Here is a 57,671-nt window from a genome sequence, read left to right as displayed (position 1 = left end):
CCTCACTGCTGCTGGCCAAGCTCTGGAAGCAGGCCGGCCTGCCCGACGGCGTGTTCCAGGTCCTGCACGGCGACAAGGAAACCGTCGATGGCCTGCTGACCCACCCGAATGTGGATGGCATCTCCTTCGTCGGTTCCACTCCGATCGCCCAGTACGTCCACGAAACTGCCACCAGGCACGGCAAGCGCGTCCAGGCCCTGGGCGGGGCAAAGAACCACGCCATCGTGATGCCCGACGCCGACCTGGACAACGCAGCCGACCACCTGGCCGCCGCCGCTTTCGGCTCCGCCGGCGAACGCTGCATGGCCATCTCAGTCGCCGTCGCCGTCGGGGACGCCGCCGACCTCATTGTCAAGAAGGTCGAAGAACGGGCCCTCGCGGTGAAGGTCAACAACGGCACCGCCCCCGACGCCGAAATGGGCCCGGTCATCACCCCCGCCTCCAAGGAACGCATCGTCAGGATCGTCACCGAAGCCGAACAGGCCGGCGCCGCGATGGTAGTGGACGGCCGCGACCTGGTGGTTCCCGGCCACGAAGACGGCTTCTGGGTGGGCCCCACCGTCATCGACCACGTCAAGACCGAAATGACCGCCTACACCGAGGAAATCTTTGGGCCGGTCCTCGTGGTGGTCCGCGTCGACACCCTCGAAGACGGCATTAAGCTCATCAACGCCAACCCCTATGGCAACGGCACCGCCATCTTCACGTCCTCCGGCGCGGCCGCCCGGAAGTTCCAGCGCTCCGTCACTGTGGGCATGATCGGCATCAACGTGCCCCTGCCCGTCCCGGTGGCCTACCACTCCTTCGGCGGCTGGAAGGCGTCCCTCTTCGGCGACAAGCACATCTACGGTCCCGAAGGCGTATCCTTCTACACCCGCGGCAAGGTCATCACGTCCCGCTGGCCCGAAACCCACCACGCCTCCGGCGCCTCGTACAACTTCCCCTCCAACTGACACCAGAGAGAGACAACGCTGTCATGACTGAGAACAAGCTGATCATCGGCACTGCCCCGGACTCCTGGGGCGTCTGGTTCCCGGATGACCCCAAGCAGACCCCCTGGGAACGCTTCCTGGACGAAGTGGCCGAGTCCGGCTACAAGTGGATTGAACTGGGCCCATACGGTTACCTCCCAACGGATCCCACCCGCCTGGCGGAAGAGCTCAAGGCCCGCGATCTGCAGATCTCGGCCGGGACCGTGTTCACCGCCTTCCACCGCGGCCTGGACCAGTGGGAAACGGCCTGGGAGCCAGCCCGCAAGGTTGCCGAACTGACGGCCGCAATGGGCGGCGAGCACATCGTGGTCATTCCGGCCATGTGGCGCGACGACGTTACCGGCGAAGCCGTGGAAAGCGGCACGCTCAGCGACAAGGCCTGGAGCGACCTGTTCACCGGACACAACCGGCTGGGTAAAACCCTGCTGGAGGACTTCGGCCTGAAGCAGCAGTTCCACTCCCACGCCGACTCGCATGTGGGCGCGCAGGAGGACATTGAAACGCTGCTCGGCGCAACGGACCCGCAATACCTGAACCTGTGCCTGGACACCGGCCACGCTGAATACTGCGGCGCCTCAAGCCTGGAACTGATCAAGAACTACCCGGACCGGATCGGCTACCTGCACCTGAAGCAGATCAACCCGGAGATTCTGAAAAGGGTCAACGAGGAAAACATGACCTGGGCTGCCGCCAACCTGGCCGGCGTGATGACCGAACCGCCGAACGGGCTGCCGGACCTTCGCGCGGTTATCGAGGCCGTGGAAGCATTGAACCGCCCCATCTTCGGCATTGTGGAGCAGGACATGTATCCCGTCGCCTTCGACGTGCCCATGCCCATCGCCAAGCGCACGCGCAACTACCTGCTGTCCTGCGGTTCCCGCACCGTCGTCAGCTAACCCCGCCACAGACACCAAAAGGACGAAAACAATGACTGAAAACCTTCGCGTCGCCGTCATCGGCGCAGGCCGCATGGGTGCCGACCACATCCAGCGCCTCCACAAGCGCATTCACGGAGCTGAAGTTGCCGCCGTCGTAGACGTTGACCTGGCCCGTGCGCAAGCCGCCATCGAAGGCATCCCGGGTGCCGTGGCCCTGGCCGATGCTGACGAGGCCCTGAACAACGGCGACGTTAACGCGGTCCTCATTGCCACGCCCGGCTTCCTGCACGAGGACATCCTGCTCAAGGCGATCGCCAAAGACATCCCGATCCTTTGCGAAAAGCCCCTGACCCCCGATGCCGAATCCTCCTGGAAGATTGTCCAGGCTGAGGTTGAGCTGGGCCACAAGCGCATCCAGGTCGGGTTCATGCGCCGCTTCGACGCCGAATACGCGTCGCTGGGCAAGATCATCCGTGACCACGAACTGGGCGAACTGCTGATGCTGCACCACCAGCACCGCAACCCGAGCACGCCTGAGGGCTTCACGAATGAGATGCTCATCAACGACTCCGTGGTCCACGAGTTCGACGCCATCCGCTTCTTCACCGGCGAGGAGATCACTTCCGTGCAGGTCCGGTTGGGCAAGGCCACGAAGAACGCGCCCTCCGGCCAGCACGACCCCCAGCACGTCCTGCTCGAGACCGAGTCCGGTGTCCTGGCCGACGTGGAAATCTACGTCAACGCCAAATTCGGCTACGAGGTGGCCACCCAGGCCTCCTTCGAAGAGGGCATCATCAGCATCGGCGGCGACAAGGGACCCTACACCCGCAGCGCCGGCCGTTGGGGCGGCAACGTCACTCCCGGCTTCGAGGAGCGCTTCGGCGCCGCCTACGACGTCGAGATCCAGTCCTGGGTGGACGCGGCACTGAAGGGCGAAATCGGCGGGCCCTCCGCTTGGGACGGATACGCCACGGCAGCCTGCTGCGAAGCCGGCGTCGAAGCCCAGAAGAACGGCGAAAAGGTGACGGTCAAGCTCTCGGCAAAGCCCGACCTTTACAGATAGCCCCTAGGAGCTTTTGTCCGGATATGCAGACTTCCAGGCCCTTTAGCCCTGCATACCTGGACAAGAACTCCCACCCTTGACTGATCCACAATGGAGTGTTTTTCGTGAAAATCGCACTTGACCCCACACCGTTCCACCACTCGCACAGCCTGCTCGAGTTCCCCAAGGTGGTTGCGGACCTCGGATACAAGTACATGCAGATGACCCCGCACGCGGACCTCATCCCCTTCTACAACCACCCCAAAGCGGACGACGAACTGGTGGGCCAACTGAACAAGGCCTGCCGGGATGCGGGGATCGAAATCGCATCCGTCCTTCCGGTGCTCCGCTGGTCCGGGCCGGACGAGGACGCCCGCGAGGCCGCAGTCCGTTACTGGAAGCGTGCCATCCAGATCACGGTGGACCTGGGCGTCAGCACCATGAACACCGAGTTCAGCGGCCGGCCCGAGAAGGCGGAGGAGTCCGAGCGCGCCTTCTACCGTTCCATGGAGGAACTGCTGCCCATCATCGAACGCGAGGGCATCGACCTCCTCATAGACCCCCACCCTGACGACTTTGTCGAGGAAGGCCTCGCCGCCATCCGCGTGATCCGCGGGCTGAACTCAAAGAACGTAGGCATGGTCTACGTGGCATCGCACAGCTTCCACATGAAGAACTCCCCGTTGGACATCATGCGGGCAGCGGGGGACAAGCTGCGCCTGGTCCACGTGGCGGACACCATGAACCACCACGCCTCGCACGGATTGCGCTACATCACCAACCCGCCGGGCAACCCCGTCCGCGTCCACCAGCACCTGAAAATCGGCGACGGCGACGTGAACTGGGACGAGTTCTTCGGCGGCCTTAAGGAGATCGGCTTCCTGGACCGGGACAACACTGTGATGGTGTCCAGCGTCTTCGCCGAGGATGAAAATGCCGAGGACGTTTCGCGGTACCAGCTGGACGCCATGAAGCAGTACGTGCAGAAGGTCAGCCTATGAGTGGCCCTGCTCCGGCCTCCATCCAGACGGGGCAGCCCGCGAACCACAAACGGGCACTGCGCACTGTAACCATCGTCTCCACCTTCGGCGGGCTGCTCTTCGGTTACGACACCGGCGTGATCAACGGTGCGCTGCCGTACATGCAGGAAGACCTGGGGCTCACGCCGCTGACCGAAGGCCTGGTCACTTCTTCCCTGCTGTTCGGCGCCGCTTTCGGCGCCTTGTTCGGGGGACGCCTGGCGGACCGGAACGGGCGCCGGAAGATGATCATGGTCCTGGCGGTCATCTTCCTCGTCGGCACCCTGGCATGTACTTTCGCGCCAAGCACCGAAGTGATGATCGCGGCCCGCTTCGTGCTGGGCCTGGCGGTGGGCGGCGCGTCCGTGACCGTCCCCGTGTACCTGGCCGAGGTCTCGCCCAGCGCGCGGCGCGGACGGATCGTCACGCAAAACGAACTGATGATCGTCACCGGGCAGCTGCTGGCCTTCATCTTCAACGCCTACCTTGGCAACACCTTTGGCGAAGCCGGCGGCATCTGGCGCTGGATGCTGGTGATCGCCACCCTCCCCGCCATCGCGCTGTGGATCGGGATGAACTTTATGCCCGAGAGCCCCCGCTGGCTCGCCTCGATGGGCAGTTTCGGCGAAACGCTCAGCGTCCTGCAACGCATCCGTTCCCAAGCTGATGCCCGGGCGGAATTCGAAGAAGTCAAGGCCATGGCCGTGGAGGACTACAAGTCCAAGATGGGTTCCTGGAAGGACCTGGGCATCCCGTGGCTCCGCAGGATTTTCGTGGTGGGCCTGGGCCTGGCAGTGATCCAACAGATCACCGGCGTGAACTCCATCATGTACTACGGCACCCAGATCCTGTCCCAGTCCGGCTTTGGCCGGGAGGCGGCACTGACCGCCAACATTGCCAACGGAGTGATCTCGGTGCTCGCCACGTTTGTGGGTATCTGGCTGCTGGGCAAGGTGGGGCGCCGCCGGATGCTGATCACCGGACAGGTGGGCACGACGTCGGCCCTGCTGCTGATTGGGCTCTTCTCGCTGATCCTGCCGGAAGGTTCCGTCCGCGGTTTCGTTATCCTGTCGCTGACCGTCACGTTCCTGGCGTTCCAGCAGGGGGCCATTTCGCCGGTCACCTGGCTGATGCTCTCCGAGATCTTTCCCTTGAAGATCCGTGGCCTGGGTATGGGCGCTTCCGCCTTCCTGCTCTGGATCGTCAATTTCCTGATTGGGTTCGGCTTCCCGCAGCTCCTGGCCGCCATCGGCATCTCCAATACGTTCTTCGTGTTTGCAGTGCTGGGGGTGGGCGCCATCGCGTTTGCCGCGAAATACGTGCCGGAAACCAAGGACAAGAGCCTCGAAGACCTGGAGCACTACTTTAAGAACGCGGCAGCCGGGAAAGCATAGTCTGCCCGTGGAGCCAGCCTGTGGGCCCCACTTCGGTCAGCACTAATTGAGGGCTAATGCCCCGTTGAGATTGTCTCAACGGGGCATTTCCTGTGTTCGGGGGGAATAGCCGAAGCACCTCGTTCCCACGATCAGCGGGCCGCGAGGCGCAGGACTGAAACTTGCTTACGTAAGAACATGCTAATGACAGGACAAAGTATTGACTTTTGTGAGTGGGGTCACCATGATCTAGGAGAAGGCATTCGGCAGTGCGTAACGAAACGCGCGGAACAGCCCGAAAATCAAAGGAGATTTATCGTGAAGAAGTTTTCCTGGCGGAAGGCGGCGCTCGTAGCAGCCGTTGTCCCCATGATGGCCTTGAGCGCCTGCTCCAGCACAGGCGGCAAGACCGAGCAGGGCGGTACTTCCGGCGGGGGGCAGGTTGCAACCACTGCGCGGATGAAGATTGCGCTTGTCACCCACGCGGCTCCGGGCGACACCTTCTGGGACATCCTGCGCAAGGGTGCCGAGGAAGCAGCAGCAAAAGACAATGTGGAGCTGCTCTACACCTCCGACCCGGAAGGCGGACGCCAGTCGCAGCTGATCCAGCAAGCCATTGACCAGAAGGTTGACGGGATTGCGGTGACCCTGGCCAAGCCGGATGCCCTCAAGGACGTGCTGAAGAAGGCGACGGAAGCGGGAATCCCCGTGGTGAGCCTCAACTCCGGCGCCGACGTCTGGCAGGGCCTGGGTGCGTTCACCCACTTCGGTTCAGACGAGAACCTTGCGGGTGCGGCCGTAGGCGAGAAGCTGACGTCCATGGGCGTAAAACGGCCCATCTGCGTCATCATGGAGCAGGGAAACGTTGCCCTTGACTCCCGCTGTGCAGGCGTCAAGTCCAAGATTCCCGCCACGGAGAACCTCTTCGTGCAGGGCACGGACATGACGCAGGTTTCCTCGACCGTCACCGCCAAGCTGCAGGCTACGCCCGAAGCTGACGCCATCATCGGGCTGGGGGCACCGTTCACCCTGACCATCAACAAAGCGGTGCAGTCACTGAACCTGCAGGACAAGGTCAAAGTGGCCTCATTCGACATGAATGGTGAACTGGCCCAGGCAATTATCGACGGCAAGGTGGCCTTCACCGTGGACCAGCAGCCGTGGCTGCAGGGCTATGGCGCAATCGATGCCCTCTGGCAGGCCAAGCGCGCAGGCATCCACGTCGGTGGCGGGCAGCCCGTGCTGACCGGCCCCTCGATCGTCGACAAGACTGCCGCTCCCGATGTCCTCAAGTTCGCCCAGGAAGGCGTCCGCTAAGGACGCCGCTGCAGGTTCCGGGGCCTGGCCCCGGAACCTGCACCAAGCAGGAGAAACCCACATGACTCAAGTAGCGGTACAACTCAAGCCGGTGGACGAACGAATCGCCCGGCAGAACCCCTTCCAGAAACTTCTCGGCAGGCCCGAGGTAGGTGCCCTGGTGGGCGCCATTGTCCTCTTTATCTTCTTCGCCTCCGTATCCCAGACGTTTATCCAGCCGGCCTCCTTCGCCACCGTCCTGTACGGCAGCTCGACCATCGGAATCATGGCCGTAGGGGTGTCGCTGCTGATGATCGGCGGCGAGTTCGATCTCTCCACCGGTGTTGCCGTCATCAGTTCGGCACTGACTGCCTCCATGTTCAGCTGGTACTTCAGCATGAACGTGTGGGTAGGCGTGGTGCTTGCCCTGCTCGTATCGCTCGGCATCGGATTCATCAACGGCTGGATCCTGATGAAGACCAAGTTGCCCAGCTTCATCGTCACGCTGGCGACCTTCCTGATGCTGACAGGCCTGAACCTGGGCCTGACCCGCATGATCGGCGGCGGTGTCTCTTCGCCGTCAATTTCGAACATGGACGGGTACAAGTCGGCCCAGGCGGTCTTTTCCTCCTCCGTCACCATCGGCGGTGTGGCGGTAAACAACACCGTCTTCATCTGGATCGCCCTGGTGGCCGTGGCCTCGTGGGTCCTGCTGCGGACCAAGGTGGGCAACTGGATCTTCGCCGTGGGCGGTGACGCCAATGCGGCCCGCGCTGTGGGCGTTCCCGTCAAGGCAACCAAGATCGGACTCTTTATGGCCGTCGGCTTCTGCGGCTGGGTGCTGGGCATGCACAACCTGTTCGCTTTCGACGCGGTCCAGTCCGGCGAAGGCGTGGGCAATGAATTCCTCTACATCATCGCCGCCGTCATCGGAGGATGCCTCCTGACGGGCGGCTACGGATCAGCCGTTGGCGGAGCAATTGGCGCCTTCATTTTCGGTATGGCCAACAAGGGCATTGTGTACGCACAGTGGAACCCGGACTGGTTCAAGTTCTTCCTTGGCCTCATGCTGCTGCTGGCCACCATCGTCAACCTCATCGTCAAGCGCCGTGCGGAACTGAAGTAAGGGCCGGAAATGAACAGCGAAGCGATCGACCAACAAACCCTGCTCAAGAATGAAAAGGACCCGCTGACCCACACACCTGTGCACCTGCTCTCCCTCGAAGGGGTGGGCAAGCACTACGGAAACATCGTGGCGCTGCGGGATGTCACCATGGCAGTGGACAACGGACGCGTCACCTGCGTCCTTGGCGACAACGGGGCAGGCAAGTCCACCCTGATCAAGATCATCGCCGGCCTCCACCAGCACGACGAAGGCACGCTGAACATCATGGGCGAGGAACGGAAATTCAATTCCCCCCGCGATGCACTCGACGCCGGAATCGCCACCGTTTACCAGGACCTGGCCGTGGTCCCGTTGATGCCCATCTGGCGGAACTTCTTCCTCGGTTCCGAGCTCACCAGCGGCTTCGGTCCCTTTAAGAGCATGGATGTCCAGAAGATGAAGGACATCACCAAAAAAGAACTCGCCGAAATGGGGATCGACCTTCGGGACGTGGAACAGCCTATCGGCCAGCTCTCGGGCGGCGAACGCCAATGCGTCGCGATCGCACGGGCCGTGTACTTCGGCGCCAAGGTCCTCATTCTGGACGAGCCGACGGCGGCCCTCGGGGTCAAGCAGTCAGGGGTGGTGTTGCGTTACATCCTGCAGGCCAGGGACCGCGGACTCGGGGTCATCTTCATCACCCACAACCCGCACCACGCGTTCCCTGTCGGGGACCGGTTCCTCCTGCTCAAGCGCGGCAAGTCCATCGGCTACTACGACAAAAAGGACATTTCCCTGGACGAGCTCACGGCCCAGATGGCCGGCGGTGCCGAGCTGGCAGAACTGGCCCATGAACTGGAGCAGCTCGGCGGACACAGCGATGTGATCAAGGAGGTTCAGGCCGAGGTGGCCGATGTTGCCTACAGCGCAGAAACGCCAGGGAACAGCAGCCCGCGGCACGTGTAGCAGGGCGGTGCAGCAGGACCGGGACGGACCCGCCCGAAAGACGGGCCGGCCCGGCCGCCTGCCGCGGCGAAACAAACGAACAGCAGACGGGAAGACAGCATGCCGATCCGGGTTGGCGTTATCGGCGCCGGTGTTATGGGCGCAGACCACATCAAAAACCTCTCCACCACTATCAGCGGGGCTGAAGTCACTTTCGTGGCAGACCTCGACGGCGTCCGCGCCGCTGCTGCAGCGCCACCCTCGGCCCGCACCACCACGGACCCTTCCGAACTGATCAACTCCAGCGAGGTTGACGCCGTCGTTGTTGCCTCGCACGACTCCACCCACGCCGGCCTGGTGCTGGAGTGCTTCGAAGCCATGACGCCGGTGCTGTGCGAAAAGCCGCTGGCACCTACCCTGCTTGAAAGCCGTGAGGTGGTGGCAGCCGACGCCGACATCGTCGCGGCAACCGGGGCGTCGCTGCTGTCGCTGGGCTTCATGCGGCGCTTTGACCCTGGCTATGCCGCCCTCCGGGGTGCAGTCCAGGACCGCATCCAGGGCGAGCCGCTGATGATCCATTGCACCAGCCGTAATGCCACCGCAGGCCCGGGGTCAACCGCGGAATCCGCCGTCACCAACTCTGCCATCCACGAACTGGACATCATTCCGTGGTTGCTCGGCTCGCCCATTACAGAAGTCTCCTGGCAGGCAGCCAGGACCACGCGCCACGCTGAAGGCGGACTGCAGGACCCCGCGTTTATGCTGCTCCGCACCGCCGACGGTACCTTGGCCACGCTGGAACTGTTCCTGAACGCGCAGTATGGCTACACGACCCGTTGCGAAGTTGTTTCCGAACGCGGAGTCACCGGGCTAAGGGACCCTGCCCTCTTAGGCATGGAAGAGGACGGCGCCCGGCGCACCGCCGTGCCCGCAGACTGGCGCCCCCGCTTTGCGGATGCCTACAGGCTGCAGCTGCAGGCCTGGGTCACGGCACTCCGCCATGGCGACCAGCCACCCCTGGCCGGTGCGATGGACGGTCTGCACGCCTCGCTGGTGGCACACGCGATGGTCCAATCGATGCACAGCGATGGTGCCTTCACCAAGGTCAACTACTCGTGAGCAGCCTGACGCTGCCGATGTCCAGCATCCCTGATTCACGCGATGCCCCCGTGCTGCGCTGGGGAATCCTGGGGCCCGGCTGGATCGCGCAACGCTTCACTGAATCCGTCCAGGCCCACACCGGCCAGGTGATCGCCGCCGTCGGGTCCCGTTCATTCGATCGTTCCAAGGCGTTCGCCGAGTCCTTCGGCATCCCCGCAGCCTTCGGCAACTATGAGGAACTGGTGGCCGATCCGGGCATCGATATCGTCTACGTGTGTACGCCCCACACCGCCCACCACGCGGCGGCGGTCCTGGCCATCGGCGCCGGCAAGCATGTGCTGATCGAGAAGCCCCTCGCGCTCAACGCGGAGCAGGCGCGCGACATTGCCAGGCGCGCTGAAACTGCGGGAGTTTTCGCCGCCGAGGCCATGTGGAGCTTCTTCCTGCCAAAGTTCGATGTGATCCGGCAGGTCCTGGATGCCGGAACACTGGGCACGATTACCACGGTGCTTGCGGAATACGGCGAACACTTTGAACCCGCCCACCGCATCTTCGATCCGGCCTTGGCTGGTGGCCCATTACTGGACCTGGGTACGTGACCGCTTGCCCTGGTGACTGAGGTCCTGGGCCGGCCCCAACGGCTGCACGCGATGGGCCAGCCCCACCCCTCCGGTGTCAACGCCCAGCTTTCCGCAGTGATGCAGTTCGAGGGCGGTGCCCAGGCCGTGGTGAACACCCATGTCCACAGCTTCACACCCACCTGCGCAGTGATCGCCGGCTCCGCGGCGACGTTGAGCGTGGACGGTCCCTTCAATATGCCGGGAGGCTTCGAGCTTCGGTTCCCCCATGGGGAACGGCTGCGGTATGAGGAACCGCCGGGTGGCCATTTCGAAGGCCTGCATTATGAAGCGGCTGCTGTGGCCCGCTCCATCGCGGCTGGCGAGACAGAAAGCCCTCAGCGTCTGCTCGCTTCCTCCATCCAGACCCTGGAAGTAGCCGACGACATCAGACGCCAGCTTTCCATCGAGTTTCCAGGCGAAGGCAACCAGCCCGCCTGAATCCAATTGTGTTCCGACTATTGAAAGGACGAGCCACATGGCCTACATCACCCAAGATCCAACACCAGGTCCCGCACCGGTGCGGATTGGTCTCATCGGCTCCGGCTGGATGGGAGCCTTCCATGCTGAGAGCATCGCCCGGCGGGTCCCCGGCGCATCCCTGGCGGCCATCGCAGACCCCACCGTGCAATCCGCCCAAACCCTGGCAGGGAAACTGGATGCCGCGAAAGTAACGGCCAGCGCTGATGATATCCTCGCGGACCCGGAAATCGACGCCGTCATCATCGCCAGCCCGGCCCGCTTCCATGCGTCGCTGATCGCCCAGGCCGCGGCCGCCGGGAAGCACGTCTTCTGTGAGAAGCCGGCCGCGCAGGGGCTGGAGGAACTCGGCGCCGCGCTCACCGCCGTAGAGCAAGCAGGCGTGCACTTCCAGGTCGGCTTCAACCGCCGGTACGCCGAAGACTTCCAGGCGGCCAAGAGGGACCTGGCCGCCGGTGTTGCCGGAACGCCGCAGCTCCTGCGCTCGCTGACGCGCGATCCCGGGACGGGAAGCATCCCCAACGCCGCCAGGGTGCCGGCCTGGACCATCTTCCTGGAAACCCTCATTCATGACTTCGACACCCTCAACTGGTTCAATGAGGGGGCCGAGCCCGTCGAAGTGTACGCCGTGGCGGATGCGCTGGTGGAGCCTTCCCTGCGCGAACAGGGATTCCTGGACACAGCGGTAGTGACCATCAGGTACAGCAACGGTGCCATCGCGGTGGCGGAAGCGAACTTCAGCGCCCTGTACGGGTACGACGTCCGCGGCGAAGTCTTCGGTTCCAAAGGTATGGTCCAGGCCGGCCGTTCCACGGAAACTGCGGCCCTCAGGTACACGGCGGAGGGGCTCGCCGCGGACACCCCGCGGCTCAATGTCGAGCTGTTCAGCCAGGCCTACACGGACGAACTCGCCGACTTTGCCGCGGCCGTGCGGGCAAAGCGCGACGGCGGCCCCTCGCCGTCGTCCGCTTTCACCTTGACCCCTGTGGGCGCCGACGCCCGACGCGCCCTGGCGGTGGCCCTGGCCTGCATCGAATCGGTCAAAAGCGGCGCTCCTGTAGCGGTAGCAGAGAGGGCAGGCGTCTGATGCGGCTTGCCGTCTGCGCGGAGATGGTCTTTGCGGACCTTCCGTTTGTGGAACGGGTACGCCGGATTAACGAGGCGGGATTCGACGTGGAACTGTGGGATGCCCGGGACAAGGACATCCAGGCGCTGAAGGCAACGGGAGCCGTTTTCTCATCCATGACTGGTTATTCGTCCGGCAGCCTCGTGGACCCGGATACGGCCGATGACGTGGTCCGGACGGCTGAAGCGCTGATCCCCACAGCACTGGAACTGGGCGTGAGCCGGATGGTGGTGCACCCCGCGGAACTGGTGCAGGGCCAAGCCGCACGACCCGTCTACCGTTCCTCAGGCCGCATGTGGGCGACAGGCGCGCGGACCCTGGAAAAGCTCGGGAGGTTGGGCGAAAAGCATGGCGTGACATTCTGCCTGGAGAACCTGAACACCGTCCTGGACCACCCCGGCATCCCTTTGGCCCGGGCCAAGGACACGCTCATGCTCGTGGAAGCGGCAGGCCATCCGAACGCCAAACTGATGCTGGATCTCTACCATGCACAGCTGGGGGAGGGGAACCTTATTGAACTTGTGAGGGCGGCCCTGCCGTACATCGGTGAAATCCAGGTGGCCGACGTTCCTGGACGCTGCGAGCCGGGTACAGGGGAAATCAATTACGCAGCTGTTGCCCGGGCCCTTGCTGACGCCGGATATGAGGGCACAGTGGGCCTGGAGGCGTGGGCCAAGGACGACAGCAATGCAGCCCTCGAGGCCTTCCGCACCGCATTTACCGTCTATGCAGGGGAAAAACGATGAAAGATGTATCGCTTGGCCTGGTGGGCGTCGGCAGGATCGGCGTGATGCACGCCAATAATATTGCGGCCCTCAATGATGTGTTGAACCCGAAGAACATCAACGTCCGGCTCCGGCTCACGGATGTGGCCGAAGAGCATGCCCGGAACGTGGCCGCCGGCCTCGGTGCCGGGTACCAGCCGTCCGTTGACGCGCTCCTGGCCTCCGGAATCGACGGCCTCGTGGTAGCCACGGGGACTGCCACCCATCCGGAGCTGATCAGGGCGGGGGTGGACGCGGGCATCCCGGTCTTCTGCGAAAAGCCCGTGGCCTTGAACGTTGCAGACGCCCTGCCCGTCCTGGATTACATCAGGGACAAGAACGGCGTGGTCCAGATAGGCCACCAGCGCCGCTTTGATGCCGGGTACCTGGAAGCCAGGAGGGCTTACCAGGCCGGCGAGTTGGGATGGATCCACTCCCTGCGTGCGGTCACCTGCGACATGGCCCCGCCGCCCGTGGAATTCCTGGCAACGTCCGGCGGGCTCTTCCGCGATTGCTCGGTCCACGACTTTGACATCCTGCGCTGGCTGACCGGCCGTGAAATCGTGGAAGTCTATGCCAGGGGATCCAACAACGGGGATCCGGCGATCGGCGCTGCGGGGGATGTGGACACCGCGCTGGCGCTGGTGACGTTCGACGACGGCACCGTCGGAACAGTCTCGGCGACGCGGTACAACGGGGCCGGCCACGATGTGCGGCTGGAAATCCAGGGTTCCCGCCGGTCGCTCATGGTGGGCCTTGACGATAAGACCGCCATGGCATCGGCGGAGCCGGCGGTCGTTTTTCCCTCGGGTGAGGCGCACAGGACGTTTGCTGAGCGTTTCGACCAGGCATACCGTTCCGAGATGGCCGCTTTTGTTGAGCTTGTCCTTGGCCAGCGGGATAACCCGTGCACGCCCGAGGACGCCGTGGCCGCGTCCCGGGTGGCCGACGCCGCGCAGGAGTCCCTGGCCAGCGGCCTTCCGGTTCGGGTGGCAGGAGCTGTGACCAGCCCGGCGTCTTAGGCCACAGCAGGTCAGGACACTGCGTGCAGCCTGGGGAGCGCGTCCACCAGGGGAGCCAGTTCCGGAATGTCGCGCGCCTCTCCCAAGGCACGCTCAAGGGTGGCGTTGTGCACCGGCCTGGCTTCCGCCAGGAGGCTGAGGCCGGCGGGTGTCAATTCGGTGTAGATCCCGCGGCGGTCATCGGCGCACAGGATCCTGGTCAGGAGGCCGCGGTCCTCCAGCCGGTTCACCAGGCGCGTGGTGGCGCTGGGGCTCAGTGCCGAAGCGCGGGCGAGCTGCTGCATCCGCATGTGCCACCCGTCCTGGCGGCTGAGGGCGTCCAGGACGCTGTACTCCACCACGGACAGCTTTGATTCCGCGTGGAGCGCACGCTCCAGCTCGGTTTCGATCAGCCCGTGGAGGGCGGCCAAGGTGCGCCAGCCTTGCGCGCGGACCTCAACGGCGTCGTCCTTGATGCCCATACATTGCTCCTTGAAAGGGGACAGCCGGGCGGCCGTGGGGTACGGCAGCCAACCTGTCCGAGAGTGCACACGAGATAGTTGCTTGCGCGGGATATTTGCTTGTGCAACAATAAATACCGCGTCTGCAACTATTTTAGGCGCCCGCCGCACCCCACACAACCCAAAGGAGCACCGGCATGCCCGTCGGACTGATAGCCCTCGCCCTTGGCGGATTTGGCATCGGACTCACCGAATTCGTCATCATGGGCCTCCTGCCCGAAGTGGCTGCCGACTTCCAGGTCACCGAGGCGCAGGCGGGCTGGTTCATCTCCGGCTACGCCTTGGCCGTAGTGGCCGGCGCCCTCGGGCTCACGGCAGCTGTGACCCGGCTTGACCGCAAGCCCGTGCTGGCCGCGCTGCTTGTCCTATTTGTTGCCGGCAACCTGCTCTCCGCCACTGCGGCCGGCTACTGGCCCATGATGGCCGGGCGCGTTATCGCCGCGCTCGCACACGGAGCGTTCTTCGGCATCGGCTCCGTCGTGGCCGCAGGCATGGTCCCGCCCAACAAAAGAGCAGGAGCCATCGCACTGATGTTCACCGGCCTCACCGCAGCCAACGTCCTGGGCGTCCCGTTCGGCACCCTCCTTGGCCAGGCCGCTGGCTGGCGGGCCACCTTCTGGGCAATTACGGTCATCGGCGTGGCCGCACTCGCCGGGATCCTGGCACTCGTCCCCAGGGCGGCCGGCGGCAAAGCCGAAGCCGGGGGACTGCGCCGCGAACTCCGGGCTTTCCGATCGGGCCAGGTATGGCTCTCCATTGCGGTCACCATCCTGGGATTCGGTGGAATGTTCGGCGCCTTCACCTACATCGCCTACACCCTGACCGAGGTCACCGGCTTCGCCGCCACCACGGTGCCATGGCTGCTGATCGTCTTCGGTGTGGGCCTCTTCGCGGGTAACACTCTTGGCGGGAAGGCCGCAGACCGGAACATCGACCGCACCCTGCTGGTGGTGCTCGCCGTCCTGTCCGCTATCCTTGTCCTCTTTGCCCTCACCGCAACTAGCCAGGTGCTCACGGTGGCATCCCTGGTGTTGATGGGCGGCTTCGGCTTCGCCACTGTTCCGGGCCTGCAAATGCGGGTGATGACCTACGCGAGCAGCGCCCCCACCCTGGCTTCCGGCGCCAACATTGGGGCCTTCAACGTGGGCAATGCACTGGGCGCATGGCTCGGCGGCGTCACCATTTCCGCAGGCCTGGGCTACACCTCACCCATTTGGGCCGGCGCCGGCATCACGTTGCTGGGCCTGGCGGTGATGGCGTTCGCGGCAGCTGCTGCCAGGCGCAGCAACAAGCTAGGCGCCGGAGGAACGGCGGACCGTCAGGGTGGGCTCGAGCTTGCGGGTCACGGCCGGTCCTGACGTTCCGGCCACCCGTTCCAGCATGAGCTCCGCCGCCATCCTGCCCAGTTCTCCTGCGTGCTGGTCGATGGACGTCAGCCCTATCAGCGGGGATGCCGCCACCTCAATGTTGTCGCAGCCCACGATGGCCACATCGTCCGGGACCAGCAGGCCATGGGCGGCCAGCGCTTCCATGATGCCAATGGCGGTGAGGTCGTTGTGGGCGAAAATCGCCGTGGGAAGGGTGGCGCCAGAGGCCAGGAAGTTCTCCATCACCGCCCGGCCGCCCCGCTCCGTCATATCGCTGTGCACCAGCAGCGGTTCCAGGCCGAACTTCTTCATCGCCGCCAGGTAGCCTTCCCGGCGGGCGGTGTAGGGCAGCCAGTCCGAGATGTCCACGTGCGCGATGCGCCGGTGCCCCAGTCCGCGCAGGTGCTCCACGGCGAGTGCGCCGGACCGGAAGTCGTCGCACAGGACTGAATCAACGCCGTCGACCTCCAGTTCCCGCGTGATGACGACGGCGGGAGTCCCGCGAAGTGCCGCCGCCAGTTCGGCGGAGGAGCCGGTGCAGCCAGCCAGGATGACGCCGTCCACACGCAGGTCCACGAACGACCTCACAGCTTCCAGCTCGGTGCCGGGGTCTGCGGAGCCGACGGCGACCATCACCTGGTTGCCGCTGCCCGCGAGACCTTCGGTGATGCCGTCGTAGATGTCCGCGAAGACCGAGTTGTGCAGGTCCAGGAACAGCACGCCCAGGGTGTTGGTGCGCCGGCTCGCGAGGCGGCTGGCGAGCCGGTTCGGCGAGTAGCCCAGGGCGGCGGCACTTTCCAGGACCGCCGTCCGCTTGGCGGGTGAGACTTTGGGGGAGTCCCGCATCACCAGAGACACCAGGGCGCGGCTCACCCCGGCTTCACGCGCCACATCCTCCATGGTGACGGAGCGGTTCGCAACGGGACTCTGTTTCACAAGACTCCACTATGCCAGTCTGCCGCTGCCGCGCGGACGGGGCTCAGGCGCCGAACGGCAACCGCGGGTCGATCTCCTGGCCATCCCAGCTTTGGCGGACCCAACCGTGGTGGGGGTCATCGCTGATCAGCCATTCGCGCACGGGACCCGGGCCGGCCATGACGTTCAAGTAGTACAGATCGTAGCCGGGCGCCGCCATTGCGGGGCCGTGCCAGCCGTAAGGGACAAGGACAACGTCACCCGTGCGGACCTCGGCGGAGACATCAATGGGACGCTCGTCGGAGGCGTAGACGCGCTGGTAGCCGATGGCATCGGCGTCTGCGGGCGCCGGTGAGCCGGAGGCCACCTGCGTCTCGAAGTAGTAGATCTCCTCGAGGTGCGTCTCGCCGTCCTTCTCCTCGTCATGCTTGTGCGGGGGATAGGAGGACCAGTTGCCGGCCGGAGTCAGGACCTCGCAGACGATGAACCGGTCGGCCTCCAGCGCGGCCGGCGTGCCGAAGTTGTGGACCTGCCGGGAGCAGTTGCCGGCTCCGCGGAGCTCCACCGGCGTTTCGCCCGCCGTCACCAGCCGGGTGGGGTAGGAGGCATGGGCCGGGGCCGTGGCAACAGCCACCCGGCCGCCGTCGGCTGAACTGATGGTCACAGCCCTCCCGGTGCCGGAGTAGAGGACATCCGTGGGGCCGTTGAACACTGACGCGCGGCCGGTCAGCTGGTATTCCGCCCCGTCCACCGTGGCGGTGAAGGATCCGTTGAGGGGGACTACGATTCGTTCCTCATCCGCGGCGGGAAGTTCGACGGCGGCCCCGGCGGTGAGTGTGGCGACCTTCAGTCCGGTATGCGCCCAGCCGTCGACGGTAAGGGTGGAGTCGGACGTTCCGATCGAGACATCCCACTTGCCGTCGGCGGCGGCGCCCAGGGGGTAGACCCAGTTGGTCATGGAGTTGGCTCCTTTGATTATCGCTGTACGAGAGTCATTTCAAAGCTGTAAGAATCGGCGCGGTACACGTGGTGGCCTGTCTCCACGCGGCGGCCGGTGTCATCCGTGGCAGTACGCTCCATCGTGACCAGGGCCGACCCTTCGCCGGTCTCCAGCATGGACGCCTGGTACTCATTGGCCGTCATGGCCCCGATCCGCTGGTTGGCGAGCCGGAAATTGACGCCGCCTCGGCGGAGGATCGCGTAGAGGCCTTCCGCGGTGAGCGTGGCCTGATCCATCTCCGTAATATCGTCGCGCACCCAGTTCTCCATCAGGGCGAGCGGTTTGCCCCCCACTTTCCGAAGCCTGGTGAAGTGGTACACCTTCGAGCCTGCGGGGAGCTGGAGTGTGGCAAGGATGGCGTCGTCGGCTTCGATATGGGAGAAGCTCAGGACTTCCGTTGTGGGTTTCTTGCCGTTGTTGGTGAGGTCGTCATAGAGGCTGGAGAGCTCGAGGGGACGCCGCACCTGGCTGGACACCACCTGGGTTCCCACCCCGCGTTTGCGCACCAGCAGGCCGGACCGAACCAGCTCGTCCATAGCCTTGCGCATGGTGGGGCGGGACAGGTTCAGCTGGGCTGCAAGGTCAATCTCGTTGTCCAGCCGGCTTCCAGGTTCCAGGACTCCACTGTAAATGGCGGCCTCGATGCCCTGCACCACTTGGTGGTAAAGGGGGACGGGGGAGGAGCGATCGATGCTGAGACCCAGGTTGTTCGCCACTTTTACGTTCCTGTTCCTGGTGGCAGTCCATTCGGGCCTGTGAGCGCCGGCTGCTTTGCCACTATATGTTCTCTTGATAGGACATAGTTCCTCCTCGATCGTAGCAGGCTGGAATTGCCGGTCAAAGGCCTTGACGCGCCCTCACGGGGCAGGAACGCCGCGAAAGCAAATGTTCTGACATTAAGTCTTTCTATTGACGATGCCGTTAGAGCGCTCTAACGTTAGTGCCACACATCACATTCACCGGTCGTCCTTCCGGTCCCCCTGAGAACCTGAGAGGCAACAATGCTGTTGCAAAAACCGTCCCAAGGCGTCCCCGGCCAGCACCGCGGGTACCTCGCCCGGCTCACTGTCATTTCCACCCTCGGCGGCCTGTTGTTTGGCTACGACACCGGTGTTATCTCCGGCGCGCTGCTGTACATGAACGACTCCCTGAACATGAACGCCGTCGAGGAAGCAACAGTAGTGAGCGCGCTGCTGTTTCCCGGTGCGGCAGCAGGCGCCCTCGCGGGCGGCCGGATGGCTGACAAGCTCGGCCGGCGCGGTTCCCTGCTGGTGTGCGCCCTGCTGTTCCTGCTCGGAGCCATCGGCTGCGCCACCGCACCTAACGTTTCCTTTATGATTGCCGCCCGGATCCTGCTGGGCCTGGGCGTTGGCGCGGCCGCCGTCACCTGCCCCCTTTACCTGGCGGAGATGGCACCGGCCCACCTCCGCGGCCGGATGGTGACCATCAACGAACTGATGATCGTGACCGGCCAAATGCTGGCCTTCGCCATCAACGCCCTCCTGGACGCCCTGATCCACGACACCGAAGTCTGGCGCACCATGCTGGGCATCGCATCGCTCCCGGCGCTGGCCCTGCTCGCCGGCATGCTGATGCTCCCCGAGTCACCGCGCTGGTACGCCATCCGCGGCCGGCTCGAGGACAGCCGCCGCGTGCTCAACCTGAGCCGGAACCCGGAGGAAGCGGCCCGGGAGTTCGAAGAGATCGCCCAAGCCGCACAGACGGCCCAAAAAGAGCGTGGCCACGCCTGGCGCGACCTCCGCAACAACCCGTGGATGCGCCGGCTGCTGTGGATCGGCATCGGCCTCGCCACCGTCCAGCAGGCCACCGGCATCAACACTGTCAACTACTACGCCCCCACCATCCTGGAAAAGAGCGGCCTCGGAGTCAGCGCTTCGCTCGTGGCCACCATCGGCGTCGGGGTGACCTCAGTCTTGATGACCGTCCTGGGCATCTGGCTGCTGGGTTTCATTGGCCGGCGCAGGATGCTGGTCATCGGTTTCTCCGGCGTGGTGGCCTCGCAGGCCTTGCTGGCGCTCGTCTTCCTGCTGCCCCAGTCCGACCTTGCCAGCTACACCATCCTCGCCGCCATGATGCTGTTCGTTGCGTTCGTCCAGTGCTTCATCGGCACCTGTGTGTGGCTGCTCCTCTCCGAAATGTTCCCGCTGGCCATCCGCGGATTCGCCATGGGAATCGCGGTCTTTGCACTCTGGACGGTCAACGCGGCCATCTCCTTCCTGTTCCCGATCGTGGTGGGTGCGCTGGGGTCCACAGGCACCTTCGGATTGTTTGTCCTGGTCAACCTGGCCTCGCTCGCCTTTGTTATCAAGTGCGTTCCCGAAACCAAGGGCCGTTCCCTCGAAGAGCTTGAGGCCCACTTCCGCGGAACTGACGAGCCGGTCCGCCTGCCGGCATAAGCAACGCGGGGTCAGTTCCAGCCCATCCCGGAGCTTCGGATGGGCGCGGACTGACCCCGCGTTGCATGTGCAGGTGACCTACGCTTGGTGGATGAGCACCATGAAGGGCCGGCCGTGAATCTCTCCGGAAAACTCGGGCCCAGTCCCCGCAGCCTCGATGTGGAGGATCTGGCCAGCTTCGACCGGCTGGTCAGTGCCGGAGCCGAAGAGATGGACGGCTGGCACGCCCAGTCCCTTGATCTCCGCGGACGGTCCACGGCGCTGGAGCGGATCCGCGTTGAAGGCGCCATCTTCCTGGGCTGCATATTTGATGAGGGGATGGAAGACGCGCTCCGCCGCCGGGGCGCCCTGATCTTTCCGCGCCTCGAAGGCGTACCCTTCAACCCGTACCGGGCAGGGCTCTACTCGCCGCAGGAGCTGTACGCAGGCCTGGAAAATTCTTCCTACGAGGAACTGCCCGACGCACGGATCTATCAGTGGAGCATCCAGCCCGGGCTGCGGCACCGGCTCGATGCCACCCTGGCGTCGGCCCTCCACGACCACGCCATCGGCGATGCGCTGGACGAGCTTCACCGCTCGGATGCGTGGGCCGGCCGGAAAATGGTGGGTGTGATGGGCGGGCACGCCGCCCAGCGGGGCAGCACCGACTACGCGCAGGCGGCGCTGCTGGGCAGGCTGCTGGCACGGGACGGCCACGTGGTGGCGACGGGCGGCGGGCCCGGTGCCATGGAGGCAGCCAACCTGGGCGCCTACCTCAGCCAGGCCGACGACGGCGCGCTGCATGGTGCGCTGCGGACGCTCGCCTCCGTCCCTGGGTTCCGTCCCTCCGTGTCAGCGTGGGCGCGTGCGGCGGCCGCCGTCGTCGAACTCTTTCCGGACGGCACTCCGTCCCTGGGAATCCCCACCTGGTTCTACGGCCACGAGCCGCCCAACTATTTCGCCACGCACATCGCCAAGTACTTCGCGAACGCCATCCGGGAGGCCATCCTGCTGGAGCTGTGCCACGGCGGCATCGTGTTCCTGCCCGGCGCGGCCGGAACAATCCAGGAGATCTTCCAGGATGCGTGCGAGAACTACTACGCCGCGGACGCGAAGGTTACCCCGATGGTGCTCGTGGGCAAGCGTCACTGGGAGCATGAGTACCCGGCATGGCCCATGCTGCGCAGCCTGGCAGCGGGACGGTGCATGGAAGAGCAGATCTTCCTGGTGGACTCAGTGGAGGAGGCGGCGGCCGTCCTGCGCCGGTGACCAGTTCACCGGCTGCCAGCAGAGCGCCCCGGACCGGTTACAGGTCCTTCCGGCACTGCGCCTTGCTCAACTCGTACAGGCCGTTGAGGTCCCCGGCGGACAGCCCCTCGGGGGTGCCGATCTCCGGATACATCAGCTGGGTGGGATCCTCCACATGGTCCAGCCCCATCACGTGGCTGAGTTCGTGCAGGATCACGGCCGTCGCGTACAGATGGCCGTCGGGGTTCAGGAGCTCGGTACCGATTTGGGGTGCATCCAGGTCCAGGCCGCCGGTCACAAAAGTCTTGGCACCGTCGTCGTAGCTGTAATGCGTGCTGCCGCCGGTTCCGATGACCTTTCCCTTGAGCTGCGGTGCAACGTCCGGGGTGGTCCAGGCGATGAGCAGCGGCGCCCAGCGCTGGCCATAGGCATCCGGCTGGTACGGGGGACGCTGCGGCGACGGCTGCTCGCTGGTGGTGCCGTCATAGACAAACGTGATGCCCGTGGCTGCGGAGATAGCGTTGATGGCATCGGATACCAGCTGCTGTGCGCCGGCCGGGGCCAGGTCATCGTTGACCACATAGTGCAGCGGCCGGCAGGGGGAGTAGCCCACCGGACTGCCATCGCCGTTGACGGCGAGGAATTTGTAGGAATCGCTCCCTGTCTGCGGGGGCACGGGCTCAGCCAAGGGCGCGTCTGCTTCCTCGAATCCCGGGGGCGGAGCCTGCGTCCGCGCCTCGGCCGGTGCATTGGCTTCGGCCTCGCCGGCAGATGGCGCCCGTGGCCCCTCCTGCTGGCCTCCCTGGCCAAGACGGATATCAAGAAGGTCCCTGAACCGCGGATTGTCCAGCACCAGTGCGGTGCCGAAGAGTGCTGCGGAGAACAATGCACCCGTCAGCACGAACCGGGCGGCTGCACGGGTACTTCCGGTACGCGCCCGCCTCCCGCCATGTCGCGGCTGGTCCTCCACTACTGCACCCCCATCTGCTCAGTGAGCCCTATCGTGTATGGAGCCTACTGCCAACGGGCCGGGGTGCTAGCCAACAACTGTGCCGAAGACGAGGCCCAGAAGATAGGTAACTGCGGCGGCGCCCAGGCCGATCGCGAGTTGCCGCAGGCCCCGGGTCAGGGGTGAGGTGCCGGAGAGCAAACCGACAATGCCGCCGGTGACCAGGAGGGCAAGGCCCACCAGTACGCCGGCAACCACCAGCGCGGGGAGTCCGGTCAGGCCGAACAGGAACGGCAGGATGGGCACGATGGCGCCGGAGGCAAAGAAGCAGAAGCTGGACAGTGCTGCTCCCCAGGCGGTGCCCACGGCCTCGTGCTCGTCCTCGGCCTCGGGCAGCTCCGGCTGGAGGGAGAGGCTGGGGTCGCAGTCGCAGGACAGCAGGCCCATGCGTTCGGCTACCCGGTGCTGCGCGGCTTCCTGGGACATTCCCCTGGCCAGGTAAACGAGGAGCAGTTCGTTGTGCTCGAGGTCCAGCTTCGGCGCCGCTGCCAGCGTGATTTGGGTGGGGCGGGTGGCTGCGAGGAGCTCGCGCTGGGAGCGGACGGAGATGAATTCGCCGGCGCCCATCGACATGGCGCCGGCAAGGAGGCCGGCGATGCCGCTGAGGAGGACCACGGTGCTGGCCACACCGGACGCCGCCATGCCCATCACCAGGGAGAGGTTGCTGACCAGGCCGTCGTTTGCACCGAAGACGGCGGCGCGGAAGGTGCCTGCCAGGCGGTTGCGCCCGCGGGTGGCGAGGCCGCGGACCACTTCTTCGTGGATTTGTTCGTCGGCGGCCATTGCCTCGGTGGCGTTGGGGTCCTTGGCGTAGGGGGAGCGGCCTTCTGCCCGCTGGGCCAGGGCAAGGACGAAGACCGAGCCGAAGTGCCGGGCCAGGAAACCCAGCAATTGGCTGCGGATGGACGCAGGACGCGGTTTGCCCGCGTGCTCACCCAGGAGGCGGAGCCAGTGGTCCTCGTGCCGGCCCTCGGCTTCGGCAAGGGCCAGCAGGATTTCCCGCTCCTCGCCCTGCCGGTTTTGCGCCAGGTCCCGGTAGACAGCAGCCTCGGCGCGTTCGTCGGCAAGGTACTGGCGCCAGCGGCGGATGTCCGACGGCGACGGCCGCGACTCTTCCCTGGCGGGGGCGTTCGGGTGGTTGGGACGGGCGTGCTGCGACACGGAAAACTCCTGGGCTGGACGGGCATGATGTGGCCCCATTGACACGCCAGCTTACCGCGGAATTCCGCGGTTTTTCGGCTGGCATCCCTCACTCTGGAGTTTCGGCGTCCCTTAAATTTCGGCTGGTTTTTGGGGGTTCGGGCGGCCGGCAACACACCCTTGACCATGGCACCGGGCGGTGCTGTGATGAAAGTGTGGCGCCCTGCCGGCACCCGCCAAAAGAGCACGTCAGGTACGAACAAACGGAGGTTGCACAATGAACACCACCGGACAGCACCCGGACATGCCCCACCTTGATTCCGTAGAAGCCGATCCCGCGTACGACTACGCCGAGGATGTCCCCGTCAGCGAAGAGGACTGGGACACCGAGGATGAATTCCTGGATGCGGAAGAACCCGTGGTCCAGGCGCCCCCTGTGGTGATAGATGCCGAGGACCGGGTGGTCCCGCTGGATGATGACGAGGTCCGCGAAGCCGAATAGCCCGGAAGCGGACGGGACAGGGCACGCGGAACAGAACACAAACGGACGACGGCGGCACTTCCCTTCGCTGGAAAGCGAAAGGAGGTGCCGCCGTCGGGCGCGTTTTTAAGGGTTGGTGCGGCTACGCGGTGGGGACCGCTTCCGGTGACGCCTCTTCGGCCGCCTGGCCGGAAACGCGGCGCTGCCAGTTCCGCATCACCTGGGGATCGGTGGGCTTGGTCAGCAGGGAAACCGCTACGTACACCACCCCGGAGGCCAGCAGGCCGTAGTAGATGGGCTCGTTGGCGTAGATGCCGTCCAAGGGGGCTTTGGCGTTGATCTCCAGGATGATCATGGTGCCCAGCGTCACCACGGAACCCACGGCCATGGAGGCTGCTGCGGCGATACCGGTGCCGCGCTTCCACACCAGGCCGCCGAGAATGGCCACCAGGAGGCCGCCCACCAGGATGTCATACGCAATGGTCAGGGCGGCCACCACATCCTTGGTGATGATGGCGATGACTATGGCGATGACGCCAAGGATCAGGACCCAGATGCGGTTGGCTTTGACGTCGTGCTCGGGGTTGTCGCTGTCCTCGGTGCTGATGTCCTTGCCGAACCAGCTGGCCACGAACGGCAGGACGTCGGCGCGGGCCACGGTTGCGGCGGCGATCAGGGCGCCGGATGCGGTGGACATCATCGCGGCCACGGCTGCCGCGAGCACCAGCCCGCCGATGCCCAGGGGCAGCAGGTTCTGGGCCACCTCGGCGTAGACGTCGTCCTTGGCGGCGATCTTGATGTCGGACAGGGCAACGCTGGCGGCCATGCCGATCAAGGCACCGGCCACACCGTAGAGGATGCAGTAGATGCCCGCGGTGGCGCCGCCCCAGCGGGCCACACCAGGGGTTTTGGCCGTGAAGACCCGCTGCCAGATGTCCTGGCCGATGAGCAGGCCCAGGGTGTACACCACGAAGTAGGTGATGATGGTCTGCAGGCCGATGCCGTCGATCTGGAAGAAGCTCTCATCCACGCGGCTGCGGATGCCGTCGAAGCCGCCGGCAGCGTTCAGGGTGAAGGGGAGCATCAGGAAGAAGATGCCCACGGTCTTGATGACGAACTGCACCTGGTCCGCCAGGGTGATGGACCACATCCCGCCGATGGTTGAGTAGACCAGCACAATTGCACCGCCGACTGCGATGGCCATGGCCCGGTTCCAGTCGAAGAGCACCACAAAGATAGTGGCGTAGGCGCCGGTGGACGTGGCGCACAGCATCAGCGTGTACGCGAGCATCACGATGCCGGAGGCCTCCGTGGCCCTGCTGCCGTACCGCAGGGTGAGCATTTGCGAGACGGTGTAGATCTTCAGCTTCTGGATGGTTCCGGCGAAGAGCAGGCTGAGGAGCAGGACGCCGGCGCCGATGGCCACCACCAGCCACATGCCCGAGATGCCGAACTTGTACCCGAGGCCGACGCCGCCGACGGTTGAGGCTCCGCCCAGGACGACGGCGGCCATGGTGCCCGTGTAGAGGAAGGGGCCGAGGCGGCGGCCGGCTACCAGGAAGTCACTGTTGTTCCTGGTGCGGGACTTGCCCCACCAGCCGAAGGCCAGCATTGCGAGAAGATACACCACCACAATGGCGATGTTGATGACACTTGAATCCACGTTGGACTCCTTGGACTGTGCGGCAGCCGGGGGGCTTCCGGAAGGGGGAACGGGAGGAAACCGCTGCACGGGGTGGGGTGGGAGCAGGTCCTCGATTATTGCCCGATAGGCAACAGATGTTTTCCAAAGAGTAGGCTGTGACCGTGGTAACAGTCAAGGGAGCACTGGCGCACGCGCTGCCGCTCGCCGGGGCACGCCCGCCATGGGAGCGTCACAGAAGCGGCTGGCCATTAGTATTGCTCCAGAGCCGGGGCCGGGCCGCCGGCCATGAAAGGTACGCAGATGAAGGCACTGCCAGTTGAGCCGAGCAACGTGCCGGTTGCCATCGGTTCCAGGATCCGGGCCGCCCGGCAGTCGCAGCGGCTCACTATCGAACAGGTTGCCGACGCCACCGGGCTCACCAAGGGGTTCCTCAGCCGGGTGGAACGCGACCTCACGTCCCCGTCCGTAGCCTCGCTCGTCACGCTCTGCCAGGTCCTGTCGATCTCCATCGGCGACCTTTTTGCGGCGCCGGAAACCCACCTGACCAAGCGCAACGACGGGCCCCGGATCTCGCTCGGCGGCCAAGGGATCGTGGAGCGCCTGCTGACCGCCCGCTCCGAGCGGCGGATCCAGATCATCCAGGCCTGCATCGAGCCGCACGGCCGCGGCGAGTCCGAACTCTACGCCGTGGACTGCGATGTTGACGTGCTCCACGTGATCAAGGGCAGCATCCGGCTGATCCTCACCAATGAGCAGTACGACCTGAACACCGGGGACACTGTCACCTTCCCCGGCCGCGAACCGCACACGTGGGTCAACCCCACCGACAAACCTGTCGAGGTTCTCTGGGTCCTGGTTCCCGCCGCCAGCCGGTAGCCTCCCCCTTTGGCTGCGTGCGTTCCTGCCCGGTTACTTCCGGCGGTCTGCACTGGCTGCCGCTTGTCCGGGCGTAAGTCAGCCCTGCCCGGGCCCGCTGTCCCGGAGTAACTGGGCTGGACTGCACGGTCTTTAGCGGACCGGCGCCGGCGGCCTGCCAAAACCGCCTTGATTTCCGCTGCCACCCGGTCGGGGCTAAACCAGATATGTTCGGGCATGTAGCGCAGGACGGCAAAGCCCTTGATCGTTGACGCATTGTTCCGGTCCCGGTCGCGGAGCATGTCAGCCCGTTGTGAGTGGAACGCGAAGCCGTCGATCTCGACAATGAGGAAGCCGTCCAGGAGGAAATCCACCCTTCCGATGCCCGGGCGAAACACCTGGGCCTGATAGGCAATGCCGTTCGTCCGGAACAGGTGCTGTGCATCGACCTCCACGATGGATTCTGCCCGCAGGTCGATATCCCGCAAGGCCCGCAGCGCTGTTCCCGAGCGGTCCGCCCGTAACTGGTCCGCCAACAGTTCCCGCGGCACACCATGCAGGCGGATCGCGGAGGTGGCCATTGCAGTGGATGCCGGAGGTGCCAGGCAGCCGAGTGCGTGCAGGGCTACATCTTCCACCGCTGCGACCGGCATGAGCGGATGCCCCGGGAATCTGACGGTGCGGTGCCGGACGAACCCGTTGCCGTGGCCATGGTTACAGGCCAAGTGAGGCCGTTCGGGTGGTTGCCTTAGCCAGAGTCCGTAATGCGCGGCCGCGCTGGCGCAGCTGATCCGCGCGTTATGCCGGATTGCAGCATGGAGGGCCTCGTCGCAGTCCGCCAGGGCAAAAACCCCGCGCTTGGGCTGGGTTACGCCGGACTCCTTAAGCCGCAGCAGATCCCGGCGTGAGAATCCGGCCTCCAGGAGTTGCGCTGAACGGGCCACCCCGCCGGCCCGCTTGAGGTAGTCGAGAACTTCCATACCGCCATCTGACGCTGGAGGCTGCCCTGTGGGAACCTGCGCGCAGTTGTATGTGGGTAAATTCCGGGGCAAGGGTGGGCATTCCTGCCCGGTTGCCTGGGGCGCGCTCCGTTGATCGCGGCGAAAGCGCCGGGATTCCGGGTTGTCCAGCGTGCTTTTGCCGCAGTAACCGGGCGGGACGCAGGCACGGGCTTCAGTCGGAGGTAAACAGTTGGTGCGCATTAGAAAACCAGGGTGTATGATGGCAGTCACATCAGTCCCTCAACTCCTCGAAGGAGAGGCCTCCATTGGAAGAGCTGCGCATCGAAGCCAACGGCAACCTTGGCCCCATCGACTCATCCCGTATTCCCCGCTACGCCGGGGCTGCCACCTACGCCCGGCTTCCGCGCCTTGACCAGGTGGAGAAAGCCGATGTCACGGTGGTGGGCGTGCCCTTCGATTCCGGAGTCTCCTACCGGCCAGGCGCCCGGTTCGGCGCCAACCATGTCCGCGAAGCCAGCCGCCTGCTGCGTCCCTACAACCCTGCGTGGGACGTCAGTCCCTTCGAGAACGTCCAGGTGGCGGATGCCGGGGATATGGCGGTCAACCCCTTCAACATCAACGAAGCAATTGAGACCATCCAGCAGAATGCCTTGGACCTCACGGCCGCCGGCAGCAAGCTGGTCACCCTCGGCGGGGACCACACCATCGCGCTGCCCCTGCTGAGGGCTGCCGCGGAACGGGCCGGTGAACCGATTGCCATGCTTCACTTCGACGCGCACCTGGACACTTGGGATACCTACTTCGGTGCCGAGTACACCCACGGCACCCCCTTTCGCCGCGCCGTCGAGGAGGGCATCCTCGACACCGAGGCCATCAGCCACATCGGCACCCGCGGCCCCCTGTACGGCAAAAAGGATCTCGACGACGACCACCGCTTCGGCTTCGGCATCGTCACCTCCGCGGACGTCTACTACCAGGGCGTCCTGGAAACGGTGGCCAAGGTCCGCGACCGGATCGGCAACCGCCCCCTGTACATCTCCGTGGACATCGACGTCCTGGACCCGGCCCACGCTCCCGGCACCGGCACCCCTGAAGCGGGTGGCATCACCAGCCGTGAACTGCTGGAGATCATCCGGGGCTTCCGCGGCATGAACCTGGTGGGCGCCGACGTCGTCGAAGTTGCCCCCGCTTACGACCACGCCGAAATCACCGGCGTCGCCGCAAGTCACGTCGCCTATGAACTGGTGACCCTCATGGCTGACAACGCAGTACCCGGCGACCGCTTCGGTGCGGTAACGGGCTACGCGGCACAGGCCCTCGGCCAGGAGGTCCGCCGACCGGCAGGTTTTGCCGCCGCGGGCAAGGAGTAGCCCCGATGATCGATTTCGACCCGGAGACGGCAGCTGTGGCCGCAGGGGAAAACGCCCGCACGGGGGAGCGCAACGGCGGGGACCTCGTCGTCGAGACCCTGGAAGCGCTGGGCGCCAAGACTGTCTTTGGCATTCCCGGGCAACACGCCCTGGGACTGTTTGATGCGATGGGCCGGGGGAAGCTGCAGTTTGTGTCTTCCCGGGTGGAGAACAACTCCGCCTTCGCGGCGGACGGCTACTCGCGCGCCACGGGCGAGGTGGGTGTCCTCTTCCTCTCCACCGGTCCCGGCGCCCTGACCTCCCTGGCCGGGCTTCAGGAAGCCTATGCCACGGGGGTGCCCATGGTGGTGGTGGCCAGCCAGATCCCGCTCGAAGGCCTCGGCGCGCGGCGCAAGGGCATGCTGCATCAGCTTGATGACCAGAAGGCATCCGCCGCGAACGTCACCAAAAGCCAGCGGCTGATCCAGCACGCCTCCGGTATTCCGTCCGCCATCCAGGACGCCTGGACCGAAGCGATCTCCTCACCCCAGGGACCGGTGTGGATCGAGATCCCGCAGAACGTCCTGCTTGATCCGATCATGGTGCCGCCGGTGGAGGACGCGCTCGCGGAAGCGGCGGACAACCCGCCGCGCGTGGAGCTGGTCCGCGAAGCGGTCAAATGGCTGCAGGCGGCAGAACGGCCGGCCATCATCGCCGGTGGCGGAACCCGCCGGGGCCGCGCTGAGAAGTCCCTGTTGTCCATTGCGGAGAAACTACGCGCCCCGGTGATCTGCACCCCCGGCGGCAACGGTGCCTTCCCCTGGAACCACGAGTTGTCGCTGCAGTCCTGGATCGAGGACCGCCATATGACCGATGTGCTGGAGGACGCGGACGTGCTGGTGGTCATCGGTTCGTCCCTCGGGGAAGTCACCTCCAACTACTTCACCTTTGCCCCGCGCGGCCGGATCATCCAGATCGACGCCGAACCCCGGGTCCTCGAATCCAATCGTCCCGGCCTGGGCATCCGAGCCGACGCCGGCCAGGCCCTCGCTGCCATGGACGAAGCACTCGAGGCCGGCCGCGCCACGCCCAGCTGGCACGGTACATCTCCCGAAGACCTGGTGCAGGAATCGCTGGCCAAAGTGCGCGCGCGCCTGGAATCACAGGACCTGGCCAAGGAACTGAAGTTCATGGCCGACATCCGCGAAGCAGTGCCGGCGGACATGCAGACCTTCTGGGACATGACCATCTCCGCGTACTGGGCCTGGAGCTGCTGGGACGCACGGGAGGGCCAGTTCCACTCGGCCCAGGGGGCCGGCGGGCTGGGCTACGGCTTCCCGGCAGCGATCGGCGGAGCGGTTGGCCTGGAAACGGTGGGCAAGCCGGGGCGGGTCCTCGCGGTCTCCGGCGACGGCTCGTCCATGTACTCCATCTCCGAACTTGCCACTGCCAAGCAGCACAACGTGCCGGTCACCTGGCTCATCGTGGACGACGGCGGCTACGGCATCCTGCGCGAATACATGGTCGGAGCCTTCGGCAAGGCAACGGCCACGGAACTGGCGCGTCCGGACTTCGTTAAACTCGCCGAAGCCTTCGGCGTGCCGGCCACAAAAGTGGCCCCGGAGGACGTGGGGGAGGCGCTCAAGGCGGGATTTGCCGCGGACGGGCCCAACGTCGTCGTGGTGGAAACGCTGCTGAAAATGTTCGCCCCGACCCACCTCCCTGAATGACACGACGCCGGCACTGAAGAATCCGCCGCTTACTGAATAGCCCAAAAAGGTCCCGGCTCCCAAGTGGAACCGGGACCTTTTGCGTTTGGCGCTTCCGCTCCTTTAGTTTCCCAAAGCAACCAGATTAGGATATAGTTGCTTCAGGCAAACAAGTAAGGAGTGCTGAAGCAATGGCAGTAGCACCGGATACGGCAGCGGATCTCGTTTATCAAATCTTCGATCTCCAGCGCGCGGTGCGGTGCATCTCCACCGCGAACGTCCGCGGGCAGGAGACGGGCGTGGCTCTGCAGGGGGTGCTGCGCTTTGTGGGGGAGGGGGAGGCGCGGGCCACCCGGCTGGCAGAGCGGCTCGGCGTCAGCGCTCCCGTCCTCAGCCGCCACATTGCCGACCTTGAGGAGCATGGCCTGGTGGTTCGCAGGCAGGATCCCGACGACGGCCGGGCCCAGCTGGTTGCCCTCACCCCGTTGGGAGCCGAGAAGCTCCGGCATATCGAGGAGCAGCGCACCGCAGTTCTGCAGGACTACCTGCGCGACTGGAGCGAGGAGGACGCCGGGGACACGGCGAAATCCCTCCGCAGGCTCACAGAATCACTGAAGAAATCAGCCCGGGCAACGGCGGCCGGCGCCACCAATGAACAGAAAACCTTGGAGGAGTCACTTAATGGCTAACGTCACCGCCACCGCGCAGCACGAGCGCGCCCGGACCGGGAAGCAGGAATCGCGGCAGTCCAAACGCCACGAACCCGGCGCCCCCATGAACCACCGGCAGATCATGGAGGCCCTCACCGGCCTGCTGGCTGCCTTCTTCACCGCGATCCTCAGCAGCACCATCGTGGCCAACGCGCTGCCCACCATCATGTCCGAACTCAAAGGCACGCAGACTGACTTCGCCTGGGTGATCACCGCGGCCCTGCTCGCCAACGCGGCCACCACGCCCATCTGGGGCAAACTTGCGGACCTCTTCGACAAGAAGGTCCTGGTCCAACTCAGCATCGTGATCTTCGTGACCGGCTCCGTGATGGCCGGTTTCTCCGAGAACATCCCGTTCCTGCTGACCGCCCGCGTGATCCAGGGCATCGCCATGGGTGGCCTGACGGCCCTGGCCCAGGCCATCATCGGCTCCATCATCCCGCCGCGTGAACGCGGCAAGTACTCCGGCTACATGGGTGCGGTCATGGCGGTGGGCACCGCCGGCGGCCCGCTGCTGGGCGGCTTCATTGTGGACAGCCCGCTAGGCTGGCGCTGGACCTTCTTCGTCTGCGTCCCGCTCGCCGTCGTGGCCCTGATCCTGCTCCAGGTCACACTGAAGGTTCCGCACATCAAGCGGCCGGCCAAGATCGACTGGCTCGGTGCCATCCTGCTGACCAGCGGCGTGAGCCTGCTCCTGGTCTGGGTGTCCTTCGCCGGCAAGGCAGAATACTACGACTGGTGGTCCTGGCAGTCCGCACTGATGGTGGGCGGCGGCGTCCTCCTGCTCGCTCTGCTGGTGCTGGTTGAATCCAAGGTCTCCCAGCCAATCATCCCGCTGAAGATCATCTCCGAGCGCACCACGGCCTTGGCCATCCTCGCGTCCGTGGCCGTGGGTGTGGCCATGTTCGGTTCCTCCACGTTCCTGGGCCAGTACTACCAGGTGGCCCGCGGCGCCACACCCACCGAAGCCGGCCTGCTGACTCTTCCCATGATCGCGGGCAACCTGGTGGGCTCGGTGGTCTCCGGCCAGCTCATCAGCCGCTATGGCAAGTGGAAGCGCTTCCTGATCGGCGGTACCGTCTTCTTGATCGGCGGCCTGGCGCTCGCGGGGACCATGGACCACACCACCGAACTTTGGCTGACCGGCCTGTACACCGCCATCTTTGGTATCGGCCTGGGCATGCTGATGCAGAACCTGGTCCTTGCTGTGCAGAACACTGTGAAGGCGTCTGACATCGGTTCGGCCAGTGCGTCCGTTGCCTTCTTCCGTTCGGTTGGCGGCGCCATCGGCGTCTCCGTCCTGGGCGCCGTCATGGCCAACCACGTCAAGGATTTGGCCACCGACGGCCTCACCAAGCTCGGGATCCAGGCCTCGGGCAACAGCGGCGCCACGCTGGACCTGAAGGACCTGCCCGCCCCGGTGGCTGAAGTCATGCGCGCCGCGTACGGTGACGCCACCGCCGGGATCTTTATGATCTCCGCCGCGGTCAGCGTGGTGGCCCTGCTCGCGGTCCTGTTCATCAAGGAAAAGCCACTCCGCCGCACCGTGGATATCACTCCGGAGGCCACTATCCAGGCCAATGCTGCCGGAGAAGCGGGGATGACCGCCGTCACCGGGCAGCTGCCGCAGGCAGCGGGCACTGTGCCCGCCAGTGATGCAGGTGCTGGGCGTGCCAGCGCCGGCAGCCTTGATTCCGGCAGCGCAGGCAGCAAGGCGTACGACGGCGGCATTTCCGCAGTGCCGGCTACGGGTTCTGCGGTGCTCACCGCTGACGACCTCGAGAAGGCCTTTGCCCTGAACTACGACGCAGAGGACTCCAAGGCCAGTGCCGCTGCAACAACTGCCGAGACAGTGCAGAAGCTGCAGGACACCCAGCATTTGCTGGCCCGGCAGCAGGTGGAGCTGGGGAAGCTGGTGCTGGACATCCAGGAACAGCTCCGCTCCCAACGCGAAGTGGCGGCCCAGCAGGCAGCGACGGCGGCCGAGCTCAGCCGGCTGAAGCGCAGGCTCCTTAAAGAACGGAAGTCGCAAGCTGCCGCAGCGCTCTACATCGCCAGCCACGGCAAGCACAGCGCCGGCGCGCCACAGGACTGAAGGCCTCATTGAGCCGCCGCCGGGCACCGGAACCACCCGGTGCCCGGCGGCGGCTTTGTGCTTCCCGGACCCGAATTAATCAATTCCACGGAAAATATGCTTCCCGGGCGGCGTGTTGTCGGTGGTCAACACTAGAGTTGGAATCATGCTCCTCACCCTCATCCGGCGCTACTCAAAACCGTATGCGCCGTACATTCTGGCTGTCATTTTCTTCCAGCTGGCTTCCACCATCGCGGCCCTCTACCTGCCGAGCCTGAACGCCCGGATCATCGATGAAGGCGTGTCCCGCGGGGATACCGACTTCATCTGGCGTACGGGTGCCGTGATGCTGCTGGTGGCGTTCGTCCAGGTGGGCACTGCGATTGCCGGTGTCTACTTTGGCTCCAAGACCGCGATGGCCCTCGGCCGGGACCTGCGGCGCGCAGTGTTCCGCAAAGTCACCAGCTTCTCCGCCAAGGACGTCAACGCCTTTGGTGCGCCTACGCTGATCACGCGCGGCACCAACGACGTCCAGCAGGTGCAGATGCTGGTGCTGATGGGATTGAACTTCATGGTGGCCACCCCCATCATGTGCGTCGGCGGCATCATCATGGCGCTGCGTGAGGACATCAGCCTGTCCTGGCTCGTCTGGGTCTCCGTGCCCCTGCTGACCGTTGTGGTGGGGTACCTCGTGGTCCGGCTGATGCCGCTGTTCCGGTCCATGCAGAAAAAGATCGACCGCATCAACGCGGTGCTGCGCGAGCAGATCATTGGCATCCGCGTGGTGCGGGCATTCGTGCGTGAACCGTACGAAACCGAGCGGTTTGGTGAGGCCAACAAGGAGCTGACCGACGTCTCCCTGAAGATCGGCTCCCTGTTTGTTCTGATGTTCCCGGCCATCGGCATGATCCTGCACCTGTCCACCGCCGCAGTGCTCTGGTTTGGCGGGCAGCGCGTGGACTCCGGAGACATGCAGGTGGGCGCCCTGACGGCGTTCCTGCAATACCTGCTGCAGATCCTGGTGGCCGTCATGATGGGCACCTTTATGGCCATGATGATTCCGCGCGCCTCGGTCTGTGCCGACCGCATCGGCGAGGTGCTCGACGTCGAGCCCTCCATCCATGACCCTGAGCGGCCGGAGGCGCCCGCGTCCCTCGCCGGCGTGGTCGAATACCGGAACGTCACGTTCGCCTACCCGGGCGCCGAAGCGCCGGTCCTGAGCAACGTCAGCTTCACTGCCCGGCCGGGCCAGACCATCGCGATCATTGGCTCCACAGGTGCGGGCAAGACGTCCCTGCTCTCGCTCCTGCCGCGCCTGTACGACACCGTTGAGGGCGAGGTGCTGTTGGACGGAGTTCCCGTCAGCAGGCTGGACCGCGCCGAGATCACCAAGCGGGTGGCGCTGGTGCCGCAGCGGCCGTACCTCTTTTCCGGGACCATCGAGCACAACCTCCGCTTCGGCAAGACCGAGGCAACTGACCACGAGCTCTGGGACGCGCTCGAGGTGGCACAGGGCGCCGACTTCGTCCGGGAGAAAAAGAACGGGCTGAACTCCCGCATCTCCCAGGGCGGCACCAACGTTTCCGGCGGGCAGCGGCAGCGCCTCTGCATTGCCCGGGCCCTGGTGACTAAACCCCGCGTTTATCTGTTTGATGACTCCTTCTCCGCCCTGGACGTCGCCACGGACGCCCGGCTCCGGGCCGCGCTCAAGCACAGCACCGCCGACGCCACCGTCATCATCGTGGCCCAGCGGATTTCCACGATCACCGAGGCGGACCAGATCCTGGTGCTGGACAACGGCCGGATCGTGGACCGGGGAACACATGAGGAACTCCTGGAAACCTCACCTACCTACCAGGAAATTGTTGAATCCCAGCTGAGCGTGGAGGAAATGGCATGAGCGCCCGCAAGAAGGACTCCACCGGGGTGAAAGACACCGCTGCCGAGGAGCAGCTCAACGCCGGACCGGCGGCGGACGTCCTGGAGGACGACGAATTCGTCGAGGAGGAGTACAAGCCCTCCGAAGCTGACGGCGACATGTTCGGCGGCATGCCCGCGAAGAAGGCCGAGCACTTCTGGCCCTCTGCCAAGCGGCTGATGGGGCTGCTGAAGCCTGAGGCGCTGGGGATCTACGTGGTGGTGGCCATGGTGGTCATCGCCGTGGTCCTGAACGTGATTGCGCCGAAGATCCTGGGCCAGGCCATGGACGTCATCTTCGCCGGGGTGGTGGGCAAACAGCTTCCCGCCGGGGTGAGCAAGGACCAGTTCGTGGACGGCCTGCGCCAGCAGGGCCAGGACAACTTCGCAGACATGGTGTCGCGGATGGAGCTGGTGCCCGGCACCGGCATCAACTTCGACAAGCTCACCACACTCATCGCCGTGGTGCTGCTGATGTACTTCGTGGCCAACATCTTCCTGTGGCTGCAGGGGTATGTACTGAACCGCATCGTGATGAAGGTGATCCGCCGGCTCCGCGACGATACCGAGAAGAAGCTCAACCGGCTGCCGCTGAACTACTTCGACACCCGCCAGCGCGGCGACGTCCTGTCCCGGGTGACCAACGACGTCGACAATATCCAGCAGGCGCTCCAGCAGGCCTTCGCCCAGCTGATCAACTCAGTCCTGACGGTGTTGGGCATCGTGGTCATGATGTTCATCGTGTCCTGGCAGCTGGCGCTCATCGCACTGGTCGCCCTGCCGCTCTCCGGCGTGGCTGCCGGCATGATCGGCGTGCGCAGCCAGAAACTGTTCGCCGCCCAGTGGAAGAACACCGGTTCCCTGAACGGGCAGATCGAGGAATCCTTCTCCGGGCACGACCTCGTGAAGGTCTTCGGCCGGGACGCCGACATGCTGGAACGGTTCGAGGAACGCAACGAGGCCCTGTACAAGGCAAGCTTTGGTGCCCAGTTCGTCTCCGGCATCATCTTCCCGGTGATGCAGTTCGTGTCCTACCTCAGCTATGTCGGGATCGCCGTGGTGGGCGGCCTTCGGGTCGCTTCGGGCTCCATGTCGCTGGGAGATGCGACGGCGTTCATCCAGTACTCGCGCGAGTTCACCCAGCCGCTGGGCCAGATGGCAGGCATGGCCAACATGCTCCAGTCCGGCGTGGCGTCCTCGGAGCGCGTGTTCGAGTTCCTCGACGCCGACGAACAGGATGTCGAAACCGCCACCGAGCACCTTCCGCCCAAGACCGACGGGCACGTGGACTTCAAGGACGTCACCTTCAGCTACACCGAGGACAAGAAGCTGATCGAGAACCTCTCCTTCACGGCCGAACCGGGAAACACCGTGGCGATCGTGGGGCCGACAGGCGCGGGCAAGACCACCCTGGTGAACCTGGTGATGCGCTTCTACGAGCTCAACTCCGGGTCCATCACCCTGGACGGGGTGGACATCACCCACCTCAGCCGGTCCGAGCTCCGCTCCAAGGTGGGCATGGTGCTGCAGGACGCGTGGCTGTTCGGCGGGTCCATTTACGACAACATCCGCTACGGCAACCTCGACGCCACCGAAGAGCAGGTGATGGCCGCAGCCAAAGCCACGTTCGTGGACCGCTTCGTCCGTGCCCTGCCCGAGGGCTACAACACGGTCATCGACGAGGAAGGCAACAACGTCAGCGCCGGTGAAAAGCAGCTCATCACCATCGCCCGCGCGTTCGTGGCTAACCCGTCGCTGCTGATCCTCGATGAGGCCACCAGCTCCGTTGACACCCGTACCGAACTGCTGGTGCAAAAGGCCATGGCAGCGCTGCGGACGGACCGCACCAGCTTCGTCATCGCCCACCGGCTCTCCACCATCCGCGACGCCGACACCATCCTGGTGATGGAAAACGGCAGAATCGTGGAACAGGGCAACCACAAGGTCCTCCTGGCGGCCGGAGGAGCCTACTACCGGCTCTACATGTCCCAGTTCGCGGGCGCGGACGCAGGGGAAGCCCAGGTGGATGACTCGACGGCGGTGCACAGCTGAGCGCGGCAGAGGCCCCGGTGCAGGATGAAAGCGCGCGGGAGGACGCGGTGCAGGAGACCAGCCGCATCGAGGTGCTCGTCCCCATGCGCTGGGGCGACATGGACGCCTACGGCCACATCAACAATGTCCAGATCGTTCGGATGCTGGAAGAAGCCCGGATCGCGGCCTTCGGGCCGCCCAGGGGAGCAGGACTGCCGGGGGTGGAACCGCACGTCTCCCTGTTCAACGATGTTCCCGAGGGCACCATGGCGCTGGTGGTGGACCACAAGATCCGGTACGTCAGGACGTTGGAGTACCGGAACGTTCCTGCCGTGGTGCAGGTGTGGATCGGCGCCGTCAAAGGCGCCAGTTTCGATATCCACTACCTGCTCCAGGACCCCGTCACCCGGGAAGACTGCGTGAAGGCCAGCAGCCACCTCGCGTTTGTGGACGAGAGAACGGGGCGGGTGCAGCGCCTCACGCCCGAGCAGAAGGAACGGATGGCACCGTTCACGGCGTGACCGGCGGAGCTGGTTCCACTGGGGTTTACAGAAAAGATTGCACAGAAAAGCACCCCGTCAGAAACTGATAACCCGAACCAAGGAGCAGATCATCATGGCCAAGAACAAGACCCGAGTCGCCAGGAAGAAGAAGACCTGGAAGGAAATGTCCCCGGCCGCGAAGGCCGGCACCATTGTGGCGGGACTCGTCAACCTGTCCCTGCTGATTGCAGCGCAGCGGGACATTTCCCAGCGCCCGGCGGCTCAGATCAACGGTCCTAAGGCTGCCTGGCGGGCGGCATCATTCATCAATTTCATTGGCCCGGTGGGGTACTTCACCTTCGGTCGGAAGCGGCCCATCACAGCGATGTAGCCGGTGAAGCTGGACGGGCGCCAGGCCGCTCTGAGCGCCCGTCCAGCTTCACCCTGTAAATTTGAATCCATGACCCCCACTGCCACTGTTGCCATGACCCGCGCCCTCGGCATCTCCAAGGAGATTGAGGATGCGGCGTGGTTCGTACTGGGGCCGGGTCTGCAGGGAAAGGCTTCACCCCTGGACGGCCGCACCAGGACGTGGTCCGTTCCGGCCGCCGCGGAGTTGCTTGATCGCCTGGACCGGGGCATCGCTGACTCCAAGGCCCCCATGATGACAAACCTCCGTGAGAACCTGGAGGGCGCCACGCGAGGGGCCAAACAGCTGGCCGTGGAACTGCTGTTCCTGCAGTCACTTCCGCTGGCCCACGAGGTGAAATCCTTGAAGGTCAAGCGCGCCCGCGTGGCCGAGGCCGCGGGCTGGCTGGAGCCGCCGTTGGAACTCCCGGTCGAGCTGTACGCGGGCATGACGGACCACGGCGTGATCCGCGACCGGACCGCCGAATTCAACTGGACCATCTGGGACCACCTCAAATGGCTGTGCCGCTTTGTGCAGAACGTGGCGCAGCGGCCGGCAAGCGTGGTGCAGGCAGCCATCAAGGACCCCCTGCAGTTCCACCGGCTCGCCGCATCCACGCCGGACGATCAGCCCGCCATCCGCCGCAGCATCGAGTTCCTCGCCTGGCCCAGCTACTTCGAGCCGGTCGTGGCGGACGTGGAGCGGCAGGAAATCCGGGACGCGTTCGCCTCGCTGGTGGGCGGGGCCAAAGGCGACAGCGAAGAGGACATCACCGCGGACATCCACCGCATCCGCCTCCACCTGGATGAACAGGCCGGGCAGCGCATCGACTGGTACGCCCGACAGCTGATCAGCCAGTGGCGCAAAGTGGGCGACCCCGGCCGGCGCGCGTGGCTGCTCCGCACGCACAGCGACAACACCGAGCTGCTCACGGCCTGGTCGGGCGAGGAGAAGGTGACGCTCGACGTCGAACATCTCCGCCTGCTGGGCCCCGGCGTCACCGCAGGGGTGGTGCAGCACGCCGTGGACGAGGACTACAAGCACCTCGGCTACGTTGAACGCGAGGACACCAAGACCGCCGTTTTTGCCTTCTTGACCGTGATGAAACCCGGGGACCTGGTGCTTTACCAGCACGCCGGAAAGGTTCGGCTGGGCGGGGTGCTCGGCGAGCCTGAACACAATGAGGACAACCGGCGGCTGCGGCGGAAGGTGCGCTGGTTCGACGAAGGGCACACCACCACCAGCCTTCCCCGGCACGTCCAGCGTCAGCTCGCCACCCCCGGCATCGTCGTTGACGTGACCCGCGTGGTCCAGGCCCTGCAGGGCCTGCTGCCCGCCGAAGCGGAAACCGAGCCCGACGGCGACGCTGAAGCGGCCGCCGTCGTCCCTCCCGTCCAGGAAGGCTTCCGCCCGCTGACCCGCGAGTTCGCCGACTCGCTGCACATGGAACTCGAGCCGCTGCAGGAAATTGCGGAACTGCTGGAGGAGAACCGGCAGCTGGTCCTGTACGGCCCGCCAGGCACCGGGAAGACCTACCTGGCCAAGCACCTCGCGGCCGAGCTCGCGGACGACACCACTGACGAGCGGGTCAAACTCGTGCAGTTCCACCCGTCCTACGCTTACGAGGATTTCTTCGAGGGCTACCGGCCGGATAAAACGGACGAGGGCCAGGTGTCCTTCAAGCTCGTCGCCGGACCGCTGCGCCGGCTGGCGGAGGAGGCGGCCAAACCCGGCAATGAGAAAAAGCCGTACTTCCTCATCATCGACGAAATGAACCGCGCCAACCTCGCCAAGGTGTTCGGCGAGCTGTATTTCCTGCTGGAGTACCGTGACGACCGGATCTACCTGCAGTACAGCCCCAACGAGCCTTTTACGCTGCCGGACAACCTGTACATCATCGGCACCATGAACACCGCGGACCGGTCCATTGCCATGATGGACGCCGCGATCCGCCGCCGCTTTGCCTTCATCGAACTGCACCCGCAGACCGAACCGGTGAAGGGGTCCCTGCTGCGGTTCCTTGAAGCCCGCCAGCTGGACACCACCCCGGCGCTGCTGCTGGATGCCCTGAACGGGGCCATCGACGAGTGGGACCGGGACCTGATGATCGGCCCCTCGTACTTCATGAAGCCGGCCGCCCAGACGCCCGCAGGGCTGCGCCGGATCTGGAAGTACGAGCTGATGCCACTGCTCGAGGAGCACTACCACGGACAGCTGACTCGGGCGCAGCTCGAGGAACGCTTCGGGCTGGACCCGCTGCTGGAACGCCTTGCAGGCCGCTGATCCACGTGCTTCCGTCCGGCACCTGGTGCTGGACGAACTGTCCCGCGGCATCGTGGAACGGCTGGACCCGGCCAGCGCCTCCTTCCTGAACTCCAGCGGCCTGGCCAAGGCATCGCCGATGGGTATGGGGCTCTACCGGATTGAGCCGGTAGGCAAGGTGGGCTCGGTGCGGACTTCCACGGTGCAACTGGACGTCCGCCCCAAGGACCGGCTGGGGCTCAGCCGGCTCCTGTTCCTGCTCAGCTACGCGGGTGAACAGGGTTTCCGTCCCGACTCCGTGGCCGCCGTGGAGGATCGCGAACTGTGGAGCGCCCTGGCTGAATCCCTGGCCCAGCTGGCGGAGCGGGCGCTGGGCCGCGGTGTGCTGCAGGGCTACCGCACGGTGGATGAGTCTCTGCGAACGGTCAAGGGCCGCATCCGGATCTCGGACCAGATCTCCCGGCGGCCCGGCATGCTGGTGCCGCTGGAGGTGTCCTATGACGAGTTCAGTGAGGACATCGCCGAAAACCGCATCCTGCGGGCGGCACTGGAGCGGATGGGCCAGGTGCCGCGGGTCCGCCCCGACGTCCTGAGCCGGCTCCGCCAACTCAAGGGAAAGCTCGACGCCGTCACCCGCCTTCCAGCCGGCGCTCCGCTGCCAGCGTGGACAGCCACCAGGATGAATGTCCGCTACCACGCCGTCCTCCGCCTGTCGGAGCTCATCCTGCGCAACGCCTCCGCGGAAGCCGGCGAAGGCCACCAGCAGACCGCGTCCTTTGTGGTGGACATGGCCCAGGTGTTCGAGGACTTCGTGGGCAAGGCGCTGCGTGAGGCGATGGCTTCCTATCCCGGGGAGCTCCGGCTCCAGTACAACGCGCTGCTGAGCGAGGCGGTGCGGGACGCGGACCGGTTATCTGTGCGGCCGGACGCGGTGCACCTGCTGGGCGGGCGGCCCGTGGTGGCTTACAACACCAAGTACAAGGCTGCCTCCGACCTCGGAGCCTCCCTGACCGCTGACCACTACCAGATGCTGGCGCACTGCACCGCGCTGGCGGTGCCTACCGCCTGGCTGGTTTACGCCGGCGCGGGGGAGGTAAAACTGCGGCGCATCCTGAATACGGACATCGATATTGTCGAGTTTCCGCTGGACCTGTCCCGGCCGCCATCGGAAATCCTCGCCGCCATCCAGGAACTCGCCCGGCAGTCCTGGGGCGAAGTTGTCCGGCAGGCGCGCGCAACCGCCGGTGCTTGAGCGGGCAATCGCCGGTGCTTGAGCTTGTCGAAATTTAGACGGGGACCCGGAAGATAAACGTTGTTCCTTCGCCGAGTGTGCTTTCCACTTCGATGGTCCCGCCGTGCGCTTCCACAATAGCCTTGCTAATGGGAAGGCCCAGGCCAACTCCGGGAATGGCGGTCCTGCGGACGTTGCTGGTGCGGAAGAACTTGGCAAAGACTTCGGACGCGTCCTCCGGGGTCATACCCATGCCGGTGTCGGTTACCCGGCAGGCGAGGTGCCCATCCTCCTGGGCCAGCGTCACCAGCACGTTGCCGCCACCGGGGGAGTACTTGATGGCGTTGGAGACCAGGTTGTCCAGTACCTGGGAGATCCGGGGCCCGTCGACGTGGGCTTCGAGACGGTCCGGCGTCTCGGCGGTGAGCTCCACACCCGAGGCAGCCGCCCTTGGCATGGCGGAGGAAACACTGGTGCGCACCAGTTCCGCCACATCCACGGCGTGCGGTGTCACGATGAGCTGGCCGTTGCGGCTGGACAGCAGGTCGGACACCAGCGTCAGCAGGCGTTCCGAGTTCCTGCGGATGATCTCCAGCATGTCCACCTGCGATTCGTCGGGTTCGTCACCCAGGAGAATCTCCACGTATCCGAGGATGGACGTCAGCGGCGTCCGGAATTCGTGCGAGACGCTGGAGACGAAGTCGTCCTTGGCGGTCAGCGCGTTGACGAGGTCGGTCACGTCGCTGAACGCGATCACTGAGCCGGCGAATGTGCCGTCGTTGTCCTTCATGGCGCGCGCGGTGGTCACAAAAGCGCGCTGTTCGTTGCCGGAACCCAGCCACACCAGGTAGTCGGTAAATGTTTCGCCCAGCACTGCCCGCCGGACTGGACGCTCCTCCACCGGAACAAGGGTTTTCCGGTCCGGGCCGAAGACCAGGAGCTGGGACTCATTCGGATCCGCAATGTCCTTGGGCCGGGCCAGCTCGTGGTTAACCCGCTGCTTCCGGTTCATCAGCACGTCATGCCCGTCGGCGTCAACGGCGAGGACGCCCAGGTGGACGGTGTCCAGGACGGTGTTGAGCAATGACTCCTGGCGCTGGCTGCTGCGCAGGTTGGCCTGCAGCTGGGCGTCCTTTTCCTCCAGTTCGCGCTGCTGGCGCATCATGCTGAGCGTCAGGACGCTGACCGAGACGCCAATGCCGAGCATCATCACTGGCAGGAGCAACGACCGGGCAAAGTCCTGCCCGGTCAGGGCGCCCTTGATCAGCAAGGGGACCCAGATGATTGCCAGCGGCCCGAGGAAGGACAGCCACAAAGCGGCCCGGGGATAGTAGCCGGACGCGCACAACCAGATCACCGGGAACACGGCAAGCAGGCTGATCCCGGTCAGGCTTTCCTGCCCGCCCTCCCGGCCCAGCGCAATGGAGACGAAGTCCAGCAGCGGTATAACCAGGAAGCTGGTGTAGGGCAGCCGGCCCCAGGGCACCAGGTAGCACATGGCCATGATGGCGATTTGTGACACCAGGAAGGTGACAAACAGGGGGTTGCCCATGGTGGAGGGGAAGAACGCCCAGATCAGGAACGCCGTCAGCAAGGTGGTCACGAACAGCGGCATCTGGCTCAATGCCACGCGCTCAGTCAGTGTGTACTCATGGAAAGGGCGCCGGAAAAACCTCAGCTTCCCCGTGGACCATGCGATGGGGTCAGTCATTGCGCGGCAGCTTACGGGGTGGGGTGTGCAGAGCCATAGCAGCAGGATATCCGCAGGCAGCTATACTTCTGACGTCGGCTGCTGAGGGGGCGCTATGAGTGATGCACGTGTGGGACTGGTCATCGAGGATGACCACGACATCCGCGAACTGGTCCGTACTGTCCTGACCCAGGCTGGCTTTGACGTAACCGTTGCCAGCAGCGGCGCCGAGGGTGTCCTGACTGCGAAGACGCTGAACCCGGACGTCATCACCCTGGATCTTGGCCTGCCGGACATCGACGGCTTTGAAGTGTCACGGCAAATCCGCGAGTTCTCGGACGCCTACATCGTGATGCTGACGGCCCGCACGGAAGAGCTGGACACGCTGATCGGGCTCGAATCCGGCGCCGATGACTACCTCACCAAGCCGTTCCGTCCCCGCGAACTTCGCGCCCGCATCGCCGCCATGATGCGGCGCCCCCGTTCGGGGCCCGAATCGGCCGAAGCCTCGGGTGTGGAGGCCTCCGCCGATGCGGCCGCGCATCCCGAGCGGGGGAATTACAGCCACAACGGGCTGGAGCTGAGTTACGCGTCCCGCACGGTGACCGTGGACGGCACGGAAATGAACCTGACCCGCACGGAGTTCGAACTCCTGCACGCCCTGCTGGAAGCAGGCCGGACTGTCCGGACCAAAGCGGACCTGGTGCGCCGGCTGCGGGACGAGGATTACGACGTCGGGGGCTACATCAGCGAGGCGGACGAACGGTCCGTCGAGGTGCACATGGGCAACCTGCGCAAGAAACTGGGTGATTCGCCGCAAAAGCCGCGATGGCTCCAGACGGTGCGCGGCGTCGGCTACCGGCTGGCTCCAAGCGAGCACTGAGACTGCAACCGGTGCATTGTCTGCCGGCTGCACTGGCTGATGGGCCGCAGGAAGGACGCCGCAAGCCTGGGCAGGACGACCGCGACGTCGGCCTTGTAGGCTTCCCTTCGGATTTCACCTTCCAGGGCCATGGCCAGGCCCGCCAGCCGTTCGGCCCCCACCATCTGGCTTGATGTCTTCAAACTCAGGACCGCGTCCACTGACCCGTCCAGGTCCCCGGTGGTCAAAGCCTGCTGCAGCCGTCCGATCCGGTGCGGGAGATAGTCGATGAAGTTCCTCACGAAGATCCTGCAGTATCCCTCGTCCTCCTCAAGTTCCGCACGCAGCCTGTCCAGGACTGACCTGTCCACGAGCGGCCTCCCGGCATCACCAGACAGCGTCATTACGGTCCTCTCGGCTGGGGTTTTCCACCTGGGAAACGGGGCGCTCATTGGCGGAATTTCGTCTTCTTCAGATTAGGGGTGTTCCTTTTCCTAATGATGGTTTCGCAGGATAATTGTGGGTTTCTTGATGGGACTGCGGGTTTCTGTCCCTAATACTCAAGTCAGGGAATTGTCGGCCAATAAACGCCGGCCGCGGCCGCATGCCGAGATGGAAATGGCCTGCAGTCCCTTATGGGGACAATGCCTCCATCTTTCTGGAACCGCATCAAGATCGGCTCGGATAAAGCCTAAAGATTGGCTCAAGAATGGCGTTTCTCTGTGCCAGGACGATGCGCTGGGCTGGTGGATCCCAGAAACTGCACCAGCAGGGATTCGAGTGCTGAGCTGTCCTTGAGCTCGCACTCCCACAGGGTGAGTACCTGCCAGCCGGCGTCCTCCAGCAAACGGCGCTGGCTTGCATCGCGCTCCTTGGTGCGTTCGCGCTTCGCGGCCCAGAAGTCGGCATTGGCTTTGGGCGCATGCTGGCCGACGCGGCAGTCATGGAAATGCCAGAAGCAGCCGTTGACGAAAATGACCTTCCGCCGGCCAGCGAACACAAGGTCGGGGTTGCCCGGCAGCCGGCTTCCGCCGGCGCGCCCGTGCAAGCGGTACCGGTATCCCTTGGCGTGGAGGAGCCGGCGCACCAGCAGCTCAGGCTTGGTGTGCTTACCCCGGATCCGGGACATGTTCCAGCTGCGCCGCTCCGGCGTGAGCTTATCCGCCATGCATCCAGTCTAGAAGCCGGGACTCAGCGCTCCGGCTGCTCCCCAAACTGGAAATGGCGTCCGCTGAGGGAGGTGGGTTCGATCTCGACAAAGAAGTCCTTGAGCGTGGGCACCCACGATTTCAGGCCCAGCCCCTCCACCTCCGCCAGTTCGGCTGAGGTGTTCAGCACCCGCGCCTTACCCCGAAGGACCACCGACCATGCCTCGTCCGAGAGGATCCCGTCAGCCTCCAAGAGCACTGCCGGGTTGATGGTCAGCTGGGCAAGCTTGTTGCCCGGTGCGGTCCTCAAGTAGAGCTTGCCTTTGGAACTGACGTAGTTCACGGGAAAGATGTCCGGTTCGCCGGCAACGGAGACAACAAGGCGTCCATGCCTTGTCCCTTCCAGCAGTCGCCAGGACTGTTCGTCATTGAGTTCCAGGACAGGGTTTCCATCTGCGTGTTCGAACATCATGGTGCCTATTCTTCTACGTTAGGTAGAAATCCGCTAGGGGAGAATCCGTTGCGGGGCTTCTTATTGACAGGGGCTGTCAAGGATTAACCCCGTGGAAACAAGGCTGTGACGGGACTGTCGTCCGCGCTGGATAGCGTCAGCGCAGGAAACTCCTGCAACGAAAGCGACGCACATAGATGAGTAATGACATGGAAACCACCAAGTTACTGGAGCCGGCATCGCAGCCGCCTGCCGCCGTCGTCGGCAGTTCTCCCACGGGTAATGCCGCTGCACTGAACGCCACCAAGGAAAGCCTGGAGGATTACACACTCCGGTTTGCGCCGCGATCGTACCGGAAGTGGAGTGCGGGAGTGGTGGCCACCAGTGCGTTGGGCGGCATCGCCTACCTGGCCGACTTCTCGATCGGCGCAAACATTGGCATCGCCTACGGAACCGTGAACGCGATCTTCGGCATCCTCGCGGCCGCCGTGATCATCTTTGCCACCGGTTTCCCGCTGGCCTACTACGCTGCCCGGTACAACATCGATCTGGACCTGATTACCAGGGGTTCCGGCTTTGGCTACTACGGCTCCGTGGTCACCAACGTTATTTTCGCGACCTTCACGTTCATCTTCTTTGCGCTGGAGGGCTCCATCATGGCGCAGGGGCTGGAGGTGGGGCTGGGCGTTCCGCAGTGGTTGGGGTATGCGGCGTCCACTGTCATCATCATTCCGCTGGTGATTTACGGGATGAACACCCTGGCCAAGCTGCAGGTGTGGACCACCCCGCTGTGGCTGCTCCTGATGGTGGTGCCGGTTGCGTACCTCCTGATTTCCCACCCCGAGAGCATCAACAGCTTCTTTGCATACACGGGAGAATCGGGCGACGGCGGGCCGAACCTGGCGTCTGTGATGCTCGCTGCGGGCGTCTGCCTGTCGCTTATGGCGCAGATCGCCGAGCAGATCGACTACCTCCGGTTCATGCCGCCCCGCACCGAGGCGAATAGGGGTGCGTGGTGGCGGGCCGTGATCCTGGCCGGACCGGGCTGGGTAATTTTTGGGGCACTGAAGCAGATCGTCGGGTTGTTTATTGCCATCTACCTGATTGCGTCCTTGGATCCCGCCGCGTCTGCCACTGCCAACGAGCCGGTGCACCAGTTCCTGGGTGTTTACCGGGAGATGATGCCGGCGTGGCTGGCCATGACGCTTGCCGTGGTGCTGGTGGTCATTTCGCAGATCAAGATCAATGTCACCAATGCCTACTCCGGGTCCTTGGCCTGGACAAACTCCTTTACCCGGATTACCAAGACGTACCCTGGCCGGATGGTTTTTGTAGTGGTCAACCTGCTCATCGCACTTGTTCTGATGGAAGCCAACATGTTCGACTTCCTCAACACCATTCTCGGCTTCTATGCCAACTGCGCCATGGCGTGGGTTGTGACAGTAGCCTCGGATATTGCCATCAATAAGTACCTGCTGAAGATTTCCCCCAAAGTGCCGGAATTCCGCCGCGGAATGCTTTACCCGGTAAATCCGGTGGGCTTCGTTTCGATGCTGGTTTCTGCCGGAATTTCGATTGCTGTGTTCTTTGGGGCTTTTGGGCCGGCCATCCAGCCCTTCTCGCCGATCTTCGCGGTGGGGCTGGCCTTGGTTCTTCCGCCTGTGCTGGCACTTCTCACGAAGGGGCGGTATTACCTGCGGAGGACCGACGACGGCATCGACCTTCCCATGTTCGACCCCGACGGCAACCCCAGCGACGCCAGGCTTCTTTGCCACGTGACCGGGATTGAGTTTGAGCGGCCGGACATGGTCCGGTCCGCGCAGGACGCTCCCGACGGCGGCCCGCAGTACGTTTCGTCCCTGGCACTTTCGACGGACAAGACAGGGGAGTTGGTGCTGCCCGCGAAGCCTTAGTTGCCGCATTTCGTTGTTGAGGAGGCCGGAGCATCTGCTGCTCCGGCCTCCTTTGTGACTTTGTGTCGGTTTCCGGCAGTGGTAGAACCAAGGGCGAAGCGCCTGTGGATAACTCTTATCGCCGAAATGTGATCTGGGCTACCCTTAAGTCACTGTCCGGAGAATGCCGTCTAAAACTACTGGGGGAATAGCGGCCCATGACATCGCACAACAGCTGTACGTCCGGTGGAATGCGCGCAGGCGCAATTGCCTTCATTCTTCTTGGTTCGCTCGTGCTGGCCGGGTGCTCGGGCGGAGCACCTGCAGATCCGGGCCCATCCTCCAGCGCCGCGGAGTCCACGTCGCCCAGCGCCACGCCCACCCCGACGCCGACTCCCAGTGCCGTGTACAAACCCGCGGACGCTTCGGGCCCGGCCCAAAACGTCCCCGTCCCGGTGCTGCCCGAGGTGGCAAAGACGGAGACGAAGGAGGGGCTCGAGGCGTTTGCGAAGTACTGGTTCGCACTTCTGAGCTACGGATATGAAACAGGCGATACGGAAGCGGTGTCGGCGATTACCAGCGCAAACTGCGTTATGTGCGAACGCAGTAAACAAGTGCAGACCGGGTGGCACGAAGAGGGTCGATGGCTAGCGGGTGGAAAGGTGACAACGCCCGTCGTCAACACGGCTTTCAACAAATCGTCTGATGGTCAGTACCAGGTAGCAGTGCAGGTCTCGCAGGAAGCTCTGAGCTACTACAACGCGGATGGGTCTTTGGATAGCACTGACGCTAAACCAGCAGACTCAGGAAGCCTTATGTTCGCGGCCTATAGAGATGGTGCCTGGTATGTAAACACCATCGAGCCGATCGCTGGCTGAGAATGAAAGGCGTCTTGCTTCGCTGCCTGCTTGGAGTCCTAGTCGCCACGCTCGTCCCAGCGGGTATGGGATTTTTTTCCCCCGGCTTTGCCGGCGTGCAGTCGATTGTTCGCATCGGCGACGATAAAGCAAAACCTCCAAAAGCGCCCCCACTAAAAGGTGTATGGTCAGCGACCGGCACGGACATTGCCGGCTGGGCCCGGGACTCAGACACAGGTGACTTTGCCCCACTTGCACCCGGAACAGTAAACACCGACCCCAACGAATACAAGTACGAACTTCAGTGCCATCTCGGTGGGGGAGACTTCGACACACCCTGCCTGGGCCGGCAGTTGGAGTGCAAAGACGGCCCTGATGGTGAAGACGGGATTCCTGTCATCTGGCATTCAAGGCCCCGTGGTGTTCCTGGCGCCGTGTGGGCCATCCACTCGGGACCTACCTGCCTCTTTGACGCTAAGCCAGAGGACCTGCTGCCGCGCATTGCCGCCGACATCCAGCGGGAGTTCCAGAACCTTCCCGTCAATGCCGGAACTGTGGTGGCGCAGCCCAGTCCGCACACACTTCGGGGTGCGGAGACCAACTTCTATGGAGAAGCAACTGAGCAGCAGTTCGACATCAGCATGTTCGGGCAGGCGGTGCACGTTGTGGCAACCCCCGTCCAGTACACCTGGAACTACGGCGACGGCACCGTCTTCGGACCTCAGCCGTCCATGGGGGGCCCGCTGCCGCAGGACCGGTGGGGCGAGAAGACCAGGACAAGCCATGCCTACGGCGCAACCGGCGACTTCCAGGTTGTGCTGACCACATCCTTCCAGGGAACCTACTCGGTCAACGCCGGCCCTCCGCTGCCCATCCCCGGCCAGGGGCAGTTCAACGCACCGCCGCAAACCATCAGCGTCTGGCGGTCTCTGACCAGGAACTACGCCGATGATTGCAACGCGAACCCGCAGGGCCAGGGCTGCCCCGGAATTGGTGAAACGCGGTAGGGGCGGAATTCAGCCAAACCCCCGGCACCCACACAAGTCCGTCGTCGGTCACTGTGTGATTCCCGCCGCATCCGGAATAGTTGCATACGCCTGCCAGTTGGGACTAACAGAACGTTGGCAACCCCGAAAGGAACCGCGCATGCTGTTTTCCCCCCTGGCCCTTGGTGAACTTGAACTCCCGAACCGCCTGGTGATGGCGCCCCTGACCCGGCTCCGCGCCGGCGAAGAAGGCATCCCGGGACCCCTCCTCGCAGAGCATTACCGCCAGCGGGCATCCCTGGGCCTGATCGTCAGCGAAGGTACTTACCCCAGCCCCGCCGGCCGGTCCTACCCCGGCCAGCCGGGCATCGTCACCGAAGAGCAGATAGCAGGCTGGAAAACGGTCACCGACGCCGTCCACGCCGAGGGCGGACGCATGTTCGCCCAGGTCATGCACGGCGGCAGGGTTTCGCACCCGGACATCACGGGCGGCCAGACCATTGTTGCCCCGAGCGCCGTTGCCATCGAGGGTGAGGTCCGCACCCCGGCCGGCAAGCAGCCGTATCCGGTGCCGCATGCGCTGACCACTGACGAACTGCCGCTGGTCATGCAGGAAATCGTCGACGCCTCACTGAACGCCATCGAAGCCGGCTTCGACGGCGTGGAGCTGCACTCGGCCAACGGCTACCTCCTCCACGAGTTCCTGGCACCGAACTCGAACGTCCGAGATGACAGCTACGGCGGTTCCCCCGAAAACCGGGCACGGTTCGTCATCGAGACGGTCAACGCTGTTGTGGCAGCCATCGGAGCCAGCCGGGTTGGCATCCGCATCTCACCCGAGCACAATGTGCAGGGCATCGCCGAAGTGGACGCAGCAGATGTCCGTGCCACCTACGAGGTGCTGGTGGACAGCATCGCCCCGCTGAACCTCGCCTACCTGAGCATCCTGCACCACGAACCCTCCGGCGACCTGGTCCAGGATCTCCGTGCCCGGTTCGGCGGAACGTTCCTGGTCAACACTGGCTTTGGTGTTGTGACCACGCGCGAGGAAGCCGTGGCCCTGGTAGCCGACGGTCACGCCGATGCCGTGGTGGTGGGCCGTCCCGCCATCGCCAACCCGGACCTGGCCCGCCGCTGGAACGAGAGCCTGCCGCTGAACGAGCCGGACCCGTCCACCTTCTACGCGGAGGGCGCTGAGGGCTACACGGATTACCCGGCGTACGCGGGCTAAGGGGCGCTTTCCAAAGCATCCTGTTGACAGAGACGACGGCGGCACCCGGCTTGGGTGCCGCCGTCGTTTGCTGCTCGGTGTGCTGTCCCGGCAGCAGACGCCAAAAAGCCATCCGACGGCCCTTGGCTAGTGAAGTTGGCCCGCCGGGCTCCTCGGGGAAGCCGGCGGTGATCAGATGCTACTCCAGCAAATGGATTTTTACCATAGGCCGGTTTGGCCATGGTATCCAGGGGCTATAGGACCGCCTCCCGGCCCGTTCCCTCAGTCATTACAAGCTTCCCGTCCTGAATATTAACCAGGACGCTTTTGGGTTTTCCGCTGACCTTCGTGATCGCCTTGAGGCCGCGGTTGGTCACCTCAACTCCCACATGCGCACCCTTCGCCGGCAGCTCAACTGACACCTCGTTCGCAATGCCAAGGATGGGATTGGTGGACACATCCAAGTCGCGCCGCGCCTGCTTGCCGTTCACCGTCACGGTGATGTTTGCCTCCTCGAACCCCTCCTGAAACACAATAAGCAGCTCCCGCATCATGCCCTCTTCCTCGAGCGTTGGGTTGCCTGAGACGGCATTTCAACTACAGCACTTTGCGGGCGGCAGCGGAATACCCTTACCGCAGGGCTCGCACCGTACGGCAGTGGAGCCGTGCAGCCGCTTAGGGCAAGATGTTCTGGTGACCCAACAGCCGCAGGCCCCTTCCACCACTCCGTCCACGCCCCAGAAACGGGAGGACGGCATCTACACGCAGATTGCCACGGAACTGGGGGTCAAAGCCTGGCAGGTTAAGGCGGCAGTGGAACTGCTCGACGGCGGATCAACGGTGCCCTTCATCGCCCGCTACCGCAAGGAAGCCACCGGGACGCTCGACGATACCCAGCTGCGCGAGCTCGACGAGCGGCTGCGCTACCTCCGCGAACTCGAGGACCGCCGTCGTACAGTGCTCGACTCGGTTGCCGCCCAAGGCCAGCTGACCCCGGAGCTGCAAAAAGCCATCCTTGCCGCCGACACCAAGTCCCGCCTCGAGGACATCTACCTGCCGTTCAAGTCCAAGCGCCGGACCAAGGCGCAGATCGCGCGCGAGGCCGGCCTGGAACCGCTCGCTGACGCATTGCTCAAACGCCCCGAACTCAATCCGGAACGCGAAGCCGCCAAGTACTTGAACACCGAGCATGCCGTGGACGATGCCGCCGCGGCCCTCGCAGGTGCCCGGGCCATCCTGGTTGAACGCGCCGCCCAGGACCCTGACCTCGCCGCCACATTGCGTGAGCGGCTGTGGACGCAGGGCCGCATGGTGTCGCGCGTGAAGAAGGGCAAGGAAGCGGACGGGCAGAAGTTCGCCGACTACTTCGAGTTCGCGCAGGCCCCTGCCGGCATGCCGTCCCACCGCGTCCTCGCACTGCTCCGCGGCGAGAAGGACGGCGTCCTCGAGCTGGACCTCACCGAAGCGGATCCCACGGACGACGCCGCCCTCGCCGCCGCACGTTCCCGGTACGAGTCTGCGGTGGCCAGGTGCCTCGGGGTCGCCGACCGCGGCCGGCCCGCCGACGGGTGGTTGGTGGAAACGGCGCAGGTGGCGTGGCGGTCCCGCGTGCTGGCCCGGCTAACAGCAGACCTGCGAGGCAAGATGTTCGCAACAGCCGAGGACGAGGCCGTGCGCGTTTTCGCTGCGAACCTTCGGGATGTCCTGCTCGCTGCCCCGGCCGGGAACCGGGCGACGCTCGGCCTGGACCCGGGCCTCCGAACCGGCGTCAAAGTAGCTGTGGTGGATGGAACCGGCAAGGTGGTGGCCACCGATACTGTCTACCCGCATGCTCCGGCCAGGAAGTGGGACGAAGCACTGGCAAAGCTGGAGCGGCTGGCGCGGCAGCACGGCGTCGAACTCGTGGCCATTGGCAACGGCACTGCATCCCGGGAAACCGACAAACTCGCCGCCGAGCTGATCAAGCGGCTGCCGGATGTGGACCGGAAGCCGCAGAAACTGGTGGTTTCCGAGGCCGGGGCATCCGTTTACTCAGCGTCCGCTCTAGCGGCGGCGGAACTGCCCGGCATGGATGTATCGCTCCGCGGAGCCGTGTCCATCGCCCGCAGGCTGCAGGACCCACTGGCCGAATTGGTGAAAATTGATCCGAAGTCCATTGGCGTGGGCCAGTACCAGCATGATGTCACGGCGTCGAAACTGGACCGGAGCCTTGACGCCGTGGTGGAGGACTGCGTCAACGCCGTCGGCGTGGATGTGAACACTGCGTCGCCGGCACTGCTCAGCCGGGTGGCGGGCGTGGGGCCATTGCTGAGTGAGAACATCGTCGCCTACCGCAACGAACATGGCCCCTTCGCCAAGCGCGCGGACCTGAAAAAAGTGCCGAGGCTCGGCGCAAAGGCTTTTGAACAGTGCGCCGGATTCCTGCGGATTACCGGGGGAGCGGAACCCCTGGATGCTTCAAGCGTGCACCCGGAGTCCTACTCAGTGGCGCGCAAGATCCTGGTCGCGGCGGGCCCGGCGCCGGCCTCCTCCCTGGATCCCCGCGACTTCGTGGACGAAACTTTCGGCCTGCCCACCGTCAAGGACATCCTGGCGGAACTGGACAAGCCGGGGAGGGACCCCCGCCCGGCGTTCGCGGCAGCCAGCTTCTCGGAGGGGATCGAGAAGATCTCGGACCTTTTGCCGGGCATGATCCTGGAGGGGACCGTGACCAACGTGGCCGCCTTCGGCGCCTTTGTTGACGTGGGCGTCCACCAGGACGGCCTGGTCCACGTATCTGCGCTCGCGAACCGCTTTGTGTCTGATCCCCGTGAGGTGGTGAAGTCCGGCCAGGTAGTACGGGTGAAAGTCCTCGAGGCAGACCCCGAGCGGAAGCGGATTTCCCTGACCCTGCGGCTCGACGACGAACCGTCCCCGGGCGGGGCAGCCTCTGCCCGGCAGGGCGGCCGGCCCGGGGCTGACCGCGGACGTGCCCCAGCATCCGACCGGGGCGGGCGCCAGGAGCAGGGGCGGTCCGCAAACAGGCAGAACCGCAATGCCCCTTCCCCCGGGCGCGCTCCTTCACCCCCGCCGGCACCGGCCGATACTGCGATGGCTGAGGCGCTGCGGAAAGCGGGCCTCGGCAAGTAGGTACGCGCCGGCGGTTGGCCACGTGGGGTTGGTGGATTCGATGGTGCGTTTCTGCAAAGGTGGTTTCATGACCTATTTCCTGGAGTACACCATTCCTGCGCCCGCCAACGACGCCGAGTTTGAGTTCCCCCACGACGAGATCAGCCCCGGCACTACCATCCCGCTGACCCAGACGAAGGCCGACGTTGTGCACACCCCGGAACTGCCGGCGCGGACGGGCGTCATCGGCGCCACCGTTCCCGAGGCGAAGCTGGAAGCCGAGCAGTTGATCACCCACAGCCGAGCCACTGAGGCGTCCCTGTACTTCGACCCGTCCAACTCCCTCATTGCGGGTGTAGGTACCCTCGTTGCCACTTTCGCTGACGGCCGCGGCTGGCAGGACATCTAGGCCAACTGCGCCCGTCCCGCAACACCGGCTTCGGCGGGTTGCATTTTCCGTCCCGGAGGAACCTTTGGTTTCCTCCGGGACGGAGCTGTTTAAGCGCACAAATCCTGGTTCTCTTGGCGCAGGTTCTTGCGCCCCCTCATGAACGGTTGGGCTACGCGCGCGCTGCCGATAAACCCCTATGTACCTAACGGATCAGACGCCCCAGCCCCTTCGCCCCTAGCCCCCTGAACAGGGAAATTCCCTACGTAGGAAAGGTTCTAAAAGCAAGTACACACTACTGATGTTTAGGTAGTCCGGCCTCCCATACGCTCAGTTCACGAATTAGTAGTCCGGGCCGTCAATCGGCCAAAGTACTCTACACACGCCATGAAGTGGTGAGGCATTTGTCTATTTCCATTCAGCCCCCAATTTCCTTCTCCAAGCTGGCGGCAGTGCCGGAGAGGGCCTCCATCAGCGTCGTGATCCCAACGCTGAACGAGGCCCAAAACATTCCTTGGGTCCTCCGGCGGATGCCCCTCTACGTCGACGAGGTGGTGATTGTTGACGGCCGTTCCACAGACAACACTGTTGGAGTGGCGCGGGCGGTCCGCAACGACATCGTGGTGGTGGACGAGCAGCGTAAGGGCAAGGGAGTTGCCCTGCGGTCCGGGTTTGCTGCAGCAACAGGCGACATCATCGTCATGCTGGACGCTGACGGAAGCATGGATCCCCAGGAAATCGGCTGGTTTGTTTCCCCGCTCCAGCACAACTTCGACTTCGTCAAAGGTTCCCGCCACGTCACCGGAGGAGGGTCCGAAGACCTGACGCGGCTGCGCCGTTACGGAAACCGTGCGCTGACCGGACTGGCCAACGCCGTCCTGCACAGCAACTACTCGGACCTTTGCTACGGCTACATCGCTTTCCGGCGGGAGTGCCTGGAAGTCCTGCAGCTGGAATCCGACGGTTTTGAAATTGAGACGGAACTGATCGTCAGGGCTGCGAAGGCCGGCCTGCGGATTGCCGAAGTCCCCAGCCTGGAGCTGGACCGCATCTCCGGGGCATCAAACCTCCAGACATTCCGGGACGGCTGGCGGGTGCTGAAGACCATGGCCCATGAGTGCCTCCTGTGGGAGGCTCCCACAGCCGGCGCCCGTCCCGAGGCACTGCGCCGGGTGAAGTACGCCTACGCCAACGTGAGCTTCCCGCGAACTCCCACCGATCCGACCAGCGTTCTTCCCGTCATAAGCGTGGCATGACATGACGTACCTACCCTTCCCAAGCGTCAGCGTGATCGTCTGCGCCTACACCACCGAACGCTGGAGTTGGCTGCTGGATGTCATCGAATCCCTCCGCGTGCAGACCTGGGCCCCTAAAGAGGTCCTGGTGGTGGTTGACCACAACGATGAACTCTACGAGCGTTTGGCTGCCACTGTGGATGACGTCACCGTCGTGAAAAACACCGGGCCGCGGGGACTCTCCGGAGCCCGCAACACCGGCGTGGGACTGGCGGACTCGGACGTTGTGGCCTTCCTCGACGATGATGCAATAGCCACACCGGACTGGCTTGAACGGCTCATGGCGCTCTATGACGATCCTGAGGTGCTCGGAGTGGGCGGCCGGGTGGAACCCCTCTGGGAGGCCGGGCGGCCCGGCTACTTCGGCGAAGAGCTCGACTGGATCGTCGGCTGCAGCCACCGGGGCCTGCCACGTGTGGCATCCGAAGTCAGGAACGTGATCGGTGCCAACATGTCGTTCCGGCTTGACGTCATCCGTACCGTGGGCGGTTTCAACCACTCCTTGGGCCGTCAGGGTTCCACTCCCTTGGGCTGCGAGGAAACCGAGATCTGCATTAGGTCGACGATGGGTGCCCCCGGATGCCGCATCGTTTACGAGCCGGCAGCGCTGGTACGCCACCATGTGCCCGCCAACAGGGGAACCGTGCGTTACATGCTTTCGCGGTCCTGGTCGGAGGGCATTTCGAAAGCCCAGGTCAGCCACGTCGTCGGGCACAAGCGGGCCCTCGGCCCCGAGCGCCGGTACGTGCGCAGCATCCTGCCCCGGGCCGTCTTCTCGGCGGTGTATGACTGGACCCGCGGTGATCCAGCCGGACTCGGCCGGGCAGCCGCCTACGTCGCCGTCGTGGGGTGTACGGCGGCCGGCTACCTCCGCGGACGCCAGCTGGCGCACGTGCCTGGACGCCCCTTGAGCCAGCCGGTACTGGCCGGCGTCAGCCCGTGGCGGGAAGTCAAGTGACCGCGGTCTCTGTGCACCATCCCGTCGCCACCGGTCCACCAACCACCCGCCGCAATGACACCGCGGACACCGTCCGCCCGGGCGACACGACCTATCCCAGCACAACGATCCAAGCGACACCATTTAGTTAGGGGACGACTATGCGCACCAGAGAGACTAAGGCATTGAATTTCGACATCCACGGCCGGCTCACCATCCGGGTGGATGCACAGGCGCCGGCAGCACACCAGCTCCGGACCATGCTGGCGTGTTTCGCCACTGACACCGAACGGCCGGCCGACATCGTGGTCGACGACCGGCCGGAGCCAATGCCGGATGCGGGCCTGCTGGAGCACGAGCTGGCGTACACGGACACCAGCGTGCGCTTCAACGCAGATCGGGTCCAGGTGGTCCGGGACGCCGACCAGTGGCGCGTCCACGGATCGGGCGAGCTGTTGACGTCCGTGGTTCCCGTGCTCGACGCGGCCATGATCGCCCGGGGCGCTGCCATGATCCATGCTGCAACAATGGCCTACCGGGGCCACGCGATCGCGCTTCCCGCGGCCGGAGGGACCGGTAAGACGAGCACCGCCGCCAAGCTGATGCGGCGCGAGGGCTGGTCCTTCATGGGTGATGACTGGGCCTTCCTCGCCGAGGATGCCACCCTGCTCGGCTACGCGAAGCCGATGTTCATCAAGCCGCACCACCGGAACATCTACCCGCACTTGTTCGAAGGCGTCCGCAAGCCCCTCGTCCCCCCACGGTTCTCCCAGAGCGTAGGCCGCCTCACCACTGTGGTCCATCCATACGTCATCCGTTATCCGCGGCTCGCGGACTTCTCCCGCCGGTGGTCGCCGGAGCACCGCATGGTTGACGCGGCCACTGCGTTCCCCGGGCGTGAAGTGACCACCACGGCCCCGCTCGCCGCCGCCATCTACGTTGAGCGCTTTGAGGGTACCAAGACCCGGATTCTCGAGCGGACCACCGATTGGATGGTGGACCGTATGATCGGCAACTTCCACATCGAGATGGCGGGCTTCTCGCAGCAGGTTGTCACCGGCCTGGCGGCCACGTCGGTCGTCCCGTGGCGCGAGCACTTCGCGGCGAAGGGGCTCGTACTGAACAAGGCGCTCGACGGACGTCCCTGCCACCTGCTGCAGGTGCCTTCCGCGTACTCCGCGGACGAGGCGTCGGACGACATCGTCCGGCACCTTGAGGAACTGCTGCCATCGGTCCTGGACGACCAGGCCTGAGGGGTGGGACATCATGACCCACAGTCCTGCAGACGTTACTGCCGTCGTTCCGGCCCGCAACGCTGAAAACCTGCTCCCGGGATGCCTGGAGGCCCTTCGCCAACAAGGCGTTGCTGAGATCATTGTGGTGGACGGATTGTCC

At 64.7% G+C, this 57,671-nt stretch carries 53 protein-coding genes and 1 pseudogene (2 of these 54 running past the window's edge); 41 read left to right on the top strand and 13 right to left on the bottom strand.

Annotation, left to right across the window (positions count from 1 at the left end; translation table 11 throughout):
* From QRN11_RS07815 to QRN11_RS07750, 14 genes are all read left to right on the top strand, one after another.
* Positions 1 to 953: the 3' portion of a CoA-acylating methylmalonate-semialdehyde dehydrogenase gene (locus QRN11_RS07815; protein WP_285250526.1), read on the top strand. 562 nt of this gene lie to the left of the window's left edge; only the last 953 of its 1,515 coding nucleotides appear in the window; its start codon lies off the left edge, out of view; its stop codon occupies positions 951 to 953.
* Between the two features lie 23 nt (positions 954 to 976).
* A complete protein-coding gene (locus QRN11_RS07810; protein ID WP_285250525.1) occupies positions 977 to 1,888 on the top strand; it encodes a sugar phosphate isomerase/epimerase family protein in 912 nt (303 codons plus the stop codon).
* 31 nt (positions 1,889 to 1,919) lie between these two features.
* The gene (locus tag QRN11_RS07805) at positions 1,920 to 2,933 is read left to right on the top strand and encodes a Gfo/Idh/MocA family protein (protein ID WP_285250524.1); all 1,014 of its coding nucleotides are present in this window, start codon (positions 1,920 to 1,922) and stop codon (positions 2,931 to 2,933) included.
* Positions 2,934 to 3,037: 104 nt separating this feature from the next.
* The gene (locus tag QRN11_RS07800) at positions 3,038 to 3,913 is read left to right on the top strand and encodes a sugar phosphate isomerase/epimerase family protein (protein ID WP_142059891.1); all 876 of its coding nucleotides are present in this window, start codon (positions 3,038 to 3,040) and stop codon (positions 3,911 to 3,913) included.
* Entirely contained in the window at positions 3,910 to 5,325 is a 1,416-nt protein-coding gene (locus QRN11_RS07795; RefSeq protein ID WP_091417302.1) for a sugar porter family MFS transporter, read from the top strand. The genes QRN11_RS07800 and QRN11_RS07795 overlap by 4 nt, the downstream gene beginning before the upstream one ends.
* 297 nt (positions 5,326 to 5,622) lie before the next feature.
* The gene (locus tag QRN11_RS07790; protein WP_170850696.1) at positions 5,623 to 6,621 is read left to right on the top strand and encodes a substrate-binding domain-containing protein; all 999 of its coding nucleotides are present in this window, start codon (positions 5,623 to 5,625) and stop codon (positions 6,619 to 6,621) included.
* 61 nt (positions 6,622 to 6,682) lie between these two features.
* On the top strand, positions 6,683 to 7,726 hold the full coding sequence (locus QRN11_RS07785) for an ABC transporter permease (protein ID WP_050056213.1): 1,044 nt from the start codon (positions 6,683 to 6,685) through the stop codon (positions 7,724 to 7,726).
* A gap of 9 nt (positions 7,727 to 7,735) precedes the next feature.
* Positions 7,736 to 8,671 (top strand): ATP-binding cassette domain-containing protein, encoded by a 936-nt coding sequence (locus QRN11_RS07780; RefSeq protein WP_091417309.1) that lies wholly within the window; start codon positions 7,736 to 7,738, stop codon positions 8,669 to 8,671.
* Positions 8,672 to 8,770: 99 nt separating this feature from the next.
* A complete protein-coding gene (locus tag QRN11_RS07775; protein ID WP_285250523.1) occupies positions 8,771 to 9,769 on the top strand; it encodes a Gfo/Idh/MocA family oxidoreductase in 999 nt (332 codons plus the stop codon).
* Positions 9,766 to 10,350, top strand: a complete 585-nt coding sequence (locus tag QRN11_RS07770; RefSeq protein WP_285250522.1) for a Gfo/Idh/MocA family protein — start codon at positions 9,766 to 9,768, stop codon at positions 10,348 to 10,350. The genes QRN11_RS07775 and QRN11_RS07770 overlap by 4 nt, the downstream gene beginning before the upstream one ends.
* 12 nt (positions 10,351 to 10,362) lie before the next feature.
* A complete protein-coding gene (locus QRN11_RS07765; RefSeq protein WP_285250521.1) occupies positions 10,363 to 10,809 on the top strand; it encodes a hypothetical protein in 447 nt (148 codons plus the stop codon).
* A gap of 37 nt (positions 10,810 to 10,846) precedes the next feature.
* Complete coding sequence (locus QRN11_RS07760) at positions 10,847 to 11,935, top strand: Gfo/Idh/MocA family oxidoreductase (RefSeq protein ID WP_285250520.1); 1,089 nt, start codon at positions 10,847 to 10,849, stop codon at positions 11,933 to 11,935.
* Positions 11,935 to 12,720 carry a TIM barrel protein gene (locus tag QRN11_RS07755; protein WP_285250519.1) on the top strand — a complete coding sequence of 262 codons (786 nt, stop codon included), beginning with the start codon at positions 11,935 to 11,937 and terminating at the stop codon, positions 12,718 to 12,720. The genes QRN11_RS07760 and QRN11_RS07755 overlap by 1 nt, the downstream gene beginning before the upstream one ends.
* Positions 12,717 to 13,760 (top strand): Gfo/Idh/MocA family protein, encoded by a 1,044-nt coding sequence (locus QRN11_RS07750; RefSeq protein ID WP_285250518.1) that lies wholly within the window; start codon positions 12,717 to 12,719, stop codon positions 13,758 to 13,760. Before QRN11_RS07755 ends, QRN11_RS07750 begins: the two co-directional genes overlap by 4 nt.
* 11 nt (positions 13,761 to 13,771) lie before the next feature.
* Here QRN11_RS07750 and QRN11_RS07745 read toward each other — a convergent pair whose 3' ends face one another.
* Positions 13,772 to 14,221 carry a MarR family winged helix-turn-helix transcriptional regulator gene (locus QRN11_RS07745; RefSeq protein WP_285250517.1) on the bottom strand — a complete coding sequence of 150 codons (450 nt, stop codon included), beginning with the start codon at positions 14,219 to 14,221 and terminating at the stop codon, positions 13,772 to 13,774.
* Positions 14,222 to 14,397: 176 nt separating this feature from the next.
* On the opposite strand from QRN11_RS07745, the gene QRN11_RS07740 reads away from it, so the two are divergent.
* Positions 14,398 to 15,618, top strand: coding sequence for an MFS transporter (locus tag QRN11_RS07740; protein WP_285250516.1), 1,221 nt, complete (start codon positions 14,398 to 14,400; stop codon positions 15,616 to 15,618).
* On the opposite strand, the gene QRN11_RS07735 is transcribed toward QRN11_RS07740, so the two are convergent.
* From QRN11_RS07735 to QRN11_RS07725, 3 genes are read right to left on the bottom strand one after another with little or no spacing between them, the layout of a single operon-like run.
* A complete protein-coding gene (locus QRN11_RS07735) occupies positions 15,553 to 16,563 on the bottom strand; it encodes a LacI family DNA-binding transcriptional regulator (RefSeq protein ID WP_285250515.1) in 1,011 nt (336 codons plus the stop codon). The genes QRN11_RS07740 and QRN11_RS07735 overlap by 66 nt on opposite strands.
* A gap of 43 nt (positions 16,564 to 16,606) precedes the next feature.
* Positions 16,607 to 17,500, bottom strand: coding sequence for a 5-deoxy-glucuronate isomerase (gene iolB / locus QRN11_RS07730; protein WP_285250514.1), 894 nt, complete (start codon positions 17,498 to 17,500; stop codon positions 16,607 to 16,609).
* Positions 17,501 to 17,517: 17 nt separating this feature from the next.
* On the bottom strand, positions 17,518 to 18,258 hold the full coding sequence (locus tag QRN11_RS07725) for a GntR family transcriptional regulator (RefSeq protein WP_091417333.1): 741 nt from the start codon (positions 18,256 to 18,258) through the stop codon (positions 17,518 to 17,520).
* Positions 18,259 to 18,543: 285 nt separating this feature from the next.
* On the opposite strand from QRN11_RS07725, the gene QRN11_RS07720 reads away from it, so the two are divergent.
* Complete coding sequence (locus tag QRN11_RS07720; protein ID WP_285250513.1) at positions 18,544 to 19,959, top strand: sugar porter family MFS transporter; 1,416 nt, start codon at positions 18,544 to 18,546, stop codon at positions 19,957 to 19,959.
* Positions 19,960 to 20,073: 114 nt separating this feature from the next.
* Entirely contained in the window at positions 20,074 to 21,207 is a 1,134-nt protein-coding gene (locus tag QRN11_RS07715) for an LOG family protein (RefSeq protein ID WP_285250512.1), read from the top strand.
* A 37-nt stretch (positions 21,208 to 21,244) separates the two neighbouring features.
* Here QRN11_RS07715 and QRN11_RS07710 read toward each other — a convergent pair whose 3' ends face one another.
* Positions 21,245 to 22,072, bottom strand: a complete 828-nt coding sequence (locus QRN11_RS07710; RefSeq protein ID WP_350223975.1) for a matrixin family metalloprotease — start codon at positions 22,070 to 22,072, stop codon at positions 21,245 to 21,247.
* Between the two features lie 150 nt (positions 22,073 to 22,222).
* Positions 22,223 to 23,356: a VIT1/CCC1 transporter family protein gene (locus QRN11_RS07705; RefSeq protein ID WP_285250511.1), complete on the bottom strand. Its 1,134-nt coding sequence runs from the start codon at positions 23,354 to 23,356 to the stop codon at positions 22,223 to 22,225.
* A 256-nt stretch (positions 23,357 to 23,612) separates the two neighbouring features.
* On the opposite strand from QRN11_RS07705, the gene QRN11_RS07700 reads away from it, so the two are divergent.
* Positions 23,613 to 23,837, top strand: a complete 225-nt coding sequence (locus QRN11_RS07700) for a hypothetical protein (protein WP_142059867.1) — start codon at positions 23,613 to 23,615, stop codon at positions 23,835 to 23,837.
* Positions 23,838 to 23,958: 121 nt separating this feature from the next.
* Here the strand turns inward: QRN11_RS07700 and QRN11_RS07695 are convergent, their stop codons facing one another.
* On the bottom strand, positions 23,959 to 25,479 hold the full coding sequence (locus QRN11_RS07695; protein WP_285250510.1) for a sodium:solute symporter family protein: 1,521 nt from the start codon (positions 25,477 to 25,479) through the stop codon (positions 23,959 to 23,961).
* Between the two features lie 282 nt (positions 25,480 to 25,761).
* Between QRN11_RS07695 and QRN11_RS07690 the strand changes: the two genes are divergently transcribed.
* The gene (locus QRN11_RS07690) at positions 25,762 to 26,337 is read left to right on the top strand and encodes a helix-turn-helix domain-containing protein (protein WP_050056198.1); all 576 of its coding nucleotides are present in this window, start codon (positions 25,762 to 25,764) and stop codon (positions 26,335 to 26,337) included.
* A gap of 218 nt (positions 26,338 to 26,555) precedes the next feature.
* Here QRN11_RS07690 and QRN11_RS07685 read toward each other — a convergent pair.
* A pseudogene (locus QRN11_RS07685) lies at positions 26,556 to 26,690 on the bottom strand (putative endonuclease domain-containing protein); the annotation flags it as partial.
* Here QRN11_RS07685 and QRN11_RS07680 point away from each other — a divergent pair.
* From QRN11_RS07680 to QRN11_RS07630, 11 genes are all read left to right on the top strand, one after another.
* Positions 26,634 to 26,840, top strand: a complete 207-nt coding sequence (locus tag QRN11_RS07680) for a hypothetical protein (protein WP_285250587.1) — start codon at positions 26,634 to 26,636, stop codon at positions 26,838 to 26,840. The pseudogene QRN11_RS07685 and the gene QRN11_RS07680 sit on opposite strands and share 57 nt — an antisense overlap.
* Positions 26,841 to 27,583: 743 nt before the next feature.
* Positions 27,584 to 28,648 carry an agmatinase gene (speB, locus tag QRN11_RS07675; protein WP_285250509.1) on the top strand — a complete coding sequence of 355 codons (1,065 nt, stop codon included), beginning with the start codon at positions 27,584 to 27,586 and terminating at the stop codon, positions 28,646 to 28,648.
* A gap of 5 nt (positions 28,649 to 28,653) precedes the next feature.
* Positions 28,654 to 30,357 (top strand): thiamine pyrophosphate-binding protein, encoded by a 1,704-nt coding sequence (locus QRN11_RS07670; protein WP_285250508.1) that lies wholly within the window; start codon positions 28,654 to 28,656, stop codon positions 30,355 to 30,357.
* A 170-nt stretch (positions 30,358 to 30,527) separates the two neighbouring features.
* Complete coding sequence (locus QRN11_RS07665) at positions 30,528 to 31,025, top strand: MarR family winged helix-turn-helix transcriptional regulator (protein WP_285250507.1); 498 nt, start codon at positions 30,528 to 30,530, stop codon at positions 31,023 to 31,025.
* Entirely contained in the window at positions 31,018 to 33,141 is a 2,124-nt protein-coding gene (locus tag QRN11_RS07660) for an MDR family MFS transporter (RefSeq protein WP_285250506.1), read from the top strand. Before QRN11_RS07665 ends, QRN11_RS07660 begins: the two co-directional genes overlap by 8 nt.
* 145 nt (positions 33,142 to 33,286) lie before the next feature.
* The gene (locus QRN11_RS07655; RefSeq protein WP_285250505.1) at positions 33,287 to 35,020 is read left to right on the top strand and encodes an ABC transporter ATP-binding protein; all 1,734 of its coding nucleotides are present in this window, start codon (positions 33,287 to 33,289) and stop codon (positions 35,018 to 35,020) included.
* Positions 35,017 to 37,089, top strand: a complete 2,073-nt coding sequence (locus QRN11_RS07650; RefSeq protein WP_285250504.1) for an ABC transporter ATP-binding protein — start codon at positions 35,017 to 35,019, stop codon at positions 37,087 to 37,089. The genes QRN11_RS07655 and QRN11_RS07650 overlap by 4 nt, the downstream gene beginning before the upstream one ends.
* 83 nt (positions 37,090 to 37,172) lie before the next feature.
* Positions 37,173 to 37,589: an acyl-CoA thioesterase gene (locus QRN11_RS07645; protein ID WP_142064791.1), complete on the top strand. Its 417-nt coding sequence runs from the start codon at positions 37,173 to 37,175 to the stop codon at positions 37,587 to 37,589.
* A 94-nt stretch (positions 37,590 to 37,683) separates the two neighbouring features.
* Positions 37,684 to 37,941 carry a PLDc N-terminal domain-containing protein gene (locus tag QRN11_RS07640; RefSeq protein ID WP_285250503.1) on the top strand — a complete coding sequence of 86 codons (258 nt, stop codon included), beginning with the start codon at positions 37,684 to 37,686 and terminating at the stop codon, positions 37,939 to 37,941.
* A gap of 69 nt (positions 37,942 to 38,010) precedes the next feature.
* Entirely contained in the window at positions 38,011 to 40,242 is a 2,232-nt protein-coding gene (locus QRN11_RS07635; protein WP_285250502.1) for an McrB family protein, read from the top strand.
* Positions 40,229 to 41,473 (top strand): 5-methylcytosine restriction system specificity protein McrC, encoded by a 1,245-nt coding sequence (locus QRN11_RS07630; protein ID WP_285250501.1) that lies wholly within the window; start codon positions 40,229 to 40,231, stop codon positions 41,471 to 41,473. The genes QRN11_RS07635 and QRN11_RS07630 overlap by 14 nt, the downstream gene beginning before the upstream one ends.
* Positions 41,474 to 41,507: 34 nt before the next feature.
* Here QRN11_RS07630 and QRN11_RS07625 read toward each other — a convergent pair whose 3' ends face one another.
* Positions 41,508 to 43,163 carry a sensor histidine kinase gene (locus QRN11_RS07625; protein ID WP_285250500.1) on the bottom strand — a complete coding sequence of 552 codons (1,656 nt, stop codon included), beginning with the start codon at positions 43,161 to 43,163 and terminating at the stop codon, positions 41,508 to 41,510.
* A gap of 94 nt (positions 43,164 to 43,257) precedes the next feature.
* On the opposite strand from QRN11_RS07625, the gene QRN11_RS07620 reads away from it, so the two are divergent.
* Positions 43,258 to 44,025: a response regulator transcription factor gene (locus tag QRN11_RS07620; protein ID WP_170850697.1), complete on the top strand. Its 768-nt coding sequence runs from the start codon at positions 43,258 to 43,260 to the stop codon at positions 44,023 to 44,025.
* On the opposite strand, the gene QRN11_RS07615 is transcribed toward QRN11_RS07620, so the two are convergent.
* From QRN11_RS07615 to QRN11_RS07605, 3 genes are all read right to left on the bottom strand, one after another.
* A complete protein-coding gene (locus QRN11_RS07615) occupies positions 43,998 to 44,408 on the bottom strand; it encodes an Hpt domain-containing protein (RefSeq protein WP_285250499.1) in 411 nt (136 codons plus the stop codon). The genes QRN11_RS07620 and QRN11_RS07615 overlap by 28 nt on opposite strands.
* Positions 44,409 to 44,707: 299 nt before the next feature.
* Positions 44,708 to 45,172, bottom strand: coding sequence for a very short patch repair endonuclease (locus tag QRN11_RS07610; RefSeq protein WP_285250498.1), 465 nt, complete (start codon positions 45,170 to 45,172; stop codon positions 44,708 to 44,710).
* Between the two features lie 23 nt (positions 45,173 to 45,195).
* Positions 45,196 to 45,624 (bottom strand): pyridoxamine 5'-phosphate oxidase family protein, encoded by a 429-nt coding sequence (locus QRN11_RS07605; protein ID WP_091417377.1) that lies wholly within the window; start codon positions 45,622 to 45,624, stop codon positions 45,196 to 45,198.
* A 176-nt stretch (positions 45,625 to 45,800) separates the two neighbouring features.
* Between QRN11_RS07605 and QRN11_RS07600 the strand changes: the two genes are divergently transcribed.
* The 4 genes from QRN11_RS07600 (at position 45,801) to QRN11_RS07585 (ending at position 50,569) form a co-directional block, all read left to right on the top strand.
* Complete coding sequence (locus QRN11_RS07600; protein WP_285250497.1) at positions 45,801 to 47,516, top strand: purine-cytosine permease family protein; 1,716 nt, start codon at positions 45,801 to 45,803, stop codon at positions 47,514 to 47,516.
* A gap of 197 nt (positions 47,517 to 47,713) precedes the next feature.
* Complete coding sequence (locus QRN11_RS07595) at positions 47,714 to 48,373, top strand: DUF6318 family protein (protein WP_285250496.1); 660 nt, start codon at positions 47,714 to 47,716, stop codon at positions 48,371 to 48,373.
* A 413-nt stretch (positions 48,374 to 48,786) separates the two neighbouring features.
* Positions 48,787 to 49,359: a hypothetical protein gene (locus tag QRN11_RS07590; RefSeq protein WP_285250495.1), complete on the top strand. Its 573-nt coding sequence runs from the start codon at positions 48,787 to 48,789 to the stop codon at positions 49,357 to 49,359.
* 139 nt (positions 49,360 to 49,498) lie between these two features.
* On the top strand, positions 49,499 to 50,569 hold the full coding sequence (locus QRN11_RS07585; protein ID WP_285250494.1) for an alkene reductase: 1,071 nt from the start codon (positions 49,499 to 49,501) through the stop codon (positions 50,567 to 50,569).
* 233 nt (positions 50,570 to 50,802) lie between these two features.
* On the opposite strand, the gene QRN11_RS07580 is transcribed toward QRN11_RS07585, so the two are convergent.
* Positions 50,803 to 51,099 (bottom strand): hypothetical protein, encoded by a 297-nt coding sequence (locus QRN11_RS07580; protein WP_091417945.1) that lies wholly within the window; start codon positions 51,097 to 51,099, stop codon positions 50,803 to 50,805.
* A 142-nt stretch (positions 51,100 to 51,241) separates the two neighbouring features.
* Between QRN11_RS07580 and QRN11_RS07575 the strand changes: the two genes are divergently transcribed.
* The 6 genes from QRN11_RS07575 to QRN11_RS07550 form a co-directional block, all read left to right on the top strand.
* Positions 51,242 to 53,677, top strand: a complete 2,436-nt coding sequence (locus tag QRN11_RS07575) for a Tex family protein (RefSeq protein ID WP_285250493.1) — start codon at positions 51,242 to 51,244, stop codon at positions 53,675 to 53,677.
* Between the two features lie 67 nt (positions 53,678 to 53,744).
* The gene (locus QRN11_RS07570) at positions 53,745 to 54,065 is read left to right on the top strand and encodes a hypothetical protein (RefSeq protein ID WP_285250492.1); all 321 of its coding nucleotides are present in this window, start codon (positions 53,745 to 53,747) and stop codon (positions 54,063 to 54,065) included.
* 383 nt (positions 54,066 to 54,448) lie between these two features.
* The gene (locus QRN11_RS07565) at positions 54,449 to 55,300 is read left to right on the top strand and encodes a glycosyltransferase family 2 protein (protein ID WP_170850698.1); all 852 of its coding nucleotides are present in this window, start codon (positions 54,449 to 54,451) and stop codon (positions 55,298 to 55,300) included.
* Between the two features lies 1 nt (position 55,301).
* Entirely contained in the window at positions 55,302 to 56,297 is a 996-nt protein-coding gene (locus QRN11_RS07560; protein WP_091417387.1) for a glycosyltransferase family 2 protein, read from the top strand.
* A 140-nt stretch (positions 56,298 to 56,437) separates the two neighbouring features.
* Entirely contained in the window at positions 56,438 to 57,529 is a 1,092-nt protein-coding gene (locus QRN11_RS07555) for a hypothetical protein (protein ID WP_091417390.1), read from the top strand.
* A 13-nt stretch (positions 57,530 to 57,542) separates the two neighbouring features.
* Positions 57,543 to 57,671, top strand: partial view of a glycosyltransferase gene (locus QRN11_RS07550; protein ID WP_091417392.1) — the start only. It continues 684 nt past the right edge of the window; only the first 129 of its 813 coding nucleotides appear in the window; it begins with the start codon at positions 57,543 to 57,545; its stop codon lies off the right edge, out of view.

Source organism: Pseudarthrobacter sp. fls2-241-R2A-168 (assembly GCF_030209335.1).
In the GTDB taxonomy this organism is placed as follows: domain Bacteria; phylum Actinomycetota; class Actinomycetes; order Actinomycetales; family Micrococcaceae; genus Arthrobacter.
Note: the sequence above shows the minus strand (reverse complement) of the source record. Positions and strands in the feature narration are given on the sequence as shown.

Coding starts and splice junctions, on each gene's coding strand:
- QRN11_RS07810 (WP_285250525.1), top strand. CDS start 977: ATGACTGAGAACAAGCTGATCATCGGCACTGCCCCGGACTCCTGGGGC.
- QRN11_RS07805 (WP_285250524.1), top strand. CDS start 1,920: ATGACTGAAAACCTTCGCGTCGCCGTCATCGGCGCAGGCCGCATGGGT.
- QRN11_RS07795 (WP_091417302.1), top strand. CDS start 3,910: ATGAGTGGCCCTGCTCCGGCCTCCATCCAGACGGGGCAGCCCGCGAAC.
- QRN11_RS07785 (WP_050056213.1), top strand. CDS start 6,683: ATGACTCAAGTAGCGGTACAACTCAAGCCGGTGGACGAACGAATCGCC.
- QRN11_RS07780 (WP_091417309.1), top strand. CDS start 7,736: ATGAACAGCGAAGCGATCGACCAACAAACCCTGCTCAAGAATGAAAAG.
- QRN11_RS07775 (WP_285250523.1), top strand. CDS start 8,771: ATGCCGATCCGGGTTGGCGTTATCGGCGCCGGTGTTATGGGCGCAGAC.
- QRN11_RS07760 (WP_285250520.1), top strand. CDS start 10,847: ATGGCCTACATCACCCAAGATCCAACACCAGGTCCCGCACCGGTGCGG.
- QRN11_RS07755 (WP_285250519.1), top strand. CDS start 11,935: ATGCGGCTTGCCGTCTGCGCGGAGATGGTCTTTGCGGACCTTCCGTTT.
- QRN11_RS07750 (WP_285250518.1), top strand. CDS start 12,717: ATGAAAGATGTATCGCTTGGCCTGGTGGGCGTCGGCAGGATCGGCGTG.
- QRN11_RS07745 (WP_285250517.1), bottom strand. CDS start 14,221: ATGGGCATCAAGGACGACGCCGTTGAGGTCCGCGCGCAAGGCTGGCGC.
- QRN11_RS07740 (WP_285250516.1), top strand. CDS start 14,398: ATGCCCGTCGGACTGATAGCCCTCGCCCTTGGCGGATTTGGCATCGGA.
- iolB (WP_285250514.1), bottom strand. CDS start 17,500: ATGACCAACTGGGTCTACCCCCTGGGCGCCGCCGCCGACGGCAAGTGG.
- QRN11_RS07720 (WP_285250513.1), top strand. CDS start 18,544: ATGCTGTTGCAAAAACCGTCCCAAGGCGTCCCCGGCCAGCACCGCGGG.
- QRN11_RS07700 (WP_142059867.1), top strand. CDS start 23,613: ATGAACACCACCGGACAGCACCCGGACATGCCCCACCTTGATTCCGTA.
- QRN11_RS07690 (WP_050056198.1), top strand. CDS start 25,762: ATGAAGGCACTGCCAGTTGAGCCGAGCAACGTGCCGGTTGCCATCGGT.
- QRN11_RS07670 (WP_285250508.1), top strand. CDS start 28,654: ATGATCGATTTCGACCCGGAGACGGCAGCTGTGGCCGCAGGGGAAAAC.
- QRN11_RS07665 (WP_285250507.1), top strand. CDS start 30,528: ATGGCAGTAGCACCGGATACGGCAGCGGATCTCGTTTATCAAATCTTC.
- QRN11_RS07660 (WP_285250506.1), top strand. CDS start 31,018: ATGGCTAACGTCACCGCCACCGCGCAGCACGAGCGCGCCCGGACCGGG.
- QRN11_RS07655 (WP_285250505.1), top strand. CDS start 33,287: ATGCTCCTCACCCTCATCCGGCGCTACTCAAAACCGTATGCGCCGTAC.
- QRN11_RS07650 (WP_285250504.1), top strand. CDS start 35,017: ATGAGCGCCCGCAAGAAGGACTCCACCGGGGTGAAAGACACCGCTGCC.
- QRN11_RS07645 (WP_142064791.1), top strand. CDS start 37,173: ATGCGCTGGGGCGACATGGACGCCTACGGCCACATCAACAATGTCCAG.
- QRN11_RS07640 (WP_285250503.1), top strand. CDS start 37,684: ATGGCCAAGAACAAGACCCGAGTCGCCAGGAAGAAGAAGACCTGGAAG.
- QRN11_RS07635 (WP_285250502.1), top strand. CDS start 38,011: ATGACCCCCACTGCCACTGTTGCCATGACCCGCGCCCTCGGCATCTCC.
- QRN11_RS07625 (WP_285250500.1), bottom strand. CDS start 43,163: ATGACTGACCCCATCGCATGGTCCACGGGGAAGCTGAGGTTTTTCCGG.
- QRN11_RS07620 (WP_170850697.1), top strand. CDS start 43,258: ATGAGTGATGCACGTGTGGGACTGGTCATCGAGGATGACCACGACATC.
- QRN11_RS07615 (WP_285250499.1), bottom strand. CDS start 44,408: ATGACGCTGTCTGGTGATGCCGGGAGGCCGCTCGTGGACAGGTCAGTC.
- QRN11_RS07610 (WP_285250498.1), bottom strand. CDS start 45,172: ATGGCGGATAAGCTCACGCCGGAGCGGCGCAGCTGGAACATGTCCCGG.
- QRN11_RS07605 (WP_091417377.1), bottom strand. CDS start 45,624: ATGATGTTCGAACACGCAGATGGAAACCCTGTCCTGGAACTCAATGAC.
- QRN11_RS07600 (WP_285250497.1), top strand. CDS start 45,801: ATGAGTAATGACATGGAAACCACCAAGTTACTGGAGCCGGCATCGCAG.
- QRN11_RS07595 (WP_285250496.1), top strand. CDS start 47,714: ATGACATCGCACAACAGCTGTACGTCCGGTGGAATGCGCGCAGGCGCA.
- QRN11_RS07585 (WP_285250494.1), top strand. CDS start 49,499: ATGCTGTTTTCCCCCCTGGCCCTTGGTGAACTTGAACTCCCGAACCGC.
- QRN11_RS07580 (WP_091417945.1), bottom strand. CDS start 51,099: ATGCGGGAGCTGCTTATTGTGTTTCAGGAGGGGTTCGAGGAGGCAAAC.
- QRN11_RS07570 (WP_285250492.1), top strand. CDS start 53,745: ATGACCTATTTCCTGGAGTACACCATTCCTGCGCCCGCCAACGACGCC.
- QRN11_RS07560 (WP_091417387.1), top strand. CDS start 55,302: ATGACGTACCTACCCTTCCCAAGCGTCAGCGTGATCGTCTGCGCCTAC.
- QRN11_RS07555 (WP_091417390.1), top strand. CDS start 56,438: ATGCGCACCAGAGAGACTAAGGCATTGAATTTCGACATCCACGGCCGG.